This window comes from Candidatus Bathycorpusculum sp., from assembly GCF_009778815.1.
GTDB lineage: Archaea > Thermoproteota > Bathyarchaeia > Bathyarchaeales > Bathycorpusculaceae > Bathycorpusculum > Bathycorpusculum hydrogenotrophicum.
Window position 1 is genome coordinate 1 of the sequence record NZ_WRFL01000014.1, and the last position, 42,788, is coordinate 42,788.

At 43.5% G+C, this 42,788-nt stretch carries 37 protein-coding genes and 1 tRNA gene; 14 read left to right on the forward strand and 24 right to left on the reverse strand.

Annotated features, from left to right (window positions below; all coding sequences use genetic code 11):
- Window positions 1–438 precede the first annotated feature (438 nt).
- The 9 genes from FWF39_RS04455 to FWF39_RS04495 form a co-directional block, all read right to left on the reverse strand.
- Window positions 439–1,794: a YncE family protein gene (locus FWF39_RS04455; RefSeq protein WP_343382239.1), complete on the reverse strand. Its 1,356-nt coding sequence runs from the start codon at window positions 1,792–1,794 to the stop codon at window positions 439–441.
- Window positions 1,795–1,897: 103 nt separating this feature from the next.
- A complete protein-coding gene (locus tag FWF39_RS04460; protein ID WP_343382240.1) occupies window positions 1,898–3,358 on the reverse strand; it encodes a M48 family metalloprotease in 1,461 nt (486 codons plus the stop codon).
- A 15-nt stretch (window positions 3,359–3,373) separates the two neighbouring features.
- Window positions 3,374–3,883, reverse strand: a complete 510-nt coding sequence (locus FWF39_RS04465; RefSeq protein WP_343382241.1) for a BlaI/MecI/CopY family transcriptional regulator — start codon at window positions 3,881–3,883, stop codon at window positions 3,374–3,376.
- Window positions 3,884–4,097: 214 nt separating this feature from the next.
- Window positions 4,098–5,921 (reverse strand): ATP-binding protein, encoded by a 1,824-nt coding sequence (locus FWF39_RS04470; protein ID WP_343382242.1) that lies wholly within the window; start codon window positions 5,919–5,921, stop codon window positions 4,098–4,100.
- Window positions 5,922–5,964: 43 nt separating this feature from the next.
- On the reverse strand, window positions 5,965–6,594 hold the full coding sequence (locus FWF39_RS04475) for a hypothetical protein (RefSeq protein WP_343382243.1): 630 nt from the start codon (window positions 6,592–6,594) through the stop codon (window positions 5,965–5,967).
- Window positions 6,595–7,020: 426 nt separating this feature from the next.
- Window positions 7,021–8,427, reverse strand: coding sequence for a kelch repeat-containing protein (locus FWF39_RS04480; protein ID WP_343382244.1), 1,407 nt, complete (start codon window positions 8,425–8,427; stop codon window positions 7,021–7,023).
- Window positions 8,428–8,735: 308 nt separating this feature from the next.
- Window positions 8,736–9,497: an ABC transporter permease gene (locus tag FWF39_RS04485; protein WP_343382245.1), complete on the reverse strand. Its 762-nt coding sequence runs from the start codon at window positions 9,495–9,497 to the stop codon at window positions 8,736–8,738.
- Complete coding sequence (locus FWF39_RS04490; protein WP_343382246.1) at window positions 9,494–10,480, reverse strand: ATP-binding cassette domain-containing protein; 987 nt, start codon at window positions 10,478–10,480, stop codon at window positions 9,494–9,496. Before FWF39_RS04490 ends, FWF39_RS04485 begins: the two co-directional genes overlap by 4 nt.
- Window positions 10,481–10,593: 113 nt before the next feature.
- Complete coding sequence (locus tag FWF39_RS04495) at window positions 10,594–12,762, reverse strand: type IV secretion system DNA-binding domain-containing protein (RefSeq protein WP_343382247.1); 2,169 nt, start codon at window positions 12,760–12,762, stop codon at window positions 10,594–10,596.
- Between the two features lie 713 nt (window positions 12,763–13,475).
- Between FWF39_RS04495 and fxsT the strand changes: the two genes are divergently transcribed.
- The 4 genes from fxsT to FWF39_RS04515 all read left to right on the forward strand — a co-directional run bounded on the left by fxsT (window position 13,476) and on the right by FWF39_RS04515 (window position 18,640).
- Entirely contained in the window at window positions 13,476–16,460 is a 2,985-nt protein-coding gene (fxsT, locus tag FWF39_RS04500; protein ID WP_343382248.1) for an FxSxx-COOH system tetratricopeptide repeat protein, read from the forward strand.
- Between the two features lie 99 nt (window positions 16,461–16,559).
- Window positions 16,560–17,402: a tetratricopeptide repeat protein gene (locus tag FWF39_RS04505; protein WP_343382249.1), complete on the forward strand. Its 843-nt coding sequence runs from the start codon at window positions 16,560–16,562 to the stop codon at window positions 17,400–17,402.
- Between the two features lie 187 nt (window positions 17,403–17,589).
- Window positions 17,590–17,868 carry a zinc ribbon domain-containing protein gene (locus tag FWF39_RS04510; protein ID WP_343382274.1) on the forward strand — a complete coding sequence of 93 codons (279 nt, stop codon included), beginning with the start codon at window positions 17,590–17,592 and terminating at the stop codon, window positions 17,866–17,868.
- 205 nt (window positions 17,869–18,073) lie between these two features.
- Window positions 18,074–18,640, forward strand: a complete 567-nt coding sequence (locus FWF39_RS04515; RefSeq protein WP_343382250.1) for a nicotinamide-nucleotide adenylyltransferase — start codon at window positions 18,074–18,076, stop codon at window positions 18,638–18,640.
- On the opposite strand, the gene FWF39_RS04520 is transcribed toward FWF39_RS04515, so the two are convergent.
- Together FWF39_RS04520 and FWF39_RS04525 are read right to left on the reverse strand one after the other, a co-directional pair.
- Window positions 18,637–19,206: a hypothetical protein gene (locus tag FWF39_RS04520; protein WP_343382251.1), complete on the reverse strand. Its 570-nt coding sequence runs from the start codon at window positions 19,204–19,206 to the stop codon at window positions 18,637–18,639. The genes FWF39_RS04515 and FWF39_RS04520 overlap by 4 nt on opposite strands.
- A gap of 268 nt (window positions 19,207–19,474) precedes the next feature.
- A complete protein-coding gene (locus FWF39_RS04525) occupies window positions 19,475–20,215 on the reverse strand; it encodes a hypothetical protein (protein ID WP_343382252.1) in 741 nt (246 codons plus the stop codon).
- Between the two features lie 344 nt (window positions 20,216–20,559).
- On the opposite strand from FWF39_RS04525, the gene FWF39_RS04530 reads away from it, so the two are divergent.
- Window positions 20,560–21,705: a hypothetical protein gene (locus FWF39_RS04530; protein WP_343382253.1), complete on the forward strand. Its 1,146-nt coding sequence runs from the start codon at window positions 20,560–20,562 to the stop codon at window positions 21,703–21,705.
- A gap of 164 nt (window positions 21,706–21,869) precedes the next feature.
- On the opposite strand, the gene truD is transcribed toward FWF39_RS04530, so the two are convergent.
- From truD to FWF39_RS04570, 8 genes are all read right to left on the reverse strand, one after another.
- Complete coding sequence (gene truD, locus FWF39_RS04535; protein WP_343382254.1) at window positions 21,870–23,264, reverse strand: tRNA pseudouridine(13) synthase TruD; 1,395 nt, start codon at window positions 23,262–23,264, stop codon at window positions 21,870–21,872.
- A 15-nt stretch (window positions 23,265–23,279) separates the two neighbouring features.
- Window positions 23,280–23,645, reverse strand: a complete 366-nt coding sequence (gene pth2, locus FWF39_RS04540) for a peptidyl-tRNA hydrolase Pth2 (RefSeq protein ID WP_343382255.1) — start codon at window positions 23,643–23,645, stop codon at window positions 23,280–23,282.
- Window positions 23,646–23,833: 188 nt separating this feature from the next.
- Entirely contained in the window at window positions 23,834–24,499 is a 666-nt protein-coding gene (locus FWF39_RS04545; protein ID WP_343382256.1) for a hypothetical protein, read from the reverse strand.
- A 330-nt stretch (window positions 24,500–24,829) separates the two neighbouring features.
- The gene (locus FWF39_RS04550; RefSeq protein WP_343382257.1) at window positions 24,830–24,967 is read right to left on the reverse strand and encodes a hypothetical protein; all 138 of its coding nucleotides are present in this window, start codon (window positions 24,965–24,967) and stop codon (window positions 24,830–24,832) included.
- 239 nt (window positions 24,968–25,206) lie between these two features.
- The gene (locus tag FWF39_RS04555; RefSeq protein WP_343382258.1) at window positions 25,207–26,100 is read right to left on the reverse strand and encodes a hypothetical protein; all 894 of its coding nucleotides are present in this window, start codon (window positions 26,098–26,100) and stop codon (window positions 25,207–25,209) included.
- Window positions 26,101–26,540: 440 nt separating this feature from the next.
- Window positions 26,541–26,618 (reverse strand) — tRNA-Arg (locus FWF39_RS04560).
- 159 nt (window positions 26,619–26,777) lie between these two features.
- Window positions 26,778–27,617, reverse strand: a complete 840-nt coding sequence (locus FWF39_RS04565; RefSeq protein WP_343382259.1) for a hypothetical protein — start codon at window positions 27,615–27,617, stop codon at window positions 26,778–26,780.
- Between the two features lie 244 nt (window positions 27,618–27,861).
- Window positions 27,862–27,990, reverse strand: a complete 129-nt coding sequence (locus FWF39_RS04570; protein WP_343382260.1) for a hypothetical protein — start codon at window positions 27,988–27,990, stop codon at window positions 27,862–27,864.
- Between the two features lie 288 nt (window positions 27,991–28,278).
- Here FWF39_RS04570 and FWF39_RS04575 point away from each other — a divergent pair, with 288 nt between their 5' ends.
- Complete coding sequence (locus FWF39_RS04575; protein WP_343382261.1) at window positions 28,279–28,659, forward strand: hypothetical protein; 381 nt, start codon at window positions 28,279–28,281, stop codon at window positions 28,657–28,659.
- Between the two features lie 530 nt (window positions 28,660–29,189).
- On the opposite strand, the gene FWF39_RS04580 is transcribed toward FWF39_RS04575, so the two are convergent.
- Window positions 29,190–29,321 carry a DUF2080 family transposase-associated protein gene (locus tag FWF39_RS04580; RefSeq protein ID WP_343382262.1) on the reverse strand — a complete coding sequence of 44 codons (132 nt, stop codon included), beginning with the start codon at window positions 29,319–29,321 and terminating at the stop codon, window positions 29,190–29,192.
- Window positions 29,322–29,468: 147 nt separating this feature from the next.
- Complete coding sequence (locus tag FWF39_RS04585; protein ID WP_343382275.1) at window positions 29,469–30,221, reverse strand: dihydrodipicolinate reductase C-terminal domain-containing protein; 753 nt, start codon at window positions 30,219–30,221, stop codon at window positions 29,469–29,471.
- A gap of 503 nt (window positions 30,222–30,724) precedes the next feature.
- Here FWF39_RS04585 and cysS point away from each other — a divergent pair.
- The gene (gene cysS, locus FWF39_RS04590) at window positions 30,725–32,221 is read left to right on the forward strand and encodes a cysteine--tRNA ligase (protein ID WP_343382263.1); all 1,497 of its coding nucleotides are present in this window, start codon (window positions 30,725–30,727) and stop codon (window positions 32,219–32,221) included.
- A 1-nt stretch (window position 32,222) separates the two neighbouring features.
- Here cysS and FWF39_RS04595 read toward each other — a convergent pair whose 3' ends face one another.
- Both FWF39_RS04595 and FWF39_RS04600 read right to left on the reverse strand, forming a co-directional pair.
- Window positions 32,223–33,026, reverse strand: coding sequence for a biotin/lipoate A/B protein ligase family protein (locus tag FWF39_RS04595; protein ID WP_343382264.1), 804 nt, complete (start codon window positions 33,024–33,026; stop codon window positions 32,223–32,225).
- 5 nt (window positions 33,027–33,031) lie between these two features.
- Complete coding sequence (locus tag FWF39_RS04600; RefSeq protein ID WP_343382265.1) at window positions 33,032–33,529, reverse strand: DUF3856 domain-containing protein; 498 nt, start codon at window positions 33,527–33,529, stop codon at window positions 33,032–33,034.
- A gap of 164 nt (window positions 33,530–33,693) precedes the next feature.
- Here FWF39_RS04600 and prs point away from each other — a divergent pair, with 164 nt between their 5' ends.
- The 5 genes from prs to rnz all read left to right on the forward strand — a co-directional run bounded on the left by prs (window position 33,694) and on the right by rnz (window position 39,291).
- Window positions 33,694–34,572: a ribose-phosphate diphosphokinase gene (gene prs / locus FWF39_RS04605; RefSeq protein ID WP_343382266.1), complete on the forward strand. Its 879-nt coding sequence runs from the start codon at window positions 33,694–33,696 to the stop codon at window positions 34,570–34,572.
- 4 nt (window positions 34,573–34,576) lie between these two features.
- Complete coding sequence (locus FWF39_RS04610) at window positions 34,577–35,656, forward strand: DNA methyltransferase (RefSeq protein ID WP_343382267.1); 1,080 nt, start codon at window positions 34,577–34,579, stop codon at window positions 35,654–35,656.
- Window positions 35,657–36,048: 392 nt separating this feature from the next.
- Complete coding sequence (locus tag FWF39_RS04615; protein WP_343382268.1) at window positions 36,049–37,065, forward strand: DUF4157 domain-containing protein; 1,017 nt, start codon at window positions 36,049–36,051, stop codon at window positions 37,063–37,065.
- A gap of 103 nt (window positions 37,066–37,168) precedes the next feature.
- A complete protein-coding gene (locus FWF39_RS04620; RefSeq protein WP_343382269.1) occupies window positions 37,169–37,297 on the forward strand; it encodes a hypothetical protein in 129 nt (42 codons plus the stop codon).
- Between the two features lie 1,073 nt (window positions 37,298–38,370).
- Entirely contained in the window at window positions 38,371–39,291 is a 921-nt protein-coding gene (gene rnz / locus FWF39_RS04625; RefSeq protein ID WP_343382270.1) for a ribonuclease Z, read from the forward strand.
- Here rnz and FWF39_RS04630 read toward each other — a convergent pair.
- Window positions 39,280–40,062 (reverse strand): sugar phosphate isomerase/epimerase family protein, encoded by a 783-nt coding sequence (locus tag FWF39_RS04630; protein WP_343382271.1) that lies wholly within the window; start codon window positions 40,060–40,062, stop codon window positions 39,280–39,282. The two genes, rnz and FWF39_RS04630, sit on opposite strands and share 12 nt — an antisense overlap.
- Window positions 40,063–40,366: 304 nt before the next feature.
- Between FWF39_RS04630 and FWF39_RS04635 the strand changes: the two genes are divergently transcribed.
- Together FWF39_RS04635 and FWF39_RS04640 are read left to right on the forward strand one after the other, a co-directional pair.
- Window positions 40,367–40,678: a hypothetical protein gene (locus FWF39_RS04635; RefSeq protein WP_343382272.1), complete on the forward strand. Its 312-nt coding sequence runs from the start codon at window positions 40,367–40,369 to the stop codon at window positions 40,676–40,678.
- 676 nt (window positions 40,679–41,354) lie between these two features.
- Window positions 41,355–42,086, forward strand: a complete 732-nt coding sequence (locus FWF39_RS04640; RefSeq protein ID WP_343382273.1) for a glycosyltransferase — start codon at window positions 41,355–41,357, stop codon at window positions 42,084–42,086.
- The last annotated feature ends 702 nt before the right edge of the window (window positions 42,087–42,788 follow it).

The window sequence follows — 42,788 nt, forward strand, 5'->3', positions numbered from 1 at the left end:
GTCGGTTTGGGCGGCAGATCGAAATGGTTCGGGTAAGCAGATAGATTGGCATTTTACCACAAAACAAGCAAGAGGTAAACTAAAACATCTATATCCTAACTTATAATGCGGTCAAAGCAATACGTGGGCAGGACTTAAAATAAGGTTTAAGGTACATTCATTTACAGTAGTCATAATAACGCCAAACGCTTGATGCAAACAAATAGTTGCCACTGGCACTCACAAAAGAAATTCCATAAAACAAGCGTTATAGATCGAAATAGTGTTGGCTCAGAGCAACAAATAGTCTGCCGGATAACATCATCCAAGTATTTGGTGGATAGCCAGATAGCTCAAACAGGGCTTAACAATACGACAAGCACGATCAAAATATCAACAGAATAGAAAAAGGCTAACTTGTGGGCGTTTAGCCCACATTGTTAGATCTTATGTTTGGGTTTATTGGTGTTTTTTTGCAGATCCGTATTTCATTTGTACGACCGTTAGAAGGCCTGCTGCAACTACGCAGGAAATTAGCACAATTATCAGTGACTGCAAAGGACTAAAGGGAACAAACGAATCAGCATCAGAATTTGAAGCCGCATTGCCTACACTTTGAGCAACAACGTAGATGTCTGAATTTGAAGACTCAAACGCAGAAGCACTACTTGTTGTTGTGGTTTCGATGGTATTTGGATCAGTATGTGTTGTTAGAATTTCCCCAAAGTAGTCTACACCGAATTCGCAGTCTTTCTTGGGGGCGTATACGTTGTTCGCTACATACAGAGTCTTGCCGTCGGGGGATATGGCAATTCCTTGGGGGTAGTTTACGCCGGCACTGATAGTGTACTCAACGCGGTTAGTGTTTGTGTTTATTACTGAAACTGTATTATTCCATAACTCAGTGACATACAAATATTTTCCATCAGGGGATACCGTTAACCCATTTGGGGCGCCTAAGCCAGATATAGCTGTAACTATGGTGTTGGTTTTGGTGTCTACTACATAAACGCCCAGAGTACCTGTCAGATAATCTGTAAAGCCTGCTATGTAAAGGAATGCTCCATCAGGTGATATTGCCAAATAATTGATGCCGTTGCCATAGCCAAAGGATATGCGGGCTACTCGTGTGTTAGTTGTGGTGTCTACTACTGAGATAAAGCCTGTGCCTTGTGTGAAATAAACGTATTTTCCGTCAGGTGAGACAACTAAATCCAGAGGGATTCCATCTATGAAAGACAGTACAGATGAGATAGAGTTTGTGGCTGTATTTATCACTAAAAGATCTCCGCCGCCTCCAACTGCTGCCTCAGAGGGTTTGTTGTCTAGTACATAGACATATTTGCCATCAGGGGACACTGCCAAGGCCAAAGGATCATCTATGCCCATAACTGTTGCCACCACTGTGTTTGTAGCGGTGCTTATAACAGAAAGTGATGCATTCATAACTGTAGCCTCAAATAGTTGGCGTCCATCGGGCAGTACATAGGGCACGTCCAGTTGGGCGTAGTATAGGTCGCGGTTTATGACATAGACGTATTTGCCATCAGGGGATGTAGTTGCTGCCCAGGGTTTGTCGCCGGTCTTTATTGATGTTAAGAGTTTGTTGGCAGAGGTGTCTATTACAGAGACGGTTTCGCTGTTTGTGACGTAGATGTTTTTGCCATCGGGAGATATTGCTATGGACCATAGATATCCTCCGACAAACACTGTGGGTTCGCTGTTTGCCGCGGATAAGACAGGCAAAGACAGGCAGGTAACTAGGAAAACAGCCACCATTAACCCACCGAAGATATAGTTTAGGTTTAGTTTCATGGTACATTTCTCCTTTTTCGTTGTTAGATGTTGTGTGCAGTGAACCATATATTACTTACTATTGACAATGGTAGGTAAATTTTGGTTATATCCAAAACATAGACTAGGACATATTACTCATCCTGAAATGCTGCTGATCATACACAACAATATCAGGCTTTAAGCGCAACGAATCAAACGGAGAAAACGGACAACCGCTCTGCCCAGCAACAACAACACGATCACTATACACAACTAACGACGGTGACCCCCCACCACCAATAACAGTTTCCCCATTGGCGCCAACACAACAAGACAAATAACACGCAGTATACCAAGCACCATCAAAATACTCATAGCCAGCAACATATACATCATCTAAGGCTAAATAAGACAGAAAACGCAACGCATTCTCCTCATCAAGAAAAAGAATTCCCGTAGGAGCACCAGGATTAAACCGTCCCAAAGCATCATTATAGAGATAATACTTCTGATTCTCCGCCATCATCATAACACACCCATTTTGATAAGCCAAATCTTGAACCTGCATAGCTGTATAAACAACCGCCCCAACACCACAAACAAGCACACACACCAACAAAATAGTTGAAACTAAACGACGGCGTTTCTTAGAAGAGCCATTTTTGAGGAAATTTATGTTCTGAATCCTCTGAGTTATTTTGGGATGCGACGCAAGAAGTAAACGCGGCGCAGGAACAAGCGGAGAAACAAGAAACAAATTAGAAGACACAACATCAACAAAGCGAGGCTTAGGAAATTGTGCTACAACAGATTCGATTTTTGCAAGAACCCCCGCCAACACACCCGGCTCATCAAGTAAAACAGCCGCTTTTGCATCTGCATGCAACTCCCGCTCTTTTTGCACATGGGATGCCGCAAGATAGGCAAAGGGATTAAAAAATGACAAAACACTCAAGGCGTTTACAGTGCTTTTGAAGAGAAAATCTTTCTCTTTGATATGCACCATCTCATGCGCAATCACAGCAGACAGCTCATCAAGATTAAGCATATTTAGAAGCCCCAAAGAAAAAACTATGGTAGCCCCACGTCCATGCCCAACAGTGAAGGCATTAGGCACCAAATCATCCACTAAACCAACTTTGGGCGCCTTAAGATCAAGACTACGCGCGGTTGTCTTAACTTTTTGTTGAACATCCACATACTCATCTGGAGCCATCAAAACGATATGAAACCGCTTATGAGCAAATCTGCTACCAAAACACAGTACCAAACCCAAAAAAACAACCGCGGTAATAGCTCCGCTAAGACAAATCAAGCCGGTAACCGACAAAACACTAGGTGAGACAGCAAGGATTTCATAACCTGAAACTTTGATTGAAATGGTTTGAACCGCCGCCATCATTATCTGAGGCTGAAATACAAGCAACACACAAACCGGAAGAACCAACGGCACTAACCACATTAAACTCCGACGATACCTAGAGATCGAGGGGTTAAGTTTTAGGTAAATTTTAATGAAGAAAAAAGCTGCAAGAAGAGAAACTAGGGAGTAGAAAAAGGCAGGCTGGCTGAGTTGAAATACAAAATCAGCAATACTCACCATAGCAAATCATCAGCGTTATTTCTGTTTTTCTTTTAGGTTTTTCTCAACCCGCTCTTTTAGAGCCTCTAATTCTTGATCATTGAGTACCGCTTTGTCTACAAGACAAGTAGTTACCAAATCACCAAAATTATCTAAAAGACTACCCAGCACCTGACGAACAGCCGTTTCTTTAAAGTTGGTCTCCTCAAGTTTAGGCCAATACACATAGTAAAGGTAGGCTCCGCTTTTGCTTTTTTCAATTTTTCTATCAAGCAGGCCTTTTTCGTAGAGCCGATCCATTGTGTTCATAACGGTGGTGTATGCGATTGATTTTTGCTGTTTGAGTTTTTCTAACACTTCTCGAACGGTTATGGGATATTTTTTTAAATCCCACATGGTTTGAAGTATATTTGCCTCTAAGGGGCCAAGAAAAGCTTCCAGATTATTGCCTTCAGCATTGTACTGAATAAATGAGACTTTCTTTTCTTCAGTCGTTGTTTCTTCCTCAGATACCACCATGCATGGTAGGTATTTAATGTTTTCCAAAACCTCTACCAACATCAGAAACATACCGCCATAGAGACAGACAAAAAAATAGAGACCTCGAAAAGCCGCCGTGCCTGCAAAGAAAGCACCGATTTTATGACATCCACAGGCGACCTCCTGTGTTGGTTAACCGTACTCCAGGGATCTGGATAAATGTTTGACAGGCCAGCTATTTTGTAATTTGCAACATCTATTTGTTAGTGCCATCCATCATTCAAGTTGGGTTGGTTTTTCTTTCGGTGGGTTTGGTGGTAAAAAGGGAGTATTCTTCTTGGGTTGCTAGGAAGTCGATGGGCAGGTGGATGTCGCCTGCGGTAATCAGTCCTTGGCCTTGGTTTAACTCTAGCAATGCTTCTTGTTCGGTATGGGACAATCCTAGGGTTTGGCCTGCAAGTCTTATGGCGGATTCGTCTTGTCGGAGCAGCATTTTGGTTGCGCAGTTTTCAATAACTGCTTTCCCAGATTGGTTTTCCACCACATCGGCTAAACGTTGGGAGTTTAGCAGTAAAATTACGTTTCGTTTTCTGCCTCGGCGTGAGACGCCTTCAAGAAAGCTAGCTGAGGCGGGCAGTGCGGTGTATAGCCAGAGTTCATCGATTATCACTAGTTTGGGGGTGTGGAGAGGGAGGAATTTGGTGTTGTCAAGCATTTGCCAGATTTTACTAAAGACCAAAACGTTTGCCGCTTGAAAGGTTAGACTGCGGCGCTGTGTTAAGGCAAGCTGTCGGTGCAGACCGCTTAGGTTAAAGACCATGCGCTCAGAGAATCGCTGGGGTTGGCCCAGAGTTAGAAAACTATCAGGCCCTGTTACAAAGGGTGCGAGACGGTCTTTTAGGTTGGGGGGACTGTTTTGGTAGACTTCAAGCAGATCTTTGCTTATGCCCACAATAGTGCGCAGTTCTTGGTAGTTGTGGTGGTCCTCTATGCCGGTTAGATCGGCAAGGATGCCTGCTGCGGTGTCTTTGTTGTCGCTAAAGATCTGGATGGGATCTAAGCCTAACTGTTTCTCAGCGGTGATATCTAGGATTTCGGCGTCTGAGCAACGGGCGACTTCGCTGTATTCGTTTTCGGGATCCACGATGTAATAGGCGAGGTTTTTGTGTTTTTGCAGCAGACGGGTGAGGAGGATCTTTGAGGTGAAGCTTTTGCCGCTACCACTTTTTCCTAGGATCAATATGTTTTGGTTCATGCGTAAATGGGGATCAAACATTACCGGTGCGCCTGTGAGCTGATTTACACCTAAAAATACTCCGCCAGGCGACTCCACTAGATCAGCTGAGACAAAAGGAAAAAAGGCACTAGCAGTGGTGGTGTCCACTACAAGTTTTTTTGCTACCTCGCCTTGAGCCAGTTCAGGCTGCATATATGCGGGGCAGTCTAAGCGTATAAATCGTGCTTGGAGGGTGTCTTTAAGTTTTTTAGTGTTAGTTTTGAGTTCTGCAAGGGTGGCGGCTTCTATTGTAAGATTAATTTTTAATTCAAAGAGACGCGTGGTGGCAGCGATGAGATTTTGGTAGGTGACTTGAGCCATGTTGTGTTTATGTTTGATTTCGTCTTTGGTTAGACGGCCCTTGGTTTGATCAGCTAAGAGAATGCTCTTTAGTAATCTGAGGTATTTGCCCATTTGTGCAGAGGCCGCCTCAGGGGAGAGAGGCCTAATACAGATCAACACACGCTCACATAACCCATAGAGTTCACTTATAAATCCGGGCAACAATGTTCCGGGCAACTGATACACTGTGAAGGTTTGTTCGAGTCTACCGCTCTCAAGGGTGAGATATTTAGAAAAAGTTTGGGTAACTTTGGTTTGGGGGAGCTCAGTTAGGGGTTGGTGTTTAAAGCCGCATTGCTCAATTAACCAATCAAGGGGTTCTTGGGTTTGGAGGTAGAAGCGATAGTAGGTGGTTGTGAGTTGGTTTTCTGCGATTTCAAGGGTTTGTTGAGTTTTTTGAGCACTTAGTTTTGTTTCACAAGGCAAACTGTTTAGGAGCCGTTGGAAGCGCCCAAGAGTTTCAACACGCCTTTGTTTGGGAAGCATGACAAAATTTACGGGGAACACTTCATAGGTGCACAGAGAAGTTTCAGGGGTTGATTTTTTTAGTTTCTGCGTTTTGGGTTGCCTCCGTTTTAGAATTAACGTTTAGGGTTATTTGTTGGATGGGTTCTTGGGCGTCTTCGGGCTGGATAGTTATTTGGAAAAGGCCGAAGCGGTCAGGAACAATGTAGGTGCAAAAAAAGCCCTCTTTATCAGTCAGACCCTTTGCATAGGGGATGTTGTCTAGATTTACGTTGAAGGGTTTATCTGAGAGAACCTCACCAGTTGTGAGATCTTTGAGTACACCAACCACTTTTAGGGGGACCCCAAGAGTGGCCGAGAGCAACAACGACTGGGTTGGAGGCTCAATCGACTCGGGGTTAGTTGGGGGTTTTTGCAAGGGACCTCTTTGTATCAGGTAGAGCAGGTGAACTTCGGGGGGCAGAGTTTTGATTTTTCGAGTAAAAATGGCAGCACCACTAAAAAATATCGACCCGGCTACCACAATTTTTAGCGCCAAATCAGAAAAAAGAAGCGAACCAAGCCAAGCCAAGAGACCAAAGACTAAAAAGATAAGGGTTTGACGTATAGAAAACCGGCCAAGCGGAGTATCAAGTATAGGTTCATGAAAAAACCCCACATCCTCAAACCACAAAGACGACACCAACTCAGACAACCAAACCACCCTCAACAATAACAAAGATCAACAAACCGCATTGGCTACAACTTGATTTAGTTAATTTACACACTACTACTGAGATAGCCATAGCATCATCACTCACACTATTTGCCAAGAATTTTTAAACCAAACAGGCAAAAATTAAAATGCAGATCAAAGAAACACGTGATACTCTAAAGAACAACAGGTACAGTACAAAGTTTTATGTTTGCAGAGCACTCAACAGAGATCGTTATAAGGTGTGTAAAAAATCGCCATTGGTGTCTATTCGACTTTTCAGCATTAACATTAATCCTGCCAACTGAGATACAGAAAACAAGCGTATGTTCTTGTGTAGATACAAATTTTGCTGAAAACAAGGTGTGTAACGTTTAGAGAAATCTGCTCCACCGCCGCATAAACCATTTTGACACCTACTGCACATCAACCCGTCTGCAAAGAGCGGATCGACCTGCGTCTTCTCAAAAACAACAAGAAAGCAGTTACAACTAACACAGGCACTACACACAATACCGCCAAAACAGGAGTAGATAATATAGAATCAGGTTCAGAAACAACCGTGAAAACAACCGTCTCTGAAACACCAACATTACCAAACATATCCTCCGCAAAAACCACCACACTATAAACACCCGAAGACAAGTCTGACAAAGTAGCATTACCCTCAACAGTCACAAGATCCCCGCCATCAACACAATAATACAACAAACTACACGGACGATCCACAACAAACTCCAACTCTATACTCGACCCATTATAAACCTGGCTCACCGGAGAAACCAGCTCAACCACAGGAACAGACCGATAACCAAACGGCACATACATCTCATTAAACGCAACAGACACCACAGAAGAACTCCCAGCAACCTCCGAAGAAACATAGCCGCCAATCACATACAAAACATCATCAACTATTACCGCACCAAAATCAAACCGAAGATGAGGCATAGCCTCCCCAAGTAACCAAGAATTATCAGCAAAATCATAAGCCTGATTAGTCAACACCTCACGAAAAGTACTACCCGGCGCTTGCCCCAAAAAATAAACCCTCTGAGGAGCAAAAACACCCGAAGTCATCAAACCCACCCCAGAACAAAAAATCATAGGCCCCACCACCTCCCGACTCCAAACACAAAACACAGGATCATAAACCAAAACCATCGGCTCAGGAGAACCATAAATATAGAGATCACTCCACTCTGGAAAATCGCGGGATACAAACTCACCAGTAAATACAATCTTATTATCCATAACAAACGCAACAGGACGCGAACTAGCCACCGAACGACTACTCTGAGGAGTCACAGGCATCAAACCTTGATCAGTCCACACCCCAGTAAGCGGATCAAACATACACAAATTATGAAAACCCATCGGAACAAAAATTTGCCCATTTACAACCAACGCTTGTCTGTTCGTCAACGTGTAGGGCGGACGGGCCAGACCCTTTGTCCAGGTGTTTGTGGTCGTATCATAAACCTCAACCACATCCGAAGTGATATACGAATAGAATCCCCACCGATCCTTGGTTACACCCACATATCCGCCTATGCAATAAATCTTGTTTTGATAAGCTGCTATAGCAAAATGACTCCTAGGCGTAGGCATAGCCGCCAAAGTAGTCCAAGTATCCGTCACAGGATCATACACCTCATTAGTACCCACAAGTTTATCAGGAAATAGACCCGAGGTGGTGCCGCCGATCGCATAGATCTTACCCTCCACAGCAACAACCCCCAAACCCGATCTCGCCTGAGACATCGAAGCCTTTGAACTCCAAGAATCCTCAACCAAAGGCAAAGCCTCAACCGAACAAACCCCAACAGCCAAAAATACTCCTGTAAAAAAGAGAAACAACACGAAACAAACAAACCTATTCATGCCTATCCCCGCTATAACTCCACATTATACAACATAAAGTTTACGTAAAAATGAATCAAACCCAACCCAACCGGCCATAACTCTAACAACACAAAACAGAGACTTTGCCTTTGTGTTAGTGCAAGTTGACGGTGCAGGGTAAAAATTAGAGAGAGCCTTTTTTGCTCAATTTGAAAAAGTCGTTAGATAAACAATGAAGAGAGGAGGAAGAAAAGCTGGGTAGCGGTGAATTGTGAGGGTGGGGTTTGTTGTTGTGGTTAGGTGGTCATTTTTTTGAGTGATTGGAGGCACCAGTAGAATATGATGATGGACATAATGCTGATTATGATAAAGCCTAGGGGTATGTTGATGCTTTGAAAGTTTCCGACAAAGAGGTCGCGGGTTGCGTTTACGCCGTATGAGAAGGGATTGATTTTTGCGAGGTATTGCAGCCAGAGGGGGGCAAGTGCTAGGGGGAGAAATATGCCGGATAGAAGTGAGACTGGGAGGGTTATGGTGTTTAGGGTGGGTGCTAGGGCGTCTTCGACTTTGTAGATAAGCGCAAAGGAGTAGGAGAGGCAGGCCATGATGGCGCCTATTAGGACATAGAGGACTAGGGATAAGGCAAAGCCGGCGGGGTTTAGGGTTAGTCCAAAGGGGAGGGCGACCAGTGTTATTAGTATGCACTGAGCAAGCAAGACAACTACGTCGCGTAGGACTTTGCCAAGTATGATGGCTGAGCGGCTCACTGGGGTGACGAGGTAGCGTTGAATGACGCCTGAGCGGATTTCATCGATTAGAGGAAAGCCTACAAATGCGCAGCCGAAAATTGCTTGCATGACCAAAAGTCCGGGGATGAAAACGTTTGCAGTGTTTCCATCAGTAAACCCTGGAACACTTCCCAATCCGCCCAGCAACGGCATGTACAAAATAAGATACATCAAAGGCTGGAACATGTTTATGAAGATAAATATGGGACTTTTGAGGCTGTGAATCATATTTGCGCTAAACATCAGGCGTACGTCATGGAGTAACTTCATTGTTTTTCACCGTCTTCGCGCATTGAGCGTCCAGTATATTTTAAGAACACATCATCTAAACTGGGCCGGGCAAGGGTCACACTATGAACGGGTAAATCGGAACCATCCAATAAGCGTAGCAGATCGGGCAGTGTTTTTTCGCCATCCTTTAGGGTAAGATAAACCGAGTTCTCACTCACTTGGAGGCGCTCCAGCTTTACATGGGTGGTTAGCAATTCTTCAGCTTTATGGACAACCTCAGGGGAGGTAAAACTAAAAACGATGGTGTCGCCGCCTACGGAGCGTTTTAACTCATCAGGGGTGCCTTGGGCTATAATTTGGCCATGATCAATAATGGCGATGGTATCACAGAGTTTGTCTGCTTCATCCATGTACTGGGTTGTTAGCAGTATGGTAACGCCGTCGTCTTTGAGTTTTTGTATCTCAACCCAAAGATAGGCCCGGCTCTGGGGATCAAGCCCTGTTGTGGGCTCATCAAGTAAGAGCAATTTAGGGTGATGAATCATCCCCAAAGCGATATCTAAACGCCGCTTCTGTCCACCGGAATAAGTGGATGCAGGGCGATCGATGTAGCTAGTCATTTGAAAGCGCTGAGAAAATTCGGCGGCGGAGCGTTTAGCAGTTGTTGCGTCTATGCCAAAGAGTTGGGCTTGGAGAACCAAATTCTCTGTTCCACTAAACGCTAAATTTGCTCCTCCGGCTTGGCTTACAAAGCCTACGTTTTGGCGAATTTTATCGGACTGTTTAACTAAATCATAACCTAGAACGGTTGCTTCTCCTCCGCTGGGACGCAGAAGGGTTGAGAGCATTTTTTGAGTGGTTGATTTTCCAGCACCATTTGGACCCAGAAACCCAAAAATTTGTCCCCGCTTAACAACTAAATCCACTCCTCGAACAGCTTCCACTTGGCGTTTCTTACCGCGTTCCTTTAAAACAAAAGTTTTTTGCAACTGTTTAATCTCAATAACACAATCACTATTCATAAGGCGACCTCGCCTCAGCGCTATATAAGACTTCAGCACCCCAAGACAAGATAAGATCCTAACACAACAACCAAATTTAATTACCAACCACAACAAACAAAACAAAACAAGACCTATGAGGGAGAATCGGGGTTGTTTTTACAGAAGCCCAGAAGTCTGTTTTGGCTACCAAGGGTTGGGTCTATTTCGATGGTTGCCATCTCGGGGTGGTCGGGTTCAAATTTTGCAGATTTTGCCACTATGGTGGCTTTCCATTCAGTGAGTTTGTCTTTTAGTTTATCTGCATCGATTTGGTTGGGGACTATAAAGATTGTTGGGAAGCCCATTTGTTTGTTGCGTCTATAGTTGTTCTCTAGGCGGTCCCAGTGTTTTTGTGGGTAGCTCTCTACTTCAACTGCAAAGCTGTGTTTGTAGTTCCAGCAGTTGGGGTCGATGTGGCCTTTGCCTTTTGGGGTGGGGATTGGCAGGGTGGGGGTGATGTAGAGATCGGCTATGCTTGCATCTGTTTGGCCTGTGTCTATGGTTACGATCCAGCCGTTTTGCCAGTACTTTTTTTGTTGGGTTATGATGGTTTGTATGTGTTTAACTCCGCCTGCTTTTTCTCCTCTAAAGGTGCTATCGAGAAGCCGCCTAGCAACTTCATCGTCGGCTATGGCTAAACTCCATATGCGCAGGTGTTCGGGTTTGTTTGGGTCGGTTTTGGGGTTGTTGTTAGGTGTTGTTTGATTTTTGGGGTTTGTTTGGTCTCTATAGGTTAGCCAGGCGTTGCGTTTGAGGTTGTCGATGGTGAGGTTTTTTAGGGCATTGGTTAGTTCGGCTTCGGTTAGGGCGTAGGCTTTGGGTTGAGTGTGGTTGTATAGGAGTTGTTTGCGCAGGGTTTCTTCATCGGTTGTGCCGCCGAATAAGCGCAGGGTTAGCAGGACTAGCCACTCAGCGGGGGTTATGGGCCAGTCTAGAAAGGTTTGGGGGGTGGTTTGGTTTTTTGTTTGGCCCATAAGGGTTGTGGGGTCGATTTTGTGTCCGTATTTTTGGAGGCTGTGCTTGATTATGTGCTCGGGGTTGGTGGGTCCGGTTTTGTGGTCTATGGTTTGGAGGACTTGGTATTCGCGGTTGCCTTGGAAGGGGGTGGAGACAAAGAAGTGGTGACGGGGCAGATTCATCAGGGTTTGATATCCGTATTTTTTGGGGTAGAATTTTTCAAGGGTTTTGGCGGTGTCTGCTCCGACTTGAAAAGAGATTATGGTTTCGCATGTTTGGGTGATGGCTTCTTGGATGTCTTTGCGATATTGTTCGAGGTATTGGCTGGCTAGGGTCAGATATACATGGAATTTTCGCAGTGATTGGAGGGTTTCGGGGATGCTTTTGGTGGTGTATCGGTAGGCTTCATCGATATATACAAAGAAGGGTGTACGGTCTTTTTCGGGGGTGTCTTCGCGTGACATGGCGGCGAGGTAGGTGCTAGATAGGATGAGGCTACCTACAAAGTTGGCTATATCGGTTGTGATGCGGCCCTCGGGGAGATCGACTATGATGAATTTTTGTTGATCCATGGCGTCTCGGAAGTTTAAGCCGTTTTTCTCGCCCATAAAGAGAGGTAAAATTATGCGTTCCTGAACTAGGCGGTAGAGTTTAGTTAGAACTGCTATGGAGGCGTCTTTGGGCATTTTTTGGTATTGGTTTTCCCAAAAGAGTTTGACATTTGGGTCTTTGCAACTGCTAAGCAGGGTTTCTCTGAATTTGGAATCAACTAATAATTTGTAGAGATCGGGGAGTTTGGCGTTTTCTTTTTCTAGGAGCAGGTAGAGGGCGTTTAGCAGGATCATGTCTAGGCGGGGGCCCCAGTAGCGTTCATAGATTTTTTCTAGGGTGTCCATGAACATGCGGGCGACTATGTCGCGAAGGGTGGGATCAGGTGAGTCTAAAAAGTTGATTTGGACGACTTGGTGGTTGTATTTAGTTTCAAAGGCTGACCAGGGATTGATATAGATTACTTTGTCCCATTTTTCAGCTGGGATATGGGATAGGATGAGGGGTGTGAGGTCGTGGTGGGAGTCTAGGACTAAGAAGCCTTCGTTGGCGTCGATGTGTTGTTTTATTAGGGAGAGCAAGAAGCGGGTTTTACCTGAGCCGGGAAAGCCCATAACCAGCAGGTGTATACGGTCAGAGCCATAGATACCGCGCTGTAATTTTTTTCCAATCACGGGATCCGTCTCGGCGTCAATACCCAATATGTGGAGACGGGCGCGATTTAGCTCATCTGGAGTTGGTTGTGGTTTAGTCATTGTAAGCCTCGCTTGGCAGATAATATAATCTGTTTTAAAAAGCAAAACCACAGGTTAGGTCAACTCAAAAAATGGATCGGCACATTTTTTGGTGTGTAGTGCAGAGGGGTTAGTTTGTTGTTGGTTTGTGGGTTGTTTGGTTATGGTTTATAGGGAGGTATGGGGTGAGACTGTTCCTACTCAGCTATCGTTATGCGCAATTTGGACATAACATTCGGTATTTGGAGTGTGTACTCCGAATTTTTTGTTTGACAGCATCACAGGCACTCTTCACCCAACTGGGTTAGTGGATATAATAATTTAAATGTTACTTAAGATATAACAAATCTCAAACTATTTTGGCTCACAAATGAATCATACACGACCCCAAACCAACATAAATATCAAAAAAAAACCACACACCAACCAAACACACCAACAGACAGGAACCACCACACAGCTCAGTTATAAAAAAGAGAAAAATACGAAAAAGAAACCCGTTCCAGAACAATATCAGCATGCTATAGGGATTCGAACCTCACCTTCCGCATCATCAGTTCAACAGTTCCAGTGACAATCAAGTTTGTTGGATCAAAACCAGAAGCATCACTGACAAGAAAGAGGCATATTGCTAAAGCCGCCTCTTACAGAGCCGCCGCAACAACTTTTTATGTGTTACTACGGAGAAATAGCGTAAGGGAAGGCTTGCGATGCATTTAACATTTGAAGACATAATGAACGATGATGCAGACAACATCGAGATTTATCGCAATATTCTTAAACGATATAAAGACAGGGGACTTGTGCCGTTCGTCGGTGCGGGATTATCTGTTCCCGCCGGGTTCCCGTCCTGGAGAGCCTTTTTGGATATTGAAAAGGATGATCCGTCCGATCCGCTAGATGTTGCTTCAGAACTATCCACTAAACGTGGCGGCGAACATCTTTTCCAAATAGATGTTGCAAACGCCTTTGGCGGCAAATTTTTACCGGCCGATTGGAACCGCCGTGCGAGCCGGGTTCAAAATGAAGCGATCGGTTTGCTACCTAAACTCTTTAGAGGTGTTGTAATCACAACAAACTTTGACAGATTATTAGAGCACCTCTATAGCGGTGCAGTTGTTGCCCACCCAGGTGAATATAGTAAGCTCAACCGTGCTGTACAAATGGGAACATCTGCGATTTTAAAGCTTCATGGTTGTGTACTCAAACCAGACAGCATCATTTTAACACGTGAATCATATAGCCAAGCATATCCAGATACAGACAAAAAAACAGATTTCATTATAGCATTAGAAAAAATTCTTACTAACCAAACGGTGCTTTTCCTAGGATGTAGTCTCAAAGACGACCATACATTAAAACAATGGGCAAAAATGCTTACACAACCAGAGGGTGAAGGCATAGAGCATTTTGCAATAGTTAATTGCACAAAAACTGAAATGCCAAAAAAACGTGCCGATTTGGGGGAGATGAATATTTTCCCCATCTTGTATAACCATATCAGAACGGATGATGATGATAAAGAAAATCATGATGCCGTTCGAATTATTTTAGAGAGACTCTACAGAGACACTAATGGTGGTCAACCGTTAAACAACCTTCCTCCAAAGAACCCCTACTTTACAGGTCGAGAGAACCAACTCGAGGGACTGCAAAAGACATTTGATGATATGCATGCAATACGGGTTGTTAGTGGTTTGGGGGGTGTGGGTAAAACTCAGACTGTGTTGGAGTATGCTCATAGGCATTTAGATGGCTATGGTGATGGGGTTTGGTGGTTGAATGCTGAGAGTGAGCTGGATCTGATGCAGGGTTGTCGGGAGGTTTTGATAAAAGTTGGCGTGCTTGATGAGGTAAAAGCATCGGATATAAAACCTGATGAGTTGCTTAATCGTTGGCAGTATTGGTTGGGTGAGCATAGAAAGCGTCTGCTTATTTTTGATAATGCCGAGAGTGAGATAGTTGTAGAGCGGTATATGTCAAAAAAGTATTGTGGTCATGTGTTGTTGACTACGCGTGATGCTAGTTGGGGTGGTGAACCTACTATGGGTTTGCCTTTGATGTCTGAGTCGGAAGCTGTGGAGTTTTTATTGAAACGCACTGGGCGAAAAGAACAACAACATACTTGGGCTGGAGTGGAGGATGTGGCGAAGCGGCTTGGCTATTTGCCCCTTGCACTTGAACAAGCCGCCGCATACATGCGAAATGTCGAGTGGTCATTTTCTGGATACTTGGATATGCTATCAGGGCATGGTTTAAGTACCCTTGATAAAGACTATGCAAAGCCAGATGAAAAATATTACAAAAAAATCGTGACAACAACGTGGCAAATTTCGTTTGATAAAATTAAAAGGGAAAACAATATTGTCAGCGAGTTGTTTAATGTATTTGCGTATGTGGATTCAAATAATATACCGCTTGAGGTTTTTGTAGAACATCAAGAATTGATGTTTTTTGTAGATTTACAAAAAATAGATAAATTGTGTATTGTTGATGCGGTTGCTTTGTTGTTGCGTTATTCACTTATTGAGCGAGAGGGCAAAGACGATTACTTAATCAACATACATCGGCTTGTGCAAGAGATTGTGCGGGATATACACAAAAATTATGCGGATACATCTTATGTAACATGTTGTTTTAAAGTTCTGTATAAAGCAGTACCTAAAAATTATGATAGTGAACGGGGAACACGGCCTTTATTTGAACGAGTTGCGAAACATGCTTTGGCAGCGACTAAATATTATGAAAACACTTGCGACAATAATGCTACACAGAAAATTGTTGGTGAGGCATATCATTTTGTAGGATTAGGATACATAGAGACCACGCAATTTAGTACAGCTATAGATGTGTATAATAGTGCTGCAACGGTATTCGAAAAAGTCTGGGGCAAAGAACAGCCCGAAACCGCATCTATCTACGGCAACATTGCATACACCTATGAACAGCAGGGAAAATTTGATGAAGCATTAAAGTGGTATATGAAAGCTCTATCTATAAAAGAGTGGATGCTGGGCAAAAAGCACCAAAGCACCGCAATAACCTACAACAACATCGCAAACGTATACCAACATCAGGGTAATTATTCTATGGCAACTGAGTGGTATGAGAAAGCTCTAGCCGCCAAAGAGGAGGCATTTGGTAAAGAACACCCAAACACAGCAATAACCTACAACAACATCGCAATCACACACAGTATACAGGGTGATTATGACAAGGCATTGGAATGGTATGACAAGGCTCTAACAATTCTCAAAAGAAAGCCAGGTAAAGAACACACCGAAACCGCAAATACATACACCAACATCGCACTAGTTTATTCTGAACAGGGGCGGTATGTTGAGGCATTGGAGTTGTGTGATAAGGCTCTAACAATTTGTGAGAGTGTGTTAGGTAAAGAACACCCAAACACAGCAATAAAATACGGCAGCATCGCATACGTCTACAAACAACAGGGAAGATTTGATGAAGCATTAAAGTGGTATAGTAAGGCTCTAACAATTTTTGAAAAGACATTAGGTAAAGAACACCCCGAAACCGCAGCCACATATTGCGGTATCGCAAACCTTTATGAACAGCAAGGAAAATATTTTGATGCTGTGGGTGTGTATGAGGAAGTTAAAGCTATCTATGAAAAAGTGTTTGGTGAAAAACACCAACTCACTGTATCCGTACAGGTTCACATAGCAAGGGTTATTGATAAGGTGAGGAGTTGTTAAGTACAGAACAACCTACGATGCAACCACACACAACATCACAAACACACACCTTACACATGGTGATTAGAACAAGACTCCAACTATAAAGGAGAGAAGAGAGTGAGTAAAAATCAGTTCAAGTTCGACCCCAACATGGCTGAGGCTTATGCTCGCGGACTCAAAGCAGAGCGAGAACGGTTGTTAAATACAGAACAACCCTACTCCGCAACCACACACAACAACATCGCAAACACATACTATATGGAGGGCGATTTTTTTAAGGCTTTGGAGTGGTATAAAAAGGCTCTTACAATCTGTGAGAGCGAGTTGGGTACAGAACACACACTTACAGCAACCACATACAACAATGTCGCAAACACGTTTATGCAGCAAAGTAGGCATGCTGAGGCTTTGGAGGGGTATAATAAGGCACTAACTATTCGTGAAAGTGTGTTGGGTAAAAAACACCCCGACACAGCAACCACATACAGCAAAATCGCAATCACATATAACAACCTAACAGACACCCATTGTTCTAAGGGGGAATATGTTGAGGCTTTAGAGTGGGGTAACAAAGCCATAGCAATCCATGAGAAAGTTTTGGTTGAAAAATACCCACACGCCGTAGTAGATACTTATCGTAAAATTGCAGGTATCTATTATCATCAGGGGATGTTTGTTGAGGCTTTAGAGTGGGGTAACAAAGCCATAGCAATCCATGAGAAAGTTTTGGGTAAAGAGCACCCAAACACTGCGGGTACTTACTATGATACTGCAGACATCTATAAACAACAAGAAAAGTTTGATGATGCATTAAAATATTATAGTAAGGCTCTGACAATTTTTGAGAAGACAATAGGTAAAGAACACTCAAACACCGTAGCCGCATACAACAACATTGAAGAAGTACGCAAACAGTTGGCAATACAAAAAAAAGGTAAAAAACGATTTTTTAATTGGTAATAAATACAAGTAGCTACAACCATCTGAAGCGGAAACAGAATTAAGTGCTGTTGCAAATGTTCCACCAAACAACACAAACCAACCCGCCAGACAACAACTCGCCCAACCCAACAACAAAACCAAAATCCAAGCCTGTTAGAGCTTTATAGAACCCCAGACATATTGGTACGGTGATATTGTGAGCGAAATGGTTTTTTGTCAAAGTTGCGGCATGCCCCTTGAAAACCAAGAAACAAAAGGCACAAACAAAGATGGAAACAAATCAGAGGACTACTGCACCTACTGCTACCAAAACGGCGCCTTTACACAAAACATAACAATGGACGAAATGATCGAAAACAACCTAAAATACCTCGACCAGTGGAACAAAAACAGCGGCCAAAACCTAACAGTAGAAGAAGCAAGAAAACAACTCAAAGCATATATGCCAAACCTAAAAAGATGGAAACAACAAAAACAACAATAACCACCAACCCACACCCCACAACCACACATTTTTAAAACCCAACCAACCACAAAACACCCTCTACAAATAAACACCCAGTCAACAGTTGCTTGACTACCACCCCTGTTCTGCTTCAAACACACCTCCAGCCGCATGCTACAGATTGCACTACCAGTTCACAACAATCAACACTCATGTTTTTGTGTAGCATATGCGCAAATCATAAATGTCTCCAAGCGCAACCAGAGCAGGGAATATCATCGTGGTTAATCGAGGTCTCTACGTCGGTAGATTTCAGCCCTTCCACAAAGGACATTTGTGCGCTATTCAAAATGCACTCCAAACCGTAGATGAACTAATTGTTGTTATCGGTAGCGCCCAATACAGCCACAACAGCCGCAACCCCTTCACCGCCGGAGAAAGACTGGTCATGATTCAACGCGCAGTCACAGAAGCAAACCTCGATGAAAACAAACTCTGGATCGTGCCGGTTCCCGATGTCCATCTGCACATGCTCTGGGTCAGCGCAGTAGAGGGCTACACACCAAAATTCAACATCGTCTTCACAAACGAACCCCTCACCCGAAGACTCTTCAGCGAAGCAGGCTACCACGTTATAGACATACCCTTCTTTGACCGAAAAGTCTACATGTCAACCCTAGTACGAGAAAAAATGATACGCGACGACAACTGGAAAGAATTTGTACCCCCAAGCGTCGCAGAATTCATAACAAACGAAATCGATGGAGTAAACCGAGTCAAAGCCCTAGCACTAACCGACAAAATAGGCTAACTCACCACCCGATCCCGCGAGGCGCGATGCCAAACCCGCCAAGCCGTCCAAAAAACAACCAGCAAAACAAGCAACCCCACACCCCCCGCCAAAAAGCTCACAGATAGGGCGGCAAAAAAGTTATTTATACCATGCAAACTAACAGCAAGCAAATAGTAGGGCAAAACATTCTTCTTAGCAATCCCATAAGACGTTATAGCGGCACTTGAAGCATGAAAAATCAACCCGCCAATCCGCACCACTGGATCCACTCCCAAGACAAAAACATAGAGCACAAACTCTGCAATACCAAACCCCAAACCAATAAGAAGCCCAAGCGTTACAATCGAGCGCTCCGTTTCGCCATGCCGATAAAACAGAGGAAAAACCTTCGCCAACTCTTCAATAAAGGGTGCTAGAACAGCAACCACCAATAAACTGGGCAAATAAGGGTAGATTTGAGCGAAAAAAAGCGTAAACGGAATACTGACCAAAAACCCGCATGAAAAAAAGAAAATAAACTCCCGCAAACTGGGACGATGCACAGGAATAACACAGGCCGATGGCTGCTCACTTTGATGCCCCAAAATAAAAACCTCTACAAATAATAGAACTACCCACTTCTTTATCAGCATTACCCACATAAATTCAGTGCGTTTAACCAAATACTAAGACAAAAAACAATCAATCGATAATTCTAACAGTTGGACGTTGTATTTGCAAGGTGAAAAATAAACGAAGCAAAACATGCAAACTGCAACGGCAAAACCGGCTATTGACCCACAGATTGTACTGCAAAGTGCAGGTTTGTCTTCTAGTTTTAGTTATTGATATCTTTCTATAGTGGTTTTAGGGTTAGTAATAGTCGGATAGTGTTTTGATTTCAGGTGTATAGTCCATAACACCTAGCATGTAAGTGGGATGTTTTTCTAGTTCTATGTCGCTTGTGTATGGTGTTTTTGTGTGGCGAAGGATGATGTCTGCTTTTGCGGTGGTTATTTCTTGTAAGGTTCGGGTTCTTGAGTTGTTCTCATGGGGGAGGTTTGTTGCAATTATGATTATGCCTTGTTTTTTTGCAAAGTTGGAGAGGTGGTTTATGATTTGATTGTAGGCAGCTCTTGCTTCGTGGTCATCCACATTTGCAGTTAAGAAGGGACATATAAGATCAGAGATTACTACAAGTTTGGCCTCTGATTTTTTTATGATTTGTTCAAGTTCAGCTATTATGAGCCAATGCAATCGATAAGCAGTGTAGGCTCGCAAAGTTTGGATTTGCTCTAATGCTTCTTTGGGTTCGCGTTGTTGTTGGTGTTCGGCTGCTTGGTAAATAGCGGGCAGAGTGGAACTGTTTGCAGCATCGATAAAAACTACGCTGCTCTCTAATCCGCCTTGTTCTATGGGCAGACCAGCTCGGAGGCAAAGTTGGGCCATTATGTTGGTTATTGTTTGAGAGCCATAAAGAACAGCAAAGTCTCCTGTTTGAAATGCTGGAAAAAGCTCATCTAGCTGTGGACTATCAAAGGTTAGGCGTAGCTTGGTTGTTGTTTGGGGTCTTGTTTGTTGCATCAGTTTTTGGAGTGTTACTAGTTTTTGCATTGCGCTTCACAAAACTCGTTACGGCGGTTTTATCTATTTAAAGCATCGACGAAACAACCTTTCTCAACAGGGGAGGGGTCACTGAAAATGAACAAAACACCCAACAACAAAACAACCCATAACAGCACACAAAAAACAGCCAATATATCAAATATATAAGCGCTTGTCAATATTCTATACTGGCTGGTGTCTGTATAACTGAAAATATTAAACCCAAATCGAATTCTTATAATAGAAAATTTACTATCATCAGCATTTTTTCGCTGCTTGTGTTGCTGGGTTTAGCTCTATTTATTTATGCACAAATAGACACTGAGACCCTTACGGCAGAGGGTGAGACATACGTGAGAACTGAAGTGGAACTAAGAAATGCCGTTAAGGATTCCGCAAAAGGGACTGCGGTTGTTATTGTTTTGGGCAGACATATTAATTTGACTAAAACAACACTCACCATCCCTTCTGGAGCAGAGATCACCTTGAGAAGTGACAAAGAGGCAACAAAAAAGGAAGGAGTTGAATTTTTTAGGTTATCAGGAGTTGAGGATGAAAGCACCCTTACTGTTGAGACAGGTGGATTGTTGAACCTTGAGGGCATTATTGTAACCCACAATAAAGGAGCCTACGGATGGGGAGTAGATGTTAATCCCGGGGGCACTCTAACCATGATTGATGGCGAGATCTCAAACAACACCGCAGGAATAGGCGGCGGCATATACAATCAGGGGAATTTCAGTTTATCTGGCGGCACAATTACCCAAAACACCGCTGAAGAAGGCGCCGGCGTATACAACGGCAACAACGCAACACCAGATAGGGCCAACTTTACTATGTCGGGTGGTGAAATATCCAACAACATCGCCAACCGAGGAGGCGGCGGGGTAGATAACTGCGGTAGCTGCATCTTTAGTTTGACAGGCGGAGTGATTTCAGGCAACACCGCTAAGCAGGGTGGCGGCGGCGTAAACAACCACCATAGCGGCATATTTTATTTAATAGATGGAATAATTTCGGGCAACATTGCTAACTGGGGTGGGGGTGTGAATATTTGGGGCGGCGAATTTATCATGTCTGGCGGTGAGATATCAAACAACACAGCCACAAATATCGCCTCGGGCGGCGGAGGAGTTGCTTTTGACGGCTCTAGATTCAACATGACGGGCGGAATAATTTCAAACAACAGAGCCCTAAACGGAGGCGGCATGTACACCAGCAACGGTGAGGTATGGTTGTTAGGCGGAGAGATCGCCAATAACGTCGCATCAAACAACGGCGGGGGAGCGTTTGTTGGAAATCTATGGGGGTTCTATGTTTATGATGGGGTGGTATTTTCCAATAACCAGGCGGTAGCAGCATACAACAGACATCCCCAAGACAACGAAGTATACCATACACAAATAGGTTCAAAGGTAGTTTGGACGGCACCGTTTAGACAGGGCTATAACAACTATGACATAAGCTACACAAACGGAACACTAGCCAGTTTAAAATAGCACAAACTACCAGATGCATAGCTTCACCGAGGTTAAATCAATTATGTGCTGACAGTAATGCAAGTTTAATGGCCGAATTTATAAAAGAAAAGGCAGTCTGTTGTTCGCAACAGTTAATTTTTTTTTCGGAATTTAGAGGTAAATGTAGGATCAACGCGCAGGGTTTAGAAGCCTGCGTTGAGGGGGTTAATGGGTTTCATGAGTTCTCTTAGGTATACTGTGGCATAGCTTCCGCGCAGGAGCATAAAGCTAAGGGTTATTGAGTCGGGGTTGGGGTTATTTTTCTGGGTGAAATTTTTTAGGGGTGTGGTGGTTGTGCGTAAGCTACCTCTGCCGCTTATCCTAGACAGTGGGTTGGATTGGAGGTTTTCGGGTTCAAGACCTTCTTGTTTTAGGATGGTCTGTTCGATTTCGCCCATGATACCGCTTGAGAGTTTTTGTTTAAAGCCCCAAAGCGGTAGAGCTACGCGCATTTTGCCTGCTTTGAGTGCTTCATTAATCTGGTTGATGTTTTGGGGGGTGACGATTTTTTCTGCAGTTGTCAAAGGTAGGCCTGTTCGTTCGATGTTGACTACAAAGTCGCCTTCTTGGGCGATGTTTAGGGGCAGGTCGTGGTTGATGCGTGCACTAAGAAAGCGGTTAAACAGATAGGATTGATGCGCTTGGACAAAGAGTGCTTGGAGTTTGGGGGGTAGGCGTTGGAAGGCTCCGGTGAAGTCTTGGGGGTTTTCGGCTAGGTGGTTTAGCATGAGTTTTTCGTAGCGGAGTTGTTTGGGAAAAGTTTGGGCGGCTTGTTTGAAATTGTTTGTTTCTTGTAATTCTTGGCGGGATTGGCGGGATTGGGGGTGTTCGTGGGGGCTGGGGTTTGCTAGAAACGTTAGGGCGGCTTCTTCTATTTTGCCCTCAAGCAGGGCTTTGCCGACTAGGTGGGTTATGGGACGGGTGGTGCCGAAGCGTTGGTGGCCAAAAAAGTTGGGGATGCCACCTATGAGGGTTAGTTCTTGGGTGGTTTGCTCGATTTGTTCTTTAACTTCTGTTGGGGGGGTGGTTAGGTTTTTGATGGTTATGGTAAAATTGTTACCTAAGAGGTAGAACAAGGAGAGCATTTCGCGTATGTAGCCGATGGGGTGTATTTGGGCGTCTTTGAGTTCGAGTTGAGTGAGGTTTTCTGGGTGGATGTTTTCTATGGTGAGGTGTTGGGCGGTTAGGGCTTTGGCGTCTTTTATGCCGGCGAATTGTATTTGGGCTTGGGTTATGTTTAGGGCTTTGGCTAAATTTTTGATAGCCGTAAAGGTATCCCAGTTACGCTTAACAAGACTACAGAGCAGATAACGTTGGCGCTGTGCCGTTGTTGTTGGGGTAGGAGTGGGAGTGGAGATGGAAGTGGAGCCTAAGGCTTTGTTTGGGACGTCGCCTGTTATGCTGGCTTTGGAGCCATCGACTAAGAGTTCTTCGACAATGAAATCATCTGCGGTTGTTTTGATGGTTCCGCCTATGCCAGATGTTTTGGTGGCGTAGACTTCCATACCTAAGAGTTTATCAAGCTCAGAAACACTCAAAAAGTTATCAACCTGCTACAATAGTTTAAGCTGTCCGGTTAGACGATCAATTTTTTGGGCTGGGGCAGGGCCGATACCCAGACAGGTGATAGAGCCTTCGGGGATTTGGGTTAAGCCGCGATCAACAATCAAAGCGTGAGGTAAACCTAAATCTTCAGCGGCTTCTTCAAGCTCACAGAGCTCTTTCTCAGTGGGAACTTTTAGAGCAACTTTTTTTTGACCCTCAAACAACCAAGCATCCCACCACTTCTTATGATGAACAAAAGCATCCTGCGCAGCAGAGATAGCCGCATGACCAGCTTGAGCGGCGATTTTGCCTTTACCCATCTGCAAATCCATACGAAAGACAATAACCTGTTTGTATTCAAATTCATCAGACATGAAGGTTCCAGTTCCTAGTTAACACCCGAGATTTTAAGGCTTTGCAAACATCAAACATACTAATGCTGGATCATGCGAAGAGACAACCTAATTCCAAGAGTAAAAAAATATATACGTGCATTTTGTTAACAAAAAGAAAAGGGAACTTGCTTTTCTTGCTGGTTGGGTATCATCGATATCTTGTGTGTTTAGGTGTTTTCGGTGTCTTCGGGGAAGAGGCGTTTGTCGATATCATTTGTTTGGTGTTTGGCGGGGTCGTCTAGGGATGATTGGATGCGGTCAGATTCGGTTGTTGTTGTGGTGGTGCGTTTTTCGATTGTGTCTTGGGGGCGGCGGTTTATGTCCTCGGAGTAGGTTCGTTGGGTGTTTTGTGTTGTGGAGGGTTGGTGTGTTTCATCGGTTGTGTAGCTACGTCTTTGGTGTGCTTGTTCGGGGTTGGTGTGGCCGTGGATGTCTTGTGTTGGGTGGTGGTAACGGTTGTGTCGGGAGTGGTAGACTGCCCAGGCTATCAGTAGTATGGCTATTAGGGCGATTAGGCCTCCGATCAGCCAGCCCCACATGCCCCAATTAACGCCTCCCACTCCAGTTGTTGGGGAGACTGTTGGGGTTGTCATTGTTGGAGTTGGAGTCCCTGTATGGGTTTGGTTTGGTGTGGGAGAAGCTGTGGGATTGTGGGTTCCGGTGGGTTCAGAGGTTGGATGGTGGGTTCCAGTAGGAATAGAGGTGGGATGTTCGGTGGGCAGAGGAGTGGATATGTCTTGGCTTTGAACAAACAGGTTTCCAGCAGTGAATGCCGCCAACACTAGTAGAGACATCAGCACTGTCAAAGCTAAAGATTTTTGAATTTTAGCCATCAAAATTTCTCCTTGATAGCTGTTCATAACAAAAACAACATATTTAATTTATGTGACTGCATCAACACAACAAATAATCAAACATATAAAAATAAAAACCGCCAACTAGAACATAAAATTTTATCTTTTAACAACCCCTAAACCAAACCTCAACACACAACTAACCACATCACACCGCACAAACTCCAGGCAAAACAGACAAACAAACCACAAACAAAAAATCAGAAACCATTGTTGGTTGATATGCGATGGTATGGCAGTGTTTAAAAATAAATCCACAATGAATCACAATTGATTCGACCATATGCATCTAATACTTCTTTAGCTTCATCAGTTAACCGATTTAGATAAATGGATTAAGAGTTCAATAGTGCCTTTACTTACCCCAATCTTCTCAGCAGTTGCTACAATAAACGTGACAGGAGAAGCCTTGGTTTCAAGATAGGCCATCCGAATAATTCGGCTCATAAATCGTATCTTCTAAGATATCACTTTCTCTTTGTTCTATTCGTTCTTACTTTATGCCATTTTCCAGCCGCTTGTACCTCGCCCTGTTTCGTCTTGTCTTTGACGACGAATATGAATAGACTTACACATATCTCAATATTTTACTGACTGTTAAATAAAACTTAACGGCAATCCATAAGAAAACTGTTGCTTACTGAAACAAAAAAAGATTGATGTTGTTATTTTAAACTCACATCATACTATGCAGGTGTAACGCGACCTTCACCGATGACATTATTATTGTCATCTACATCGAAGCTCACTATGTAGGAACCGTCAAGTCCGTCAAAAGTAAATGCCTTTGACGAGAAAGTACCGCTATTTCCACGGGTTCGTACGCTAATATCAGTTTTAGTTGCCGCTAATTCTCCGTTAAGATATGCTTTAATTGTACACACAATTTCATTATCGCCATCTTGCGTATCGTTGGTAACTGTCACTGTAAATTCGGGCGTTTCGGGCACACCTGTTGCTGGAATGATTTTTGTAAAGGTCTCGCCGCAACGAGTACATACGAAAGTTTTATAGCCGGCTTCAGTAGGAGACGCGGGTTGGCCTTCTTTAAAGACGAAGTTGTGGCCAAGTTTCTTTATTGGTTCTTGGATTTCCTCACCGTGGTTTTTGCACTGCAATAGTTTATAGCCGGCCTGTGTGCACGTGGGCTCTACACCACCCTCTATTTCGACAAACTCACATTTGAGACCAGAACCGTCAATAATATCAGGGGTTCCGCCTTTACCGATTTCATTTCCTTGAATACCCACAAATATTGTGTAACCGCCTATCTTAACAGGAGGCTGTTCAGCAACATTACCTGTGCCATAGCCAGTCAAGGGTCCGCTCACAAGAGTCTGAACGTCATCTACGTACACCGCTACGTAAAGTAACAAAGTGTCACCGTTACCAATAGTATCAAAAGTAAGTAACACATTGTGACTATTGCCATCATCATCGGTAAATGTGTCCGCTAATTCCCAATGTGTGGTGGTATTTGGTGCCGCGTTTGCTGTTGGTGCAATTGTTGCAAAACAACCAATAACAAGCACAAACGCCACAAATATAGATATCATATTTTTTTGCATTTTAGTTTTCATAATATTCACCTAACACGACATAAATCACGTGTCTACATATAACATATATTGAGTTATCGATATATCAATATTGTGTCAAACTTGCTTTCAAAAAGATTCACCTCAGAATCACCCTCATACATACAGTTATACATAAAAATGTGTGATGTAAAATAATCGTCAGGTTTATTTTTAACAATATTGGCCAAAAATATCGGGAAGAGAAGAGTCTAAACCACATTATCACATATTTGCTTCATCCTTATCACTGCTCTGGCTTGGAAAAGATATCTTAGATCATCTGTCTAAGATCGATTATTAGAAAGGAAATAATCAAAGAATACAACACTACAGCTACTTTCAAGACGGCAAACGAGTCTATATGTATCATAAACCGGAAGTAACTGGAAGTAAAATAATGAAAGTAACAAAGCTCGCCACATGTTCAGAATATAAAGAAATGGCGGACGGGGAGGGATTTGAACCCTCGACCCTCAGCTTAGAAGGCTGATGCTCTATCCGTACTGAGCTACTCGCCCGCGTGTTGTATTTCAACGGGTTTCTATTCATTGATGTTTCTGGTTCCCGTGTTCCCAATGTACCCAGACTGCATTTAATAAAGATTCTTTCACCACCAGGCATGCTGGCAACATATAGCACCTCAACACCCACTCACTTATGCATAACAAGAGAGTAGGTTAAATCCTAAAGGATCGGTTAGGACTATCGGTTTGGATTTTTTTGTTGTGTTGAAGTTTTTTTCGCTCATACACAGCCACACAAGCTAAGACCACCACTCCCGCAAATAAAACAACACTCACAACCCGCCAATCCAAATCAAACTGTATCTCTAACTGATTATTCGTCTCACCAGAAGTTGCCTCGGGAGTTTGGAGAGAGGGGTCGTGGGATGTGCTGGGAGGTTGTGTCGAGGTTATGGTATCATGATTGATTGTTAGCGTTTGTATGTTACTCCAATCACCCATTTCGCCCTGGAAAGTGTGCCAATTGGTAGTCCAGGGCATGTTTATTCCTTGTGAGTATTGGGTACCGATTAAGGCTTGTACCTTGATATCAATCATGCCGCCGTTGGGAACTTGTGATAAGAACCAAGATGGCAACTCTATTACGGTGATGTCGGATTTGGAAGCGGGTGTATAACCGCTTGAGGGACTTCCAGGCTGAGTTTGCCATTCGTCTTCAAATCGTCCCTTATAGCCTACAGTGTAGAATAGCTGTGTCCAGTTGCCGCTTGAATCTTTGGTGGAGGTAAACTTTTGATTTTTAACGGTGACTTCAATTACCCAGTGGTCATATGTGCCGCCTGGGTTTGTTATGGTTGTTTCGCCGGTATAGGGGTTAGTGGTGGCAACAGGTGGATAGTGGATGGGGTGATTTACATATTTTACTGTGAACTCAGGTATGGCTGGTTTCTTTGAAGCACTCTGAGCCTGCACCTCACCCATACAGCCTAGACCTGCAAAAACCAATGTACCAACCAACAGGGCAAACAGGAATGCACTAAAGACCTGTCTCATTCCAACCACCACACAGATACAGTTTGGCACAGATATGTAATTTACGCCAACACAAAAAATAAACACGGTTACTATAAGTTAGTTCCAGGTTTTGTTTAATTTTTGGTCAAACAACATTACCCATCACAACCAAAGTTATTGAAGAACAGCTGATTTAATGCAAAATGTACAAACTCCCGCTCACCACAGGGGCAGAGTTGATGATTGACGGGTTAGTTATTCAGGTTAGTTATTGTTGGAGCTGTTATACTGTTGTTGAGGAAGCGAAAAGTTTAGCGGAACTGCATATGCCGTGTGCTACAGTGTTCATGGGTGTGACTGAACCATACAACGTTACATCACGTTTGGAAGCACATCGATAGGCAGTTATCAAACCCTACAACCTCAACCGATAAAGTAACCCTGATAGCTTTTTCGCCTTTTCTGTTTTCTCTCTTTTTGTTTGATGTTAAGCGGGCTAAGTTTTGGCTTCTCAGAAACGAGATATTTTATAGGAAGACACAAATCAGCTTTCAAAAACACTCGCTTTCCAGCTTAAGTTAGGCTTAAGAGTTATTTCATAAACCCCTCATCCAACTTAAATTCACCCTACAATACACATCAATTGTAACAAAAACGTTATACAAAATAAACAAAAAATGTCAAAAATCACGGTGATAATATGACAAACTCATCCAATAACAAAGATGGAAATCAAACAATGGATACAACCAACAAAACAAATGAACCAACTCAGCAAACAGCTAATCAAACACCCGGAACTACTGACGCAGTAATCCCCCAGCTATGTGATGGGAGCCGTGGCGTATTCTTTCCAGATAACGATGGGAGTAAACGTCCACATCTACATATGGATCGGCCTAAAAAACCTACAAGAGTCTCGTTTAAATATGAGTCGGGTGAGGTCCGTCATTTAAGCGGGTCAACGTTGCATCCGAATCAAGAGATCAAAAATCTAGAGATAGTGCGCAAACACTTAACTGACAACCCCACACATAAAGGGAACTTAATACTGGACGAGTTAACTAAAATTTTTGGCTGAGGGTTTTTTGTACCGCTGACATACTCTGTCAGCTCCTCGGTTGTTACGATTGAGATTTGATATATTAAGAAAAAGTATATTCTTTTAGGGTTTGTTGCATTACGAGAAAACACGGTACAAAGCTCAGCTACATTATAGGGTTCGCATACCTTATGGCCAAAGACACTTAAAGCCAGTATTACCTTATCAGCCATAATGCCCACATACAATCTTGTTGTGCTTATATTTTTGAAAGTAAGCCCCAGCCACTGCATTCGCCGCTTGCAGACAGAACTCAAGTTCAGAATTAACAGGTGATACAAACAAGTTATCTAATGTTGATTTTTCATCTTTTATGTTGAGCAGAAAACGGGCGTTATTTTTAGCGACTTTGAGACATAAGTGCTTGGAAGTGCAGGTAAAGAAACGGACGTTTTTGGGATCTTGTTTTAGTGTACCCTTTGTGTTGGGGGTAGGTTTGTTTAGTTACTTGTGGTTTTAGTCTTTGAATCACAACATAGGGCTCGTTTACCAATGAAGCGCTTAGGGGCTCAGATTTTGGCAGAATCCCCAAAGGGAGTTACTTTGCTCTCGTAGACAACCTCAACACTCTCATCAACTCGAAAATCGCCTGATTTAAATCCAATCCTGCGCGGCATACCCAACCATACACTACCGGACATATACCCCTTTTGGAATCTAGACGTTCAGGTGAGGTGTTAGTGTTTGGATCTTAGCATGAACAATTAAGGTGATGGTAGGGTTTGGTTGTGTTAGGGTAGTTAGAAAAGGGCACAGGTTGTTGTTTTTGGGTGGATTGGTTTGGTTGTTTATTTGAGGGTAAAGTAGGGTATTAGGAGGTCTTCCATGTTGTAGAGGCCGTTTTTTCTGTTGATTAAGCTTTGGGTTGCAAATAGGGCACCGTTGCCGAATGCTTCGCGTGATATGGATTCGTGGATTAGTCGGACGGTTTGGTGGGGGAATCCAAATATGATTTCGTGTCGGCCTATGATGCCGCCTGCGCGGATGGATTTGATGTCGGCGTCTGCGAGGTTTAGGGTTTGGGATATTTTTAGGGCTGTACCGGAGACTTCTTTTTTGGTTTTGAAGTGTTCTTCGATTAGTTCGATATCGGTGTAGGGAGCTATAGTTTTTAGGATTTTTGCGGCTAGGATTAGAAAGTTTATGCCTATGGTGATGTTGGGTGACCAGAGGATGCGGGTTTTGTCGGCTAGGCTGGCTATGTAGTCGATGGTTGTTTGGGGGTAGGAGGATATGGCTGTTACTATGCATATGCCGCGTTTGGCGGCTTCGTCGCCGTAGGTTAGTATGGCATCAGCAGAGGAGAAATCAATTATGGCGTCTACGGGGTGGGTGTCAAAGAGCTGGGCGGGGGTGTATTCGTCTTTGGTAAAGATTAAACCTTGGTTATCATCTGTGATTCCTAGAAATTCGGGAACTGAGCGATGCTGGAGGTTTGTTGTTTTTCTAACGACCCAGCAGAGATCAGCTTCGTCGCTTTGCAACAAAACCGTTGCAACGTCTTTCCCTGCCCGTCCAAATCCAAAAAGACCCACTCGCATATCTAACACTCTTGTCTTCTACAAACTCACAGTTTATATAACTTTTCACAAAACATAACAACACAAACCACCACATCAAACAATAATAACGCACCACATTTCTACACATATATAAACAGTTATATCATTAAAAAACAAAATATGCACAAATATTTCAGTTGCATATATGGCAAGTTAGCACATAACTGAAGAGTATGGAACTGCAACAAACAAATAACAACACGCACGCCGCCCCCAACACCACAACCAAACCCAACTCATCAACAACAACTCCAACAACCATTTCCTTGCAAAAAAACCAAAACTCCCAACATTTACACCGCTTTAAACTTTTTTAATCACCAAAATGCATACCAAAATTCCAACCCAAACACACAAAACCAACCTGCCCCCCACAAAACAGCACCTAAACACAAACCCAACTGAGCAACACATAAACACAAAACACCACCGCGCTATGAACGCTTAAATAATTTCCACAACTACTTAACAGCAGACACAACATGACCACCACTACCACTACCACTACCACCAGTACCACTTCTACTAACTCGTCATCATCGGTATTCTGTGTTTTTAACACGTTAACTCGTACCAAGCAAGAATTTGTTCCCCAGATTCCCGGTGAGGTTAAGCTCTATACCTGTGGTCCCACGGTTTATGATTATGCTCATATTGGCAATTTTCGGGCGTTTCTTTTTGAAGATCTGCTCAAGCGGTGGCTCAAATACCACCAATATAAAGTTACACATATTATGAATCTCACCGATATTGATGATAAAACTATCAAGGGCAGTCAAGCTAAAAATCAGAGTCTGCAACAGTTTACAGATTTCTATATAAATGCGTTTTTTGAGGATATAAAAACTCTAAACATCCAACCTGCCGATTGTTACCCCAAAGCAACCGAGCACATCCCCGAAATGGTCACCCTAATCAAAACCCTGCTAAACAAAGATATTGCCTATAGAGGCGAAGATCAATCTATCTATCTTGCAGTTGGCAAATTGCACGATTATGGCAAACTAGCACATCTAAAAATTGGTGAACTCAAAGCAGGCGCGCGTGTCAGCCAAGACGAATATACCAAAGAAGAAGCCCAAGACTTTGCTCTCTGGAAAGCTTGGACCCCCCAGGATGGAGAAGTATATTGGGAGACAGAATTAGGCAAAGGTCGGCCCGGCTGGCATATTGAATGCTCCGCTATGAGTATGAAGTATCTGGGTGAGAGTTTTGATATACACTGCGGCGGCATCGACAACATGTTTCCCCATCATGAAAACGAAATTGCCCAATCCGAAGCGGCCACAGGCAAAAAATTTGTAGACTACTGGATGCATAACGAACACCTCCAAGTCGAGGGCAAAAAAATGAGCAAACGCCTAGGCAACTTCTACACTCTAAGAGATCTCTTAGCTAAGGGTTATGATCCGATTGCCATACGCTACTTGCTCATATCCACCCACTACCGCCAACAATTCAACTTTACCCTCGAAGGACTCCAATCCGCCACAACCACCATCGAACGACTCAAAACCTTTGTCCGCCGTCTCCAAGAAATACAACAAACCCAAACAACAACACCAGCAACAACAGCAACAGACTCAGTAGCCAAACCTGCTGTGCTGGTTGCTAAGCTCGAAGAACATTTTAGCGATGCTATGAATGATGATCTAAATATAGCTATAGCGCTCTCATGTTTGTTTGATTTTGTGCGTGAGTTTAACAGTCTGCTTGATGCCAAAAAGGTTAGCAAAACAGAGGCCGCAAACGCCCAAGAGACCATAATGGAGTTAGATACGGTTTTAGGAGTCATTGGCAAAGTCGAACCTGTCGAAGCGCTCTCAGGTGATATTGATGCTTTGGTGCAGAAGCGCGAAGAGGCTCGCAGAGCTAAAAATTGGAAAGAAGCAGACATGATTCGAGATCAACTCAAAACTATGGGTATTGTGCTTGAAGACACCGCACAAGGCATAAGATGGAACAAAACAAAAAACTAGATTAGCTTAGCTTTGCGTTTAGCAACCAGTTGTTTGAGTGGTATTTTTCTTCAAGTTTTTCTGCCGCATTTTTTTCTTCGGGGCTGAGTTGGTTTTCTTGGAGTTGGATTTTTAGTATTGCTTTGAATCCTTGGGCTAGGGCGTTGGCAACTGTTGAGGGGCTGATTTTGTGTCCCAGCTCGGTTTGGATGCTTGTGAGTTTGGGTTTAGCGATCTCGACAGCTTGGGTGCAGTCTACATCTTTGAGTTTTAATACGCGAAACATTTGGGGTAGATCAAGGGCGATAAGTATAGTGCCGTGTTGTAGAACCACGCCGCGGCTGATGATTTGGCTACTGCCGCTGATTTTTTTACCCAAAACGGTGAGGTTGGGACAGTTTTTAGCATCGCCGGTGTTGTAGTCGGCAGGGACTCCTAAGAGGCGCAGGGCATCACTTAGAGCACCATAAATTTTGGTATAGATCAGAGCGGGATCAACAACGGCGGCAACGGTGGTGTTGTTGTCCAAATCAGAGGCTTTGGCAACAACACTGTAGGTGATTTCGCCTTCAAAGTCGTGATAGACTGCGCCGCCACCGCTTATACGTCTAACCATATCCACGCCTAAAGCAGAGGCCGCCTCAGAGTAGATCTCAGTTTGGAGGGTTTGGTTTCGGCCTATACTAACTGCAGAGGGGTTCCAGCGGTAGAGGCGCAGGGTATTGGGAACTTTGTCATCGATACGGGCGGCCAAGATGGCTTCATCGATAGCCATGTTTTGGGCCGCAAAATAAGTGGAGAGCGGGAGGTAGCGCCAGATATTCATAATATTTAGGACCCCCCCTCTTTGGCTAGGTGTGCGCTTAGGGTGGTAATGTTTCCCTCAACCATGGTGAGCCAGGTTTTATTTTGGGGGGTGTCTAGACCTTTGCTTATGAAGAGTTCTTTGGCGCGTCTAAAGGCGGCGTGGGCATCATCAAAACAGTGAAAAGCGGCTAGGGCGGTTCCTTGATTGACAATGGCCATTAGCCAGCGGCCAATATCAGCGGGGTATTGTTCACCATTTGCTTCATAGAAGACCAGGGCTTTGTTGGCAGCTGCAAAACTCTCAAACGGTTTATCTAGGCGGCCAAATACTGCAGATAAGCCGGCTTGGCAGGAGGCTTCAAAGCGGGAACGGTCAAAGGGGGTATCGTTGGGTAGAGAGGCGCTAAGTGTTAGAGCATGGGTGTAGCATTCAGCTGAACCTGTATAGTCGCCGCTGTGAAATAGAGCCTCAGCATCACGCAGGGCCTGTTGCATCTCAGAGAGTATCTGAGCTGTGTTCATATGTTTATAACGTAGTCGCAAATGGGGATATATTCTTATGCATATCTTTAACAGATTTTCTAAGGATATACAATAATGTGCAATGCCGTGATGGAGTACTAGAAAGCTTGTGGATAATGCTTAAAACCTAAGCGGTATTCTACAAGCAGCACAGAAGGAATAATATGAAGATTATCTGTGGTCCGGCATCAACGGTTCTTGCTGAGGCTGTTTCAGCCCAAAGTGGTATTGCATGTGTTTCGGTGGTTTCAAAGATTTTTCCTGATGGCGAATCCTATGTCCGCCTCGACGGGGAGGTTTTGGGTGAGGAGGTGGTTATTATTCAAACGACTTGTCCGCCGGCTCAAGATGGGCGACTTTTGCAACTTGCATTTTTGGCAGACTGCGCAAAACGCGGCGGCGCCACTAAAGTGAGTGCGGTTGTGCCGTATTTGGCCTATGCGCGCCAAGACAAGATTTTTCTCTCCGGGGAGGGGATAAGTATTGAAACACTGGCGCGTATGCTTAAAGCCGCAGGTGTCGATGAGCTACTCACCCTAAATATTCACTCTGAGCAGACCTTAGCCCAGTTTCCTTTTCCGGCAAAGTCGCTTAGTGCTGTGGGGCTTATTGCAGATTATTTTGTCCAAAAAGGCTACAGAGGCGCATATGCCCTAGCGCCTGATAAGGGGGCGATGTATATTGCCCAGCAAGCCCAAACAGTTTTGGGTGGTGATGCGGGGCATCTAAGCAAAACCCGCGATCGACACACCGGCCAAACTGTGCAAACTGCAGAGGGCCTAAATGTGAAGAACCAAACCGTCATCATATTAGATGATATCATAAGTACAGGGGGTACTATTGTGGGTGCGGCAAAAATTCTAAAAGAACAAGGAGCCGCACACATCTTTTGCGGCTGCGTCCACGGATTACTCATAGGCGACGCACAAAAACGCATCCTAGACGCGGGAGTTGAGGAAATCGTGGGCACCGATAGTGTTGTTGGAGCAGCCAGTCAAGTTTCGTTAGCACCCCTTATTAGTCAAGCCCTAAGGACGCAGTAATTTAGTGATAACGCCGCTTTTCTTTCTGCTCTCAGGCGAAAACGCTACTCTGCCAGCCGCAGAAGTTAGAGCAATCCTAGAAGCCGAAGGCTACCCCACAACAAACATCCAAACACTCGACCAAGTCCTGCGTCTAGAAGCTGATCTGGAGAGTGTTAAAGCAGTTCAGATCCGCTCAGCCTACACCCGAGTCTCAGCCCAAGAACTCCTGATCGCAGACGCCAACTATGAAGCCATACTCAACACAACCACCAAAACCGACTTCACCTCTGTGCTAAAAAACGGCGAGAGCTTTGCCGTGCGCATCAACCGCATTAAAAACTATGCGGACAGCGAAATCAACACCATGACCCTTGAGATCAAGCTGGGCAAACAAATCCTAAACCAAACCCCCGGCACCACAGTCAACCTCAAAAATCCCGACAAAACGTTTATGGGGATAATCACCAACGATAAACTGATCTTGGGTCTAAAACTTACCGATATCACCTCAAAAACGTTTTCAGAGCGCCGGCCCCGCAAAAAACCATTCTTCCATCCCTCAGCCATGCCATCAAAGATGGCCCGATGCATGGTTAATTTAGCACACACCAAAACCGAATCAATATTGTTAGATCCATTCTGCGGCACAGGCACCTCCCTTATAGAGGCCACATATATCGGCTGCCGCGCAATCGGAATAGACGCACAAAAACGAATGATCAGGGGCACCAAAAAAAACCTCGCACACTTTGGCATTGACGCCGAGGGCCTGATCTGGGGAGACTCCAGAAAAATTCCCCTCTGCAAAGTTGATGCAGTTGTAACTGACCCACCCTATGGCCGCTCATCAAGCACCCTAAAAGCAACAACCATGCAGCTAGTCAAAGACGTAATGACCGAAATACACACCCTGCTAAGTCCAGGACAAAGAATATGCATTGCACTTCCTATAAAGCTAAAACAAACAGGAGAAATCGAACACATATCCCAAGAAATTGGAGGATTTGCCGAAAACTTGGGATTCAAAAAACTAGAAGCACACACAGTATATATCCACCGGTCACTAACAAGAGAAATCGTCGTCTACAAAAAAACAACATAACCACAACATATGTTGATCAGAAACTGCAACATAAAATCCAGAGAACCAAAACACTACCGGGTATATCATCTAAGCTCAGCAAAAACAACCAGTCTCATTTTTAAAATTAATACTAAATTTTGTCTCAGGTGGTTTACGACCATTGGACAACCCCTTACGTATTTATATATAATGATGCAGGGGGTGGGATTCATCTGTTTGTGTCTGGAGCCTTTCCTCAAAATCACGGCTTTGGTTTTGAGAGTTCATTTTAAACACTAAAGAGAATAAGTTCAAGTATATTTATAAGCGTTTTTTCGAGTCCGGGTAAATGGCTAACACTCGAAAATTTAAAATAACTGTTGCAATCATAACAATAAGGTAAATGCTATCACCTTAGAGGTGACATAACTTTGAATACTTATGAAAAAGCGAAGCAACCTGATAAAAAAGCAGATAGTAGCGGTTGCAGTAGTTTTACAGTCTCAGAGTTAATGAAACCTCAACAAAGTACCCCCGAATATGGACGCTATGCATATAATTTTTGTGACCTGCCCATAAACGATCCGACGGCTGTTGCGTCTGAAAGAAAAGCGCTGATAGGTCGATTAGGTACTTCAGGCGGCGGTGAAGCGCTTGACAGCAAAACAAGAGCAAGAATGGAAACTGATTTTGGTTACAACTTTGGCTCCGTTCGAGTGCACACAGACAATTATGCTGTCAATCTAACAGGTGCATTAAATGCCAAAGCAACTTGCTACGGGCAAGATATCTATTTTGGAAAAAACCATTTTGCTCCAAACACCCAAAAAGGTACAGACCTCCTCAGACACGAATTAGGGCATTTTCAACAACAAAATCAATTAGGCACAAAAATAATTCAAAACCAAGAAGAAGCTAAAGACTCTCAGAAATCATCAAATCATGCGTCCTACGTATACCCCCCACCTGGCGGACATATGACTTTTATCTATATAAAACCCACATATAATCATATATCAGCTACCCCAATGGAAGTTAGTCGAGAAGAAGGAGGAATGATGCGTGTCAAATTGACTGTATCACAGCTGTATCATTATGTGGATAGAGGACTTGATGAGGGCAATTATGTTATGGGTGCTTTTATTGGGGACGGAATACTTATACCTGAAACATTGATGGTTAGGGTGATAATGCCTGATGACGGAAAAGATATCGAGGTGCCTGCTTCAGCTCTATTTCATCTCAAAGATGAGTATGATACAGCGTTTTGGTGGAAACTGGCAGAAACAATCGGATATGGCGTAACAATCGCCAGTCTGGGCTCTACGTACCTCGCAGCCACGGCAACGACCAAGGTGCAGAAATTGTCCATCCTATTTTCAACTGCAGAATTTGTAAATAATTTGCTTTTGGGGAGATTTTTATGGCAAAGCGAAACCGCTATTTAAAATAGTGAATCATTTACTTCACGTATTTTCACTTTTGGAATTGACAGGGGTTGTAAGAGATTTAGAGGCCGTAGCGATCCTTGCGAAGGAGGGAAAGGACACTGTGAAAGTTTTGGAGGAAATTGCATTAGCGATGGCAACCATGCGTGATCTTTTGGAGGACGAAAAGGATTTCCATACTAAGGAGCTATCTACACCTGAACCAATTACACGACAAACACACGAACGTTGAGCAGGTTGCTTTGTTTTGACCGTTGGCCAAATACTGGAACACGGCAATTTTGTGCCTATGATGCTCGTTTAACGCTTGATTTGCGTTGATTCAAAATAATTTACCTGCTGTTTAGGGTGCTCTATTGCTATGAAAACTCTTATTGTGCATGTTTGTTCCTTAGGGCACTGATGCAACTAATAATGTTGTCAAGATTTTCCCTGTTTTCACCCCTTTGATTTGTTACTCGAAAGCTAACAGAACTCGTTTAGTGCGCATCACTATTACATCAAAAACAGCATTTCTTGGATTCTTTTAACCGACGGGTGTCCGTAGTTTTGAAAGGTTCCGAAAGTGGGACTCACCTGTCTGTGTCTGGAGCCTTTCCTCAAAATCGCGGCTCAGACTTTGATTTTGAGAGCTCATATTGAACACTAAATAAAGCAAGTTCACAAATACATTAACAGTATTCTTTTCTGGTTCAGGCAACTTTATGCATGATTCTTTTTTCTGTCAGTTTTTTGGTGATGTTCACTATTTTTTATAATGCTTCTTTGAGCGTTAACTCTTAAGGTGAAAGCCAATTTATGGGGCAATAACAAAACAAATTATAAACAGCCGAACTCAAAAATTTAAAATAGTAGTTACAATCATATCAACAAGTAACTGCTATCGCCTTAGGGATGACATAAATTTGAGCACTTACGAGAAAATGAAGCGGCATGATAAAAGCAGACAATAGTGACGATAGCAGTTTTGAAGTCTAAGAGTTCTTTGATGGACATTTGACATTTCGCATATTTTTGCATAGGTTTTTTGCCCTTTCACTTTCTTATGGAAATCATTGCACCAACATTTCGCTCTCTGAGTGAAAACTTTTCTTTTGGACCCATTTTTGGGTATTTGGATATGTTGCTTCTTTTTTCAGGTTTTCAAAAAGGCCACCGATATTCTAAAATCCTTTTTGGTACGCTGATATATAACAGAGCAAAGTGTGCTGTAGAGTTAACGGCCAACACACTATCTAACTGACTGACTGGTTGGCCAAATTTACAGTCTGCACAGTCAATAGTGTTAGAGAAGGTAGATGGGTTATGAGTTTACAGGTTGTGTTCTTAGGAACAAGTGGTAGTGTCCCTACTTTGAAGCGGAGCTTGCCTTGTGTGGTAGTGCAGTGTCCGCCTGAGCAGTGGATGTTTGACTGCGGTGAAAATGTACAGCATCAGATGATAGCAGCTAAAGTCAGCTTTCACCGCAGAATGAAAATTTTTATCAGCCATCTTCACGGTGACCATGTGTTAGGTTTACCAGGGTTACTGCAGACAATGGCCCTTATGGATCGTAAAGAACCCCTGCAAGTTTATGGCCCCTCTGGTCTCAAAAATTTTTTAATCTGTACCAAAGAAACCCTCAATTTTGGCCTAACCTACCCTGTAGAGATCAATGAAATTCTTTCTGAGGGTATCATTTGTGATCAAGAGAAATATCAGGTCAGGGTCATAAAATCAAACCATACTGTTGAGGGTTACTGTTTTGCATTTATAGAAAAGCTACGTCCGGGCAGATTCTACCCCAACAAGGCAAGAACTCAGGGAATTGCGGAAGGTGAATTGTGGTCTAAGCTCCAAAGTGGCCAAGAAGTCACGGCTCCAAACGGCACCATAGTTAAACCAAGTGATGTGATGGGACCTATGCGTCAGGGGAGAAAAATCATCTACACCGGCGACACCAAACCTTTTGCGGGGTTTGGCGAGTTTGCAAACAAGGCGGATTTGGTTATTCATGATGCGACCTTTGATGATGCTCTAAAAGAAAAAGCAGATACCGATGGACATTCAACAGCTAGCCAAGCTGCCGAGCAGGCAAAAACGGCCCAAGCGAAATGTCTAGTTCTATCACATATAAGCGCCCGTTACTCAGATGGCAGTTTACTTTTGGAACAGGCAAAAAAAGTGTTTCCAAACAGCATATTAGCAGAGGATTATCTGAGCCTCGAGTTGCCGCTAAGCGAGTAGCTGCTTTAGACGGGCAATACTTTGAGGTACATTAGTTATAGATTCCACAACAACGGTTTTATCATAACCAATTTTTTTAAGAGCATCGGTAAATCCAACAAAATCAATGGTTCCCTCATCTACGCCATTGTGCTGATCATCAGTGCCATAGTTGTTGCTGGCATGGATATGCACAATTTTGTCGGCCAACTCATCGATAAAGGGCTGAACTTGACCTTCCAAGTTAGCGTGCCCCAAATCCAAAGTTATGCCCACAGGCAAACTAGTTTCGCGATATAGACGGCGGAATTCTTCAGGGGTGCTCATTAAAAACCAGTATTTTCCAGGCATATTTTCCAAAGAAATGTTAACCCCTAACTCTTCAGCTTGGGTGTAGAGTAGCTCGATGCTTTGGCACATATTTTTAAAATCAGCATCCGGATAGAATTGACCAATACCTGTGCGCTGGGCAGGGTGAAAAACCCACATCTTGGCATCTATGGCGCTGGCATTGAGAAGGGATTGTTTGAGACGTTTAAGAGAGGCATTGAGCATGGGTTTTATTATGGAGCCGATGTTTATGTCTGAGAAGGGAGCATGAACAGAATAAGTTAAGCCATAAGACTTGGCAACTTCTCTTAACTGAACAATACGAGCTTTACTTAAATCATGGGTGGCATCATCAAAGAGCTCGATATATTTGGTATCGTGGGTATCAAGACGCTTAACCATACGGTTAAAAGACTCACCCACACAATAAAACATTGAAACGCCAATTTTTGCTTTAGACATAACTAACCTCAAAAACTCTGCATAACCCACCCTAATAACCTAGCGGCCCAAAACCAACTATCTTCCATCCACCAACCAAAAAAGGAGCCGAGCAGAACATACGCTATATATCGCCTGTCAGTATAGGACAAGAAATCAGAGGGCAAATCAATGGAGAAAAAAATTCAAATTCAAAAAAGAAGATAAAGCCAGTGTTTTTGGCGGCCATTATTGTGGTAGGGGTAGTGGTGGCCAGCATGATTGGCGCAATCTTTGTGTTAAAATGGTCAATAACGGGGTAGATCACTACTCAGGCATGTTTCCAATGATGTTTGAAACTCACACCAATAGTATCTGGACATTTTCCGCTCAGAGCGCACAGGGTTATAGCACCATTTACTGCGATCTAACGCAACAAGATTTAAATAAACTCACAATAGACAGCAATATTGCAGAGGGAGAAATGTTTTTGATCCTAATCCAAGATAAATATAGCAAATCGATCGATCTTAGCGGAGGAGCAAAAAATCTATCAGCAGAAGAGATGGATCTGGACATGTTTAACCCCGGTCGAATCAGCATGCGGCTAAAATTTAACAACGCCAAAGACCTATCAGTAAACATCAACTGGCGCTAACACCACCAGCCATTCCCTTTCCTGTTTATTTGCCTCATAACGTTAGCTATCTACAGATTACGCTATTTTTGTTTTCAGAAAAGTCTTGGACGGGTTGTTTTGGGGAAGATTATATACTTCAGTGGAAAGTAGTATAGATAGTGAAAAAGCAATGAAGAGCAAGAGAAGGGCAGTAATTGCTTTAATCATTTTTGCCATAGTGATCGAAATAGCAACAGTCATCATCATGCCCATACAGTACCTTATGACCGGGAGACAGGCGGAGCTAAAGCTCAAATCGCACCTTGGTTCACTGTCACAGTCCCTTACGCCTACATTAATTTAGCAACAACAGCAGATCAAGCAGACGAAAACAACCCAACAATCTGGGAAGACGCTCATATTCAAGCAATAATAAACTTTACCCTAACTCCTGAGCCATTACACTCAAGGATGCAGATGCCCAAATAGAATTAAACAACGGCTTTGTATATGGCACCTACACAGAAGGCACAGCACCAGGACCAATCCAAGTACCAAACAAGTAACCCAATACGCAAATCAAGAGCAACCAAGCAAACACTAATACAGACGATAAACAGTTGGTTAATGTAGTAAGCAAACAATTATACTACAACAACTATCTGAACAATAGAGAAAAGAGAGAGGCAACGGCAAAAATCCACAGGGAACCGGTATGTGTGATTTATCAATTATTATAGCAACAAAAAACGAAAAGCACTACATAGCAAACACCTTAACCCATCTGCAACACGCCATAAAAGAAGCAAAAAAAGACGACATCACCACCGAGTTAATCGTGGTGGATAGTAGCACCGAAAACACCGCCGATATCGCCCGCCAATTTACCCCAAAAGTACACCACCTAGCAACACAAGGCCTACCCAAAGCACGTAACTATGGCGCCGCCAAAGCCACAGGCCAAATACTAGTTTTCATGGACGCCGACACACTGCTACAAAGAAATACCCTAAAAGATCTCTTCAACATTTTTAAAAATAAAAAAGCAGTCTCAACAATCTCATTTGTCATGCCCATCGGACAAGCAAAACTAACAGTTTCAGCCAAAATATTCTACGTACTGGACTGCGCATTTATCAGAGCCTGCGCATTTTTACCATTTCTAATCGGATTCTATAACCGCGGCGACATCATGGCCATCAGACGCGACACCTTTGAAAAAATCCGAGGCTTCAACGAAACCCTCTGCATGATGGAAATCACCGAACTGCTCATAAACGCCTCAAAACTAGGCAAAATAAAAGTCCTCTCCTCACCGGTGTTTGAATCCAGCCGCCGCCTAAAACAGTGGGGCGTACTCAAAAGCTATCGGATATGGTGGAAAAACTACATTTACTTCTACGCCTTCAAACGCCTACACGCCTCCAGCTACGAATCCATCAGATAACAACAAACATATCCGCAGTCAAATCAGTAAACAGAATCAGCTGTGTTATTTACTTCAGCATATGTTAAAAGCTAACATAAATTTGTCAATTGCGACTGACCCTTCAAACGACCAACGTCAGTTAGCCCTCGGCACCACTCCATAATATTCGAGTTCCATCTAACTGTACACATAACCCTCATTTGAACCCATAACGCCTCAAAACAAACGCAATAGTTAAACAAAGAGATAACGCACACGCTTTGCCTGTTTAGGTGGTTTTACACAAGACAGATTATGTTTAGCGTTTTCGGAACAGTTTCAAAATATTGATTATGCTAGGGTTGAAATAGAGAGTCTGCCAATTTAAAACAGCAAACACTTATTTTGACATCAACCTTATAAATGTCTGCGACACCACGCGTTTAATAACAATGAATCGGAGGTTTTATTAGCGTACAGGCGCTTTATTTGGGTTTTAAGGTATTTGTGTACTAAATTACGCCATATTATCTAAACATCCCGAACATTTCAAGAACTTCACAGGCCTCACACTCAAAGAATTCAACACCCTAAACCAACAAATAACCCAAAAATATAAAACCTACGAACAAAAACGCCTAACCCAAGAGAACCGCAAACGAGCCATAGGAGCCGGCCAGCCCTTCAAACTCAACCTAACCGACAGACTGCTTCTGATATTTCTCTACTACCACCTATACA

Coding starts and splice junctions, on each gene's coding strand:
- FWF39_RS04455 (WP_343382239.1), bottom strand. CDS start 1,794: ATGAAACTAAACCTAAACTATATCTTCGGTGGGTTAATGGTGGCTGTT.
- FWF39_RS04460 (WP_343382240.1), bottom strand. CDS start 3,358: ATGGTGAGTATTGCTGATTTTGTATTTCAACTCAGCCAGCCTGCCTTT.
- FWF39_RS04470 (WP_343382242.1), bottom strand. CDS start 5,921: ATGCTTCCCAAACAAAGGCGTGTTGAAACTCTTGGGCGCTTCCAACGG.
- FWF39_RS04485 (WP_343382245.1), bottom strand. CDS start 9,497: ATGAAGTTACTCCATGACGTACGCCTGATGTTTAGCGCAAATATGATT.
- FWF39_RS04490 (WP_343382246.1), bottom strand. CDS start 10,480: ATGAATAGTGATTGTGTTATTGAGATTAAACAGTTGCAAAAAACTTTT.
- FWF39_RS04495 (WP_343382247.1), bottom strand. CDS start 12,762: ATGACTAAACCACAACCAACTCCAGATGAGCTAAATCGCGCCCGTCTC.
- fxsT (WP_343382248.1), top strand. CDS start 13,476: ATGAACGATGATGCAGACAACATCGAGATTTATCGCAATATTCTTAAA.
- FWF39_RS04510 (WP_343382274.1), top strand. CDS start 17,590: ATGGTTTTTTGTCAAAGTTGCGGCATGCCCCTTGAAAACCAAGAAACA.
- FWF39_RS04515 (WP_343382250.1), top strand. CDS start 18,074: ATGTCTCCAAGCGCAACCAGAGCAGGGAATATCATCGTGGTTAATCGA.
- FWF39_RS04525 (WP_343382252.1), bottom strand. CDS start 20,215: ATGCAAAAACTAGTAACACTCCAAAAACTGATGCAACAAACAAGACCC.
- pth2 (WP_343382255.1), bottom strand. CDS start 23,645: ATGTCTGATGAATTTGAATACAAACAGGTTATTGTCTTTCGTATGGAT.
- FWF39_RS04545 (WP_343382256.1), bottom strand. CDS start 24,499: ATGGCTAAAATTCAAAAATCTTTAGCTTTGACAGTGCTGATGTCTCTA.
- FWF39_RS04550 (WP_343382257.1), bottom strand. CDS start 24,967: ATGAGCCGAATTATTCGGATGGCCTATCTTGAAACCAAGGCTTCTCCT.
- FWF39_RS04555 (WP_343382258.1), bottom strand. CDS start 26,100: ATGAAAACTAAAATGCAAAAAAATATGATATCTATATTTGTGGCGTTT.
- FWF39_RS04565 (WP_343382259.1), bottom strand. CDS start 27,617: ATGAGACAGGTCTTTAGTGCATTCCTGTTTGCCCTGTTGGTTGGTACA.
- FWF39_RS04575 (WP_343382261.1), top strand. CDS start 28,279: ATGACAAACTCATCCAATAACAAAGATGGAAATCAAACAATGGATACA.
- FWF39_RS04580 (WP_343382262.1), bottom strand. CDS start 29,321: ATGTCCGGTAGTGTATGGTTGGGTATGCCGCGCAGGATTGGATTTAAA.
- FWF39_RS04585 (WP_343382275.1), bottom strand. CDS start 30,221: ATGCGAGTGGGTCTTTTTGGATTTGGACGGGCAGGGAAAGACGTTGCA.
- cysS (WP_343382263.1), top strand. CDS start 30,725: ATGACCACCACTACCACTACCACTACCACCAGTACCACTTCTACTAAC.
- FWF39_RS04595 (WP_343382264.1), bottom strand. CDS start 33,026: ATGAATATCTGGCGCTACCTCCCGCTCTCCACTTATTTTGCGGCCCAA.
- FWF39_RS04600 (WP_343382265.1), bottom strand. CDS start 33,529: ATGAACACAGCTCAGATACTCTCTGAGATGCAACAGGCCCTGCGTGAT.
- prs (WP_343382266.1), top strand. CDS start 33,694: ATGAAGATTATCTGTGGTCCGGCATCAACGGTTCTTGCTGAGGCTGTT.
- rnz (WP_343382270.1), top strand. CDS start 38,371: ATGAGTTTACAGGTTGTGTTCTTAGGAACAAGTGGTAGTGTCCCTACT.
- FWF39_RS04630 (WP_343382271.1), bottom strand. CDS start 40,062: ATGTCTAAAGCAAAAATTGGCGTTTCAATGTTTTATTGTGTGGGTGAG.
- FWF39_RS04635 (WP_343382272.1), top strand. CDS start 40,367: ATGATGTTTGAAACTCACACCAATAGTATCTGGACATTTTCCGCTCAG.
- FWF39_RS04640 (WP_343382273.1), top strand. CDS start 41,355: ATGTGTGATTTATCAATTATTATAGCAACAAAAAACGAAAAGCACTAC.